This is a genomic window from Variovorax boronicumulans, assembly GCF_030812215.1.
Classification (GTDB): domain Bacteria; phylum Pseudomonadota; class Gammaproteobacteria; order Burkholderiales; family Burkholderiaceae_C; genus Variovorax; species Variovorax boronicumulans_C.
Genome location: NZ_JAUSSG010000004.1, coordinates 55,562 through 113,232, shown reverse-complemented (window position 1 = coordinate 113,232; position 57,671 = coordinate 55,562). Strand labels below are relative to the sequence as shown.

42 protein-coding genes, 3 tRNA genes and 2 pseudogenes (2 of these 47 running past the window's edge) are annotated in these 57,671 nt (G+C 65.8%); 29 read left to right on the top strand and 18 right to left on the bottom strand.

Annotated features, from left to right (window positions below):
* Together recN and J2W23_RS12440 are read right to left on the bottom strand one after the other, a co-directional pair.
* A protein-coding gene (gene recN / locus J2W23_RS12445; protein WP_176659261.1) for a DNA repair protein RecN crosses the window boundary here: on the bottom strand, window positions 1–1,333 show its 5' portion. It extends 350 nt beyond the left edge of the window; 1,333 of the gene's 1,683 nt are visible here — the first part of the coding sequence; it begins with the start codon at window positions 1,331–1,333; its stop codon lies beyond the left edge, outside the window.
* A 1-nt stretch (window position 1,334) separates the two neighbouring features.
* Complete coding sequence (locus J2W23_RS12440; protein ID WP_176659262.1) at window positions 1,335–2,246, bottom strand: NAD kinase; 912 nt, start codon at window positions 2,244–2,246, stop codon at window positions 1,335–1,337.
* A 31-nt stretch (window positions 2,247–2,277) separates the two neighbouring features.
* Between J2W23_RS12440 and hrcA the strand changes: the two genes are divergently transcribed.
* The 5 genes from hrcA to greB all read left to right on the top strand — a co-directional run bounded on the left by hrcA (window position 2,278) and on the right by greB (window position 4,755).
* Complete coding sequence (gene hrcA, locus J2W23_RS12435) at window positions 2,278–3,285, top strand: heat-inducible transcriptional repressor HrcA (RefSeq protein ID WP_013543356.1); 1,008 nt, start codon at window positions 2,278–2,280, stop codon at window positions 3,283–3,285.
* A gap of 31 nt (window positions 3,286–3,316) precedes the next feature.
* Window positions 3,317–3,393: transfer RNA gene (locus tag J2W23_RS12430), tRNA-Ile, on the top strand.
* 71 nt (window positions 3,394–3,464) lie between these two features.
* A tRNA-Arg gene (locus J2W23_RS12425) sits at window positions 3,465–3,541 on the top strand.
* A 187-nt stretch (window positions 3,542–3,728) separates the two neighbouring features.
* Window positions 3,729–4,133 (top strand): hypothetical protein, encoded by a 405-nt coding sequence (locus J2W23_RS12420; protein ID WP_307648951.1) that lies wholly within the window; start codon window positions 3,729–3,731, stop codon window positions 4,131–4,133.
* Between the two features lie 43 nt (window positions 4,134–4,176).
* The gene (gene greB, locus J2W23_RS12415) at window positions 4,177–4,755 is read left to right on the top strand and encodes a transcription elongation factor GreB (protein ID WP_307648950.1); all 579 of its coding nucleotides are present in this window, start codon (window positions 4,177–4,179) and stop codon (window positions 4,753–4,755) included.
* Between the two features lie 22 nt (window positions 4,756–4,777).
* Here greB and J2W23_RS12410 read toward each other — a convergent pair whose 3' ends face one another.
* The 4 genes from J2W23_RS12410 to J2W23_RS12395 form a co-directional block, all read right to left on the bottom strand.
* Window positions 4,778–7,033: a RelA/SpoT family protein gene (locus J2W23_RS12410; RefSeq protein ID WP_176659265.1), complete on the bottom strand. Its 2,256-nt coding sequence runs from the start codon at window positions 7,031–7,033 to the stop codon at window positions 4,778–4,780.
* A gap of 93 nt (window positions 7,034–7,126) precedes the next feature.
* Window positions 7,127–7,330 (bottom strand): DNA-directed RNA polymerase subunit omega, encoded by a 204-nt coding sequence (gene rpoZ, locus J2W23_RS12405; protein WP_021009011.1) that lies wholly within the window; start codon window positions 7,328–7,330, stop codon window positions 7,127–7,129.
* A 31-nt stretch (window positions 7,331–7,361) separates the two neighbouring features.
* Entirely contained in the window at window positions 7,362–7,982 is a 621-nt protein-coding gene (gene gmk / locus J2W23_RS12400; RefSeq protein ID WP_013543329.1) for a guanylate kinase, read from the bottom strand.
* Between the two features lie 17 nt (window positions 7,983–7,999).
* Window positions 8,000–8,923 (bottom strand): YicC/YloC family endoribonuclease, encoded by a 924-nt coding sequence (locus tag J2W23_RS12395; RefSeq protein ID WP_176659266.1) that lies wholly within the window; start codon window positions 8,921–8,923, stop codon window positions 8,000–8,002.
* 91 nt (window positions 8,924–9,014) lie between these two features.
* On the opposite strand from J2W23_RS12395, the gene J2W23_RS12390 reads away from it, so the two are divergent.
* The 6 genes from J2W23_RS12390 to J2W23_RS12365 all read left to right on the top strand — a co-directional run bounded on the left by J2W23_RS12390 (window position 9,015) and on the right by J2W23_RS12365 (window position 13,763).
* Window positions 9,015–10,022: a serine/threonine protein kinase gene (locus tag J2W23_RS12390; RefSeq protein WP_176659267.1), complete on the top strand. Its 1,008-nt coding sequence runs from the start codon at window positions 9,015–9,017 to the stop codon at window positions 10,020–10,022.
* 4 nt (window positions 10,023–10,026) lie between these two features.
* Complete coding sequence (locus J2W23_RS12385; protein ID WP_176659268.1) at window positions 10,027–10,932, top strand: PP2C family protein-serine/threonine phosphatase; 906 nt, start codon at window positions 10,027–10,029, stop codon at window positions 10,930–10,932.
* Window positions 10,933–10,968: 36 nt separating this feature from the next.
* Entirely contained in the window at window positions 10,969–11,709 is a 741-nt protein-coding gene (rph, locus tag J2W23_RS12380; RefSeq protein ID WP_176659269.1) for a ribonuclease PH, read from the top strand.
* A gap of 58 nt (window positions 11,710–11,767) precedes the next feature.
* Window positions 11,768–12,367, top strand: coding sequence for a non-canonical purine NTP pyrophosphatase (locus J2W23_RS12375; protein WP_176659270.1), 600 nt, complete (start codon window positions 11,768–11,770; stop codon window positions 12,365–12,367).
* A 7-nt stretch (window positions 12,368–12,374) separates the two neighbouring features.
* Complete coding sequence (gene hemW, locus J2W23_RS12370) at window positions 12,375–13,646, top strand: radical SAM family heme chaperone HemW (protein WP_307648949.1); 1,272 nt, start codon at window positions 12,375–12,377, stop codon at window positions 13,644–13,646.
* Window positions 13,647–13,678: 32 nt separating this feature from the next.
* Window positions 13,679–13,763, top strand: a tRNA-Ser gene (locus J2W23_RS12365).
* Between the two features lie 90 nt (window positions 13,764–13,853).
* Here the strand turns inward: J2W23_RS12365 and J2W23_RS12360 are convergent.
* Window positions 13,854–14,396: an amidohydrolase family protein gene (locus J2W23_RS12360; protein ID WP_307648948.1), complete on the bottom strand. Its 543-nt coding sequence runs from the start codon at window positions 14,394–14,396 to the stop codon at window positions 13,854–13,856.
* A 354-nt stretch (window positions 14,397–14,750) separates the two neighbouring features.
* Here J2W23_RS12360 and J2W23_RS12355 point away from each other — a divergent pair, with 354 nt between their 5' ends.
* Entirely contained in the window at window positions 14,751–14,903 is a 153-nt protein-coding gene (locus tag J2W23_RS12355; protein ID WP_307648947.1) for a hypothetical protein, read from the top strand.
* Window positions 14,904–15,242: 339 nt separating this feature from the next.
* Here J2W23_RS12355 and J2W23_RS12350 read toward each other — a convergent pair whose 3' ends face one another.
* Together J2W23_RS12350 and J2W23_RS12345 are read right to left on the bottom strand one after the other, a co-directional pair.
* Window positions 15,243–15,614, bottom strand: coding sequence for a hypothetical protein (locus J2W23_RS12350; RefSeq protein WP_307648946.1), 372 nt, complete (start codon window positions 15,612–15,614; stop codon window positions 15,243–15,245).
* A 342-nt stretch (window positions 15,615–15,956) separates the two neighbouring features.
* On the bottom strand, window positions 15,957–16,616 hold the full coding sequence (locus tag J2W23_RS12345) for a Crp/Fnr family transcriptional regulator (protein ID WP_307648945.1): 660 nt from the start codon (window positions 16,614–16,616) through the stop codon (window positions 15,957–15,959).
* Window positions 16,617–17,778: 1,162 nt separating this feature from the next.
* Here J2W23_RS12345 and J2W23_RS12340 point away from each other — a divergent pair.
* From J2W23_RS12340 to J2W23_RS12330, 3 genes are all read left to right on the top strand, one after another.
* Window positions 17,779–18,876 (top strand): EAL domain-containing protein, encoded by a 1,098-nt coding sequence (locus J2W23_RS12340; RefSeq protein ID WP_307648944.1) that lies wholly within the window; start codon window positions 17,779–17,781, stop codon window positions 18,874–18,876.
* A gap of 733 nt (window positions 18,877–19,609) precedes the next feature.
* Complete coding sequence (locus J2W23_RS12335; RefSeq protein WP_176659274.1) at window positions 19,610–20,356, top strand: Crp/Fnr family transcriptional regulator; 747 nt, start codon at window positions 19,610–19,612, stop codon at window positions 20,354–20,356.
* A gap of 427 nt (window positions 20,357–20,783) precedes the next feature.
* Window positions 20,784–21,221 (top strand): helix-turn-helix domain-containing protein, encoded by a 438-nt coding sequence (locus J2W23_RS12330; RefSeq protein ID WP_307648943.1) that lies wholly within the window; start codon window positions 20,784–20,786, stop codon window positions 21,219–21,221.
* 92 nt (window positions 21,222–21,313) lie between these two features.
* Here the strand turns inward: J2W23_RS12330 and J2W23_RS12325 are convergent.
* Window positions 21,314–21,475: pseudogene (locus J2W23_RS12325) on the bottom strand (fumarylacetoacetate hydrolase family protein); the annotation flags it as partial.
* Window positions 21,476–21,510: 35 nt separating this feature from the next.
* On the opposite strand from J2W23_RS12325, the gene J2W23_RS12320 reads away from it, so the two are divergent.
* The 7 genes and pseudogenes from J2W23_RS12320 to J2W23_RS31400 all read left to right on the top strand — a co-directional run.
* A complete protein-coding gene (locus tag J2W23_RS12320) occupies window positions 21,511–22,152 on the top strand; it encodes a Bug family tripartite tricarboxylate transporter substrate binding protein (RefSeq protein WP_307648942.1) in 642 nt (213 codons plus the stop codon).
* Window positions 22,153–22,583: 431 nt separating this feature from the next.
* Window positions 22,584–23,477 (top strand): LysR family transcriptional regulator, encoded by an 894-nt coding sequence (locus tag J2W23_RS12315; protein WP_307648941.1) that lies wholly within the window; start codon window positions 22,584–22,586, stop codon window positions 23,475–23,477.
* Between the two features lie 453 nt (window positions 23,478–23,930).
* Window positions 23,931–24,518, top strand: coding sequence for a hypothetical protein (locus tag J2W23_RS12310; protein WP_307648940.1), 588 nt, complete (start codon window positions 23,931–23,933; stop codon window positions 24,516–24,518).
* A 133-nt stretch (window positions 24,519–24,651) separates the two neighbouring features.
* Complete coding sequence (locus tag J2W23_RS12305; RefSeq protein ID WP_307648939.1) at window positions 24,652–27,558, top strand: beta strand repeat-containing protein; 2,907 nt, start codon at window positions 24,652–24,654, stop codon at window positions 27,556–27,558.
* Window positions 27,559–27,759: 201 nt separating this feature from the next.
* On the top strand, window positions 27,760–34,995 hold the full coding sequence (locus J2W23_RS12300) for a hypothetical protein (RefSeq protein ID WP_307648938.1): 7,236 nt from the start codon (window positions 27,760–27,762) through the stop codon (window positions 34,993–34,995).
* A 32-nt stretch (window positions 34,996–35,027) separates the two neighbouring features.
* Window positions 35,028–40,313: an Ig-like domain-containing protein gene (locus J2W23_RS12295; RefSeq protein ID WP_307648937.1), complete on the top strand. Its 5,286-nt coding sequence runs from the start codon at window positions 35,028–35,030 to the stop codon at window positions 40,311–40,313.
* 6 nt (window positions 40,314–40,319) lie between these two features.
* Window positions 40,320–40,412 (top strand): annotated as a pseudogene (locus J2W23_RS31400) (SDR family oxidoreductase); the annotation flags it as partial.
* 237 nt (window positions 40,413–40,649) lie between these two features.
* Here the strand turns inward: J2W23_RS31400 and J2W23_RS12285 are convergent.
* The 3 genes from J2W23_RS12285 to J2W23_RS12275 all read right to left on the bottom strand — a co-directional run bounded on the left by J2W23_RS12285 (window position 40,650) and on the right by J2W23_RS12275 (window position 43,694).
* Window positions 40,650–41,048 (bottom strand): hypothetical protein, encoded by a 399-nt coding sequence (locus J2W23_RS12285; RefSeq protein WP_218104617.1) that lies wholly within the window; start codon window positions 41,046–41,048, stop codon window positions 40,650–40,652.
* 112 nt (window positions 41,049–41,160) lie between these two features.
* Window positions 41,161–42,705, bottom strand: coding sequence for an amidase (locus tag J2W23_RS12280; protein WP_307648936.1), 1,545 nt, complete (start codon window positions 42,703–42,705; stop codon window positions 41,161–41,163).
* Window positions 42,705–43,694, bottom strand: a complete 990-nt coding sequence (locus tag J2W23_RS12275; RefSeq protein WP_307648935.1) for a Bug family tripartite tricarboxylate transporter substrate binding protein — start codon at window positions 43,692–43,694, stop codon at window positions 42,705–42,707. The genes J2W23_RS12280 and J2W23_RS12275 overlap by 1 nt, the downstream gene beginning before the upstream one ends.
* 153 nt (window positions 43,695–43,847) lie before the next feature.
* Here J2W23_RS12275 and J2W23_RS12270 point away from each other — a divergent pair, with 153 nt between their 5' ends.
* Window positions 43,848–44,759, top strand: coding sequence for a LysR family transcriptional regulator (locus J2W23_RS12270; protein WP_307648934.1), 912 nt, complete (start codon window positions 43,848–43,850; stop codon window positions 44,757–44,759).
* Between the two features lie 47 nt (window positions 44,760–44,806).
* Here the strand turns inward: J2W23_RS12270 and J2W23_RS12265 are convergent, their stop codons facing one another.
* Window positions 44,807–46,990 carry a LamG-like jellyroll fold domain-containing protein gene (locus J2W23_RS12265; RefSeq protein WP_307648933.1) on the bottom strand — a complete coding sequence of 728 codons (2,184 nt, stop codon included), beginning with the start codon at window positions 46,988–46,990 and terminating at the stop codon, window positions 44,807–44,809.
* A 496-nt stretch (window positions 46,991–47,486) separates the two neighbouring features.
* Here J2W23_RS12265 and J2W23_RS12260 point away from each other — a divergent pair, with 496 nt between their 5' ends.
* Together J2W23_RS12260 and J2W23_RS12255 are read left to right on the top strand one after the other, a co-directional pair.
* Window positions 47,487–48,230 carry a winged helix-turn-helix domain-containing protein gene (locus J2W23_RS12260; RefSeq protein ID WP_307648932.1) on the top strand — a complete coding sequence of 248 codons (744 nt, stop codon included), beginning with the start codon at window positions 47,487–47,489 and terminating at the stop codon, window positions 48,228–48,230.
* 81 nt (window positions 48,231–48,311) lie between these two features.
* On the top strand, window positions 48,312–49,064 hold the full coding sequence (locus J2W23_RS12255) for a winged helix-turn-helix domain-containing protein (protein WP_307648931.1): 753 nt from the start codon (window positions 48,312–48,314) through the stop codon (window positions 49,062–49,064).
* A 59-nt stretch (window positions 49,065–49,123) separates the two neighbouring features.
* Here the strand turns inward: J2W23_RS12255 and J2W23_RS12250 are convergent, their stop codons facing one another.
* Window positions 49,124–50,062: a LysR family transcriptional regulator gene (locus J2W23_RS12250; protein ID WP_176659287.1), complete on the bottom strand. Its 939-nt coding sequence runs from the start codon at window positions 50,060–50,062 to the stop codon at window positions 49,124–49,126.
* A gap of 352 nt (window positions 50,063–50,414) precedes the next feature.
* Between J2W23_RS12250 and J2W23_RS12245 the strand changes: the two genes are divergently transcribed.
* From J2W23_RS12245 to J2W23_RS12235, 3 genes are all read left to right on the top strand, one after another.
* Entirely contained in the window at window positions 50,415–50,999 is a 585-nt protein-coding gene (locus J2W23_RS12245; protein ID WP_307648930.1) for a hypothetical protein, read from the top strand.
* A 41-nt stretch (window positions 51,000–51,040) separates the two neighbouring features.
* Window positions 51,041–51,559: a MarR family winged helix-turn-helix transcriptional regulator gene (locus J2W23_RS12240; protein WP_307648929.1), complete on the top strand. Its 519-nt coding sequence runs from the start codon at window positions 51,041–51,043 to the stop codon at window positions 51,557–51,559.
* Window positions 51,560–51,690: 131 nt separating this feature from the next.
* Window positions 51,691–52,935 (top strand): acyl-CoA dehydrogenase family protein, encoded by a 1,245-nt coding sequence (locus J2W23_RS12235; RefSeq protein WP_176659290.1) that lies wholly within the window; start codon window positions 51,691–51,693, stop codon window positions 52,933–52,935.
* A gap of 41 nt (window positions 52,936–52,976) precedes the next feature.
* Here J2W23_RS12235 and J2W23_RS12230 read toward each other — a convergent pair whose 3' ends face one another.
* The 3 genes from J2W23_RS12230 to J2W23_RS12220 all read right to left on the bottom strand — a co-directional run bounded on the left by J2W23_RS12230 (window position 52,977) and on the right by J2W23_RS12220 (window position 57,161).
* Window positions 52,977–55,124, bottom strand: a complete 2,148-nt coding sequence (locus J2W23_RS12230; protein WP_307648928.1) for a LamG-like jellyroll fold domain-containing protein — start codon at window positions 55,122–55,124, stop codon at window positions 52,977–52,979.
* 270 nt (window positions 55,125–55,394) lie between these two features.
* Window positions 55,395–56,354 (bottom strand): amino acid ABC transporter substrate-binding protein, encoded by a 960-nt coding sequence (locus J2W23_RS12225; RefSeq protein ID WP_307648927.1) that lies wholly within the window; start codon window positions 56,352–56,354, stop codon window positions 55,395–55,397.
* Between the two features lie 249 nt (window positions 56,355–56,603).
* A complete protein-coding gene (locus tag J2W23_RS12220) occupies window positions 56,604–57,161 on the bottom strand; it encodes a MarR family winged helix-turn-helix transcriptional regulator (RefSeq protein ID WP_176659293.1) in 558 nt (185 codons plus the stop codon).
* 316 nt (window positions 57,162–57,477) lie between these two features.
* Between J2W23_RS12220 and J2W23_RS12215 the strand changes: the two genes are divergently transcribed.
* On the top strand, window positions 57,478–57,671 hold the 5' portion of the coding sequence (locus tag J2W23_RS12215; RefSeq protein ID WP_307648926.1) for a LysR family transcriptional regulator. Its footprint extends 721 nt past the window's final position; only the first 194 of its 915 coding nucleotides appear in the window; it begins with the start codon at window positions 57,478–57,480; its stop codon lies off the right edge, out of view.

The following is a 57,671-nucleotide window of genomic DNA, read 5'->3' as shown; positions in this document are numbered from 1 at the left end:
CGAGCTGGCTGGTCGTCACGGCGATGGCCAGCGCGATGCGCGAGAGCTCGCCGCCCGAGGCCACCTTGCCGATGGGGCGCGGCGTGCTGCCGGTATGGCCGGCCACGAGGAAGGCAATGTCTTCGAGGCCCGCGCGGCTGGGTTGCGCCAGCGGCTGCAGCTCGACTTCGAAGCGTCCGCCCTGCATGCCGAGGCCCTGCATGGCCTGCGTGACGGCCTGGGCGAGGCGCGGGGCGGCTTGCTTGCGGGCCTTGCCGAGCGCCTTGGCTTCTTTCAGGTAGGCCTGCTGGGCGTTCTGTTCGGCGCGTTCCAGGCTTTCGAGATCGCTTTGCGCATCCAGCGCCTGCAACTCGGCTTGCCAGCCGGCCAGCAGCGCGGGCAACTCGCCCGGCGTGCGCTTGTAGCGGCGCGCGAGCGACATCCAGAGGCCCATGCGTTCGTCCAGCTCGGCCAGACTCTGCGGATCGGCCTCGGCGTCGCGCAGGTAGCCGTGCAGCGTGTGGGCGGCGTCCGAGGCCTGCGCCACGCAGGAGGCCAGCACCTCGCCCAGCGTGCGGAATTCGGGCTCGATGTGCTCGCAGTTCTGCAGCAGCGTGGCCGCGCGCGTGAGGGCGGAGAGGGCACCGTTGTCGTCGTCTTCGAGCGCCTGGCTCGCGCCCTGCGCCGCGTCGATCAGCGCCTGGGCGTTGGAGATGCGCGAGTGGTTGGTCGAAAGCTCTTCCCACTCGTCGGCGCCGGGCGCGAGCTTGGCGACCTCGGAGATCTGCCACTGCAGCCGCTCGCGTTCGCGTTGCAGCGAGTCTTGCGCCGAGCGCGCGTGTTCGAGCGCGGAAAGGGCCTGGCGCCAGCCTTGCCAGGCGGCGTCGAGCGCATCGGTTCGCACGCCGGCGTAGGCGTCGAGCAGGCCGCGCACGGCCTCGGGGCGCGTGAGGCTCTGCCAGGCGTGCTGGCCGTGGATGTCGAGCAGGCGATCGCCGAGTTCGCGCAACTGCGTGGCGGTGGCCGGGCTGCCGTTGATCCAGCCGCGGCTGCGTCCCTGCAGGTCGACAGTGCGACGCAGCAGCAGCGCGTCACCGGCTTCGAAACCGCCTTCGTCGAGCCAGCTGCCCAGGGCCGGATCGGCGTCGAATTCGGCGCTCACGTCCAGGCGCTCGGCGCCTTCGCGCACGGCGCCTGCGTCGGCCCGGTTGCCCAGCGCCAGTTGCAGCGCGTCGATCAATATGGATTTGCCCGCGCCGGTTTCGCCGGTCAACACCGTGAAGCCGCCGGACAGGTCGAGTTCGAGTGATCGCACGATCACGAAGTCGCGCAGTGCGATGCGTCGCAGCGCCATTTCAGGAGCCCCCTTCGTTCCAATGAAGTTTCTTGCGCAGCGTGTCGAAATAGCTCCAGCCCTTCGGGTGCAGGAAGCGCACCCGGAAGTCGGAGCGGCGCACCACCACGCGATCGCCGATCGCGAGCGAGGCCAGTGACTGCATGTCGAAATTGGCGCTGGCGTCGCGCCCGCCGACCAGCTCGATCACGATCTCGTCGGCATCCGGCAACAGCACCGGGCGGTTCGAAAGCGTGTGCGGCGCGATCGGCACCAGCACCCATCCGGGCACGGCCGGATGAAGCAAGGGCCCGCCGGCCGACAGCGCATAGGCGGTCGATCCGGTAGGCGTGGCGATGATCAGGCCGTCGGCGCGCTGGTTGGCCACGAAATGGCGGCCCACCGACACGCGCAGCTCGACCATGCCCGAGGTGGCGCCGCGGTTGACCACCACGTCGTTCATGGCGAGCGCGTCGAACACCGAGACGCCGTCGCGCATGACCTGCGCATGCATCAGGCTGCGGTGGTCTTCCTCGTACTCGCCGGCCAACATCGGAATGAGGGTGGCCTGAAAGTTGTCGAGCGGGATGTCGGTGATGAAGCCAAGCCGGCCGCGGTTGATGCCGATCAGCGGGATGCCGTAGCTGGCGAGTTGCCGGCCGATGCCAAGCATGGTGCCGTCGCCGCCGACCACGAGGCCGAGGTCGCAGCGCTGGCCGATTTCTTCGACCGAAAGGGCTTCGTAGCGCGGATGGGCGGGGGCGTCGGCGTCCACCTCATCGCAGGTCGAACGCTCGACGAAGACCTTGCAACCCTGCGATTCCAGGAAGGTGCCGATGGTCTCCATGACGCCGTCGCGCGCATCCGCCTGCGCTCTGGCGCCGGAAGCCTGGTATTTGCCGATCAGGGCGACGTGACGGAAGCGGGAGGTCATATCTCACAAATTACAACACTAAAATCTTGCAATGCTGGACGACCGTGCCAAGTTGCTGCTCAAGACGCTCGTCGAGCGCTACATCGCCGACGGGCAACCCGTCGGGTCACGCACGTTGTCGCGCTCGTCGGGGCTGGACCTGTCGCCGGCGACCATCCGCAACGTCATGTCCGACCTCGAGGCGCTGGGGCTGATTGCCAGCCCGCACACCTCGGCCGGCCGCATCCCGACGCATCGCGGCTACCGGCTGTTCGTGGACACCATGCTGACCGCCCAGCGCGAGCAGATGAGTACGCCGAGCCTCGCACCCGACCAGCCGCAGAAGGTGATTGCCAACGCGGCGAACATCCTGTCGAACCTCTCGCAGTTCGTCGGCGTCGTGATGGCGCCGCGCCGCGCCTCGGTGTTCAAGCAGATCGAGTTCCTGCGGCTGTCGGAGAACCGGCTGCTCGTGATCATCGTCTCGCCCGATGGCGACGTACAGAACCGGGTGATCTTTCCGGAGGCCGACTATTCGCAGTCGCAACTGGTCGAGGCTTCCAATTACATCAACGCGCACTACGCGGGACTCACGATCGAGCAGGTGCGCGATCGCCTGCAGTCCGAGGTCGAGAAGCTGCGCGGCGAAATTGCTGCGCTCATGCAGGCGGCGGTCCAGGTGAGTTCCGAAGTGCTGACCGAGGCCCAGGAAGACGACGTCGTGATCTCTGGCGAACGCAACCTGCTCGCGGTGACCGACTTCTCCAGCGACATGGGCCAGTTGCGTCGCGCCTTCGAGCTCTTCGAGCAGAAGGCGCAGTTGATGCGCCTGCTCGATGTGTCGAGCAAGGCCGAGGGCGTGCGCATCTTCATCGGCGGTGAAAGCCAGGTGGTGCCGTTCGAGGAGCTCTCCATCGTCAGCGCCAACTATGAGGTCGATGGGCAGGTGGTGGGCACGTTGGGCGTGATCGGGCCGACGCGCATGCCCTACGAGCGCATGATCCAGATCGTCGACATCACGTCGCGGCTGGTCAGCAATGCGCTGAGCCACCGCAAGTAGGCCGCGGCGGCGAATAGAATCGTGGCCCAGTGGGCCGTTAGCTCAGTTGGTTAGAGCAGCGGACTCATAATCCGTTGGTCGATGGTTCAAGCCCATCACGGCCTACCAACACTGCATTTGCAACTTTCGATGATGCAAGTCCAGAAGGTCAAAAAACGCATGCTATAATTGCAAGCTGTGCGGCTGTAGCTCAGTTGGATAGAGTACTTGGCTACGAACCAAGGGGTCGTGGGTTCAATTCCTGCCAGCCGCACCACTCTCTTGATGGCCTAGAAGGTTTACCTTCTAGGCCATTTTCTTTTGGGTGACGTGAACCACAGAAACGCAGCCGATCAAACGGCCGCTACCGTCCTGGCTCTCGGACGCTAAAGTCCCCGTTCAAGTCAAAACGGATCAGGGCGATCATGAATATTCGAACGGCGCGGCGCGCATGCCAACTCCTGTTGCTGCTTTCGGCAGCAGGTTCGGCATTCGCTGGAACCATTGCATGTGTGCCGAGCCCGGTCGGCGCGGCCGGCTCATTCAACTGGATTCGCAGGATTTCGATCGACGATCACTCGCGCACCGTCAACATGGACATCGTGCGCTCCAGGACAAAGGACACGGAGACCATGGGAAAGATGCGCGCCGAACTGGTGAGCATGGACGGCACCTCTTCCGGCGAGCCCATCTATCTCTTCAACGCCATTCCTGCTGCCGGAGACGAGGTCACGAGCCTCTTCAAGCTGTTCAAGTCGGGCGATTGGCAATTGGTGAGGGCAGGGGTGGTTTTCGTCAACAAGATCCCCGCCTTGCGAAGTGTCGAGCCGAGCGTGACGTTCGACTGCAAGCGCTCGGACCTGGGCTGACGCGACACGGGCTTCCCGTACTTCCTATTCAAGAGGTTCTTCGTTGAACAAGGCATTCACCAAGGAAACCGACAACGACGCGGATGACGACGGCGCCGACGGCGCTGTGCCTGCCCTGCCGGCTGGCAGCAAGAACTACATCACGCCATCGGGTTACGCGCGCCTGCGCGATGAATTGCTCCAACTGATGGACGAGGAACGCCCGAAGGTCGTCGAGGCCGTGCACTGGGCCGCCAAGAATGGCGACCGCTCGGAAAATGGCGACTATCTCTACGGCAAGAAGCGCTTGCGCGAGATAGACCGGCGCATTCGTTTTCTCACCAAGCGCCTCGAAATCGCGGAAGTCACCGATCCGTCGGTGCATCACGGCAGTGATCAGGTCTTCTTCGGCGCCACGGTTCGCTATGTCGATGAGACTGGCGACGACGAGCGCACCATCACGATTCTCGGTATCGACGAAGCAGACAGCGCTCAATCGCAAGTCAGCTGGATTTCCCCGATCGCGCGGGCATTGCTCAAATCGCGTGAAGGCGATGTGGTGAAGCTGGTGACGCCGGGCGGGGCGCACGAGGTGGAGATTCTGTCGGTGAGCTATCCGGTGCCGCGCCCGGCGGCGGACTGACGCGTCGCGCAGCCGGTTTTTTTCAGGGCGCCGGAACCGTTCGCGCCGCAGTCAGCACCGATGCGGTCCGCCGGGCGGCGCGCAGCACGGCGTCGAGGTGCGCGCGGTCGCGCACCGCGATCACGAACCGAAGGTCGGTCGAATCCTGCGGTGTCTCATCGGCCATCTCCACATGCGTGATGTCGGCTTCCGCGTCCGCCAGCGTGGCGGCCACGCGCGCCAGCACGCCCTTGTCGTTGCGGACCGTGATCACCACGCCGGTCTCGAAGGCGCGCGTCGGCTCGTCCGCCCATTCGACTGCAAAGAACCGCTCGCTGTCCTTGTGGCGCAGCCGCTGGCCGACACCGCAGTCCTCGGTGTGCACGACCAAGCCTTCGCCATGCCCGAGATACCCGACGATCTGGTCGCCTGGAATGGGTCGGCAGCACAGCGCAAAGCGCACCGACGAGTTTTCACTGCCGTCGAGCGTGACCGCGCCCTGCGACACAGCTTCGTGCGGAATGAAGCGCTCGCGGCTCAACAGCAGGGCGTCGGGCCGTTCGCCCAACTCGGCCAGCAGCGCCATGAGCCGCTTGGCGACGATGCTCGCGATGCGTTTGCCGAGGCCGATATCGGTCAGCAATTCCGAGCGGGTGCGGTTTCCGGTGAAGCGCAGCAGCTTTTCCCACAGAGCCTGGTGTTCCTCGTCCTCTTCAGGCAGCTTGCCTAGACCCTCGGCGCGCAGTGCCTGTGCGAGCAGTTTCTCGCCCAGACCCTCGGATTCGGCATGGGCCAGCGTCTTCAGGTAGTGGCGGATCTTGGAGCGCGCCCGGCCGGTTCGAACGAAGCCGAGCCAAGCGGGATTGGGGGTCGACACGGGTGCCGTGATCACTTCGACCACGTCGCCGTTCTTGAGCTCGGTGCGCAGGGGCACCTGGTCGCCGTTGATGCGCGCGGCCGAGGTGTGGTCGCCGATGTTGCTGTGGATGGCGTAGGCAAAGTCCACCACCGTGGCGCCGCGCGGCAGCGCCATGATCTGGCTCTTGGGCGTGAAGACATAAACCGCGTCGGGGAAGAGGTCGACCTTGACGTGGTCCCAGAACTCGGCGGCGTCGCGCGTCTCGTCCTGGATGTCGAGCAACGACTGCAGCCACTTGGTGCCCAGCCGGTCGTTGCTCGCTCCGTTCGGCTCTGCCGCCTTGTAGAGCCAATGCGCCGCCACGCCGGATTCAGCCACCACGTGCATCGCCTCGGTACGCAGTTGGAACTCGACGCTTACGCCAGCCGGACCCACCAGCGTGGTGTGCAGCGACTGGTAGCCGTTGAGCTTGGCGATCGCGATGTGGTCCTTGAACTTGCCGGGCAGCGGCTTGTACATCTGGTGAAGGATGCCCAGGCCGGTGTAGCAGGCGATGACGTTCGGCACGATCAGGCGGAAGCCGTAGATGTCGGTCACCTGGGCGAAGCTCAGGTGTTTTTCTTCCATCTTGCGGTAGATGGAATAGAGCGTTTTCTCGCGCCCGGCGATCCGTAGCGTCATGCCGGCGGCAGAGAACGCGGTCTCGACTTCTTTCTGCACTTTCTGGATCAGGTCCCTTCGTCGCCCGCGTGCCTTGGCCACCGCCTTGGAGAGCGTGGCGTAACGCCACGGCTTGAGGTGGCGGAACGACAGCTCCTGTAGCTCGCGGTAGGTCTGGTTCAGGCCCAGGCGGTGCGCGATGGGCGCGTAGATCTCAAGGGTTTCGCGCGAGATGCGGGCCCATTTTTCGCGCGGCGCATCGGCCAGCGTGCGCATGTTGTGCGTGCGGTCGGCCAGCTTGACGAGGATGACTCGCACATCGCGCGCCATGGCCAGCAGCATCTTGCGGAAAGACTCGGCCTGGTTTTCTTCGCGTGTATTGAACTGCAGCTTGTCGAGCTTGGTAAGCCCGTCGACCAGTTCCGCCACCGGGGCGCCGAAGCGCTCGATCAGCTCGGGCTTGGTGACGCCGCAGTCTTCGATGGCGTCGTGCAGCAGGGCCGCCATCAGCGCCTGGGCATCGAGCTTCCATTCGGCGCATTGCGCCGCCACGGCGATGGGGTGGGTGATGTACGGCTCGCCGCTGTTGCGCAATTGGCCCAGATGGGCCTCGTCGGCGAAGCGGTAGGCGCGGCGCACCAGCTCGGTGTCTTCGGCGCCCAGGTAGTCGAGGCGCGCCGTCAATGCGGCAAAGCTTGCGGCGGCCGCGTTCAGCGCCGCCGGGCTCGGCTTCGGCGTGCCCGAGGGGGCATGGGACTGATGTTTGGCGACCGCGCTCATGGCTACCACTTTAGCGTGACCGTTCCATGGACGCGTCCAGACATAAAAAAAGCACCGCTTTGCGGTGCCTTTTCGTTGCAGGGCTGCGTCAGATCAGCCCGGCACCTTCTTGAGCATCTCGATGCCGATCTTGCCTTCGGCGATCTCGCGCAGGGCGGTCACGGCGGGCTTGTTCTTGCTCTCGATCTTGGGCGCGTGGCCTTGGCTCAGCATGCGCGCACGGTAGGTGGCGGCCAGGACGAGCTGGAAGCGGTTGGGGATCTGAAGCAGACAGTCTTCGACGGTGATGCGGGCCATGATGAGTATCTTTCGGTCGGTGAGCGGGAGATCAGGGGATGTTCAGCGCGGCAAAGGTGTCGGCACGTGCTCGGCGCTGTGCGGAATACCGGAGCCGTTGAGCGTGGACGATTGCCTTGAGATCAAAAAGTGCCCGCTCAAATAACTCGTTGATTATAACGAAGTCGAATTCCCCGGCCCGGGCCATCTCTTCTGCGGCGTTTTTCAGGCGCAGTTCGATGACCGAAGCGCTGTCTTCACCGCGTCGCTCGAGCCGCGAACGCAGTTCTTCCCAACTGGGCGGCAGGATGAAGATCATCACTGCGTTCGCAAAGGTCTTGCGGATCTGAAGGGCGCCCTGGAAGTCGATTTCGAGGATCACGTCGGCCCCCTGGGCGATCCGCTCCTCGATGGCCTTCTTGGACGTGCCGTACCGGTGACCGTGCACATGGGCCCACTCCACGAAACCGTCGGCGGCAATCAGGGCGTCGAATTCGGGAGGCGAGGCGAAAAAGTACTCGCGACCGTGCTTTTCCTGCCCGCGCGGCGGCCGCGTGGTGTGCGACACCGATGGCTGAACCGCCGAGTCGAGCTCCATGAGCGCCTTGACCAAGCTCGATTTGCCGGCCCCGCTGGGCGCGGCGACCACGAAGATGTTGCCGGGGTAGTCCATTCTTTCGTTCGTCGTCGTCATTCGATGTTCTGGACCTGTTCGCGCATCTGCTCGATCAGGACCTTCATGTCCACGCCGATGCGCGTGAGTTCCAGGGCTGCCGACTTGGAGCCCAGGGTATTGGCCTCGCGGTGCAGTTCCTGGATCAGGAAGTCCAGGCGCTTGCCGATCTCGCCGCCCTTCTTGAGCAGCCGCTCGATCTCGTCGAGGTGCGAGTTGAGCCGGGTGAGCTCTTCCGCCACGTCGATGCGGATGGCGAAGGCAGTGGCCTCGGTCAGCGCACGATCCTGGGCGGCTTCAGGCAGCGTGCCGCCGGTGCCAGCAGTCAGGCCCATGGCTTCCTGCCAGCGCTCCAGGAAGCGGTTGCGCTGCTGCTCGACCAACTGGGGTACCAGCGGGCCGGCCTGTTGAACCAGGGCGCGCAGTTGGTTGAGGTGCGCCTCGAGCATCTTGGCGAGCCGGGCGCCTTCACGCTGGCGGGCCGACATCAGCGCCTCGAGCGCCTTGCCGGCCACGTCGAGCAGGTCGGGGCCCCAGTCGCCGCGGGTGGCACCGTCGCCGCCGGCGAGGCGGAGCACGTCGGCCACGCTCAGTTCGCGCGCCCCGGGGAGCCAGGCCTTGATGCCGTCCTGCACCCCGTTGAGCCGCTGGAGCAGCTTGACGGACGGCTCGACGACGCCCGCCTGGGCAGTGTTCTCGATGGCCGCGCGTACCTCGACCTTGCCGCGCTTGAGCTTGCCTGTGAGCAGCTCGCGCAGCGCCGTCTCATGCTGGCGCAACTCCTCCGGCAACTTGAAGGTAAGGTCGAGGAAGCGGCTGTTGACCGAGCGGATTTCTACCCCGAGCCGGCCTGCGGCGGAAGGCCGTGCATCGGCTTCGGAGTGGCTGCCTGCGGACCCGTTCTGGCCGCTGGCGTAGCCGGTCATGCTGTAAACTGGCATTGCGCCTCACTGTGGTTTTGCTTGCATGCACCGAGGCGTCGGTACAGCGTTCGCTTGCCGCACCATCGCCTTCGGGCGAAACTCCCGGATTATGTCAAAGGTCAAGCCTTCGCCCCTGTTGCCCGATACGGTCATTGGCGGTTACCGCGTTGTTCGCCGGCTTTCCGCAGGTGGTTTTGGCGTTGTCTACCTCGCCATCGACCCCAGCGGACAGCAGGTGGCCATCAAGGAATACCTGCCTTCCTCGCTGGCCACCCGCGGGCCCGGCGAGCTGCATCCGCAGGTGCCGCCCGAGAAACTGTCCCTCTATCGGCTGGGGCTCAAGAGCTTCTTCGAAGAAGGCCGCTCCCTTGCGCAGATCTCGCACGCTTCGGTCGTCAGCGTGCTCAATTTCTTCCGCGAGAACGAGACCGTCTACATGGTCATGAACTACCTGGAGGGCGCGACCCTGCAGGACTTCGTGGTCACCGCACGCGACCTGAAGCGCCAGAAGGTGTTCCGCGAGTCGACCATCCGCTCGCTCTTCGACGAGATCCTGCGCGGCCTGCGCATCGTGCACCAGTACAAGATGCTGCACCTGGACATCAAGCCGGCCAACATCTTCGTCACCGACGACGACCGTGCCGTGCTGATCGATTTCGGCGCCGCGCGCGAAGTGCTCAGCAAGGAAGGCATCTTCATCCGCCCCATGTACACGCCGGGCTTCGCCGCCCCCGAGATGTACCGGCGCGATTCGTCGATGGGCCCCTGGACCGACATCTACGCCATCGGCGCCTGCATCTACGCCTGCATGCAGGGCTACCCGCCCAACGATGCACCGAAGCGCATCGAGAAAGACCGCCTGAGCCTGTCGCTGTCGCGCCTTCGCGGCGTGTATTCGGACAACCTCATCGAGGTGGTCGAATGGTGCATGTCGCTCGATCCGCTCTCCCGCCCCCAGTCGGTCTTTGCGCTGCAGAAGGAGTTGAGCCGCGAAGGCGAGCGCCGCTATACCAAGCTCACCGTCGGCGAGAAGGTGCGGCTGTCGATCGACAACATCCGCTCCTTCGACAAGAAGAGTCTGCCCCGGGCTGCGGCCCCCACCACGCGCCCCGCATGACGCCATGAAATTCTCTGTCTTCCAGGTCAGCCGCAAAGGCGGGCGTCTCAAGAACGAAGACCGCATGGGCTATTGCTACACGCGGGAGTCGGGGCTGTTCGTGCTGGCCGACGGCATGGGCGGCCACCCCGAAGGCGAAGTGGCGGCCCAGTTGGCGTTGCAGACCATTGCCGCGCTCTACCAGCGCGAGGCGCGGCCGACCGTGAAAGACGTGAAGGGTTTTCTCGCCGAATCGGCGATGGCCGCGCACCAGCAGATCATGCGGTACGCGAGCCAAAAGGCGATGCTCGACACGCCCCGCACCACCGTCGTCGCGGCCGTGCTGCAAGGTACGGCCGCCACCTGGATGCACTGCGGCGACTCGCGCCTGTACGTCGTGCGCGACGGCCGCCTCCTGACCCGCACGCGCGACCACTCGCACGCCGAGCGCCCGAAGCCCCACGGCTCGGACATGCCGGTCAACCGCAATCTGCTGCTGACCTGCCTCGGCTCCCCGACCACGCCGCTGTTCGACATCTCGCCGCCGCTGCAACTGCAGCGCGGCGACCGCATCATGCTGTGCTCCGACGGCGTGTGGGGCGTGCTCGACGATGCGCTCATCGTCCACACGCTCTCCTCCGGCAAGCCGGTGTCCGACGCGGCTCCCGACCTCGCCGAGATGGCGCTGCGCAAGGGCGGTGCCCACAGCGACAACGTGACGCTCATCGCGCTCGAGTGGGAGATGTCCGAGACGCCCGGTGAAGACCGTGGCATTTCCACCGAGACCATCGACGACGGCGTGTTCGCCTCGACCATCCAGGCCGGCATGCCCTCGGACGGCGAGATCGAGGACATGGACGAGGATGCCATCGAGCGCTCCATCGCCGAGATCAACGAAGCCATTCGCCGCTCCGCTGCACGCAAGACCTGAGCGCGCGGTTCCCTTTTTCTTTTTCGAGTTTCAACAATGACTGCTTTCACCCGAAGCGGCGGCCGTGCCGCCGACCAGCTGCGCCCCGTTCGCATGACCCGCGGCTTCACCATCCACGCCGAGGGCTCGGTGCTGATCGAGTTCGGCCAGACCCGCGTGCTCTGCACCGCCTCGGTCGAAGAGCGCGTGCCCCCGCACAAGAAAGGCAGTGGCGAAGGCTGGGTGACGGCCGAATACGGCATGCTGCCGCGCGCCACCCACACCCGAAGCAGCCGCGAAGCCGCCAAGGGCAAGCAGACCGGCCGCACGCAGGAAATCCAGCGCCTCATCGGCCGCTCGATGCGCGCCGTGTTCGACCTGGCCGCTCTCGGCGAGCGCACCATCCACCTCGACTGCGACGTGCTGCAGGCCGACGGCGGCACACGCACCGCGGCCATCACCGGCGCCTTCGTCGCCGCGCAGGATGCAGTCAACAAGCTGCTGGCTGCCGGCACGCTGAAGGCTTCGCCGATCAAGGGCCACGTGGCCGCCATCTCGGTGGGCATCGTCGGCGGCACGCCGCTGCTGGACCTCGAATACACCGAAGACTCGAGCTGCGACACCGACATGAACGTCGTCATGACCGGCGCTGGCCATTTTGTCGAAGTGCAGGGTACGGCCGAAGGCGTGGCATTCACGCGCGAAGAAATGAACCTCCTGCTCGGCTTGGCCGAGAAGGGCATCGGTGAACTCGTGACCCTGCAGAAGCAGGCCTTGGTCTCGAACCCCTCGAATTGAAATCCTCCCAGCGACTGACGTCCGCCGGCCGGGCGCCACAGCCACTTTTGATCGATCCATGAAACTGGTCCTGGCCTCCAACAACGCAGGCAAGCTCGCCGAACTCCAGCAACTGTTCGCGGAGTTGTCCGTCACCCTGGTGCCGCAGTCGGCGCTGGGCGTGGGCGAGGCTGAAGAACCCTTCCGCACCTTCGTCGAGAACGCGCTCGCCAAGGCGCGCCACGCGAGCGCAGCCACCGGCCTTGCGGCCATCGCCGACGACGCGGGCCTGTGCGTCGATGCCTTCGGCGGCTTGCCGGGCGTCGACACCGCGTACTACGCCACGAAGTTCGGCTACGCCAAGGGCGATGCCAATAACGTCAAGGCGCTGCTCGAACAGCTCGACGGCGTGGTCAACCGCCGCGCCGCGCTCGTCAGCACGCTGGTCGCGCTGCGCAGCCACGACGACCCCGAGCCACTCATTGCCGTCGGCCGCGTGGTCGGCGAGATTGCGCCCGCACCGATCGGCGACAACGGCTTCGGCTTCGATCCGGTGATGTACCTGCCCGCCTTCGGCAAGACCTTTGCGCAGCTCCCGCCCGAGGTCAAGAACGCCAACAGCCACCGCGGCCGAGCGGCGCAGGCGATGCTCGCGTTGATGCGCGAGCGCTGGCTGTAGGCCGCACATGGCCACTGTCTTCCCGATCCAGCCGGCGCAGCCCACGGGCCAGGCCAACGCTGTGCAGGCCAACGACGTGCTGCACTGGATGCGGCCCGGTCCGCTGCAGCTCTCGGCGCTGCCACCGCTGTCGCTCTACATCCATCTGCCGTGGTGCCTGCGCAAGTGCCCGTACTGCGACTTCAACTCGCATGAGTGGCGTGCCACGAGCGCAGCCGATGCGGATGGCATTCCCGAGGCGACGTACATCGATGCGCTCGTGGCCGACCTCGATGCCGCGCTGCCACTCATCTGGGGCCGCACCGTCCACACCATCTTCATCGGCGGCGGCACGCCCAGCCTCTTCTCTCCGCAGGCCATCGACCGTTTGCTCGGCGACGTGCGCGCGCGGCTGAAGCTCGCGCCCGATTGCGAGATCACGCTCGAGGCGAACCCCGGTACCTTCGAGCGCAACCGCTTCCGCGCGTACCGCTCGGCGGGCGTCACGCGCCTGTCGGTGGGCGTGCAGAGCTTCAACGACGAGCACCTCACCGCGCTTGGCCGCGTGCATGATCGCGCACAAGCCATCGCTGCAGTGGAGGAGGCCGCGAGTGCCTTCGATACCTTCAACCTCGACCTGATGTACGCGCTCCCTGGCCAGACGCTCGAGCACCTCGAGGCCGACCTGTCGCAGGCGCTGGCGCTTGCGCCGCCGCACATCTCGGTCTACCACCTCACTATCGAGCCCAACACCTGGTTCGCGAAGTTTCCGCCGACGCTCCCCGAAGACGACATTGCTTACGCGATGCTCGACCGCATCACCGAGCGGACCGGCGAGCACGGCATGTCGCGCTACGAGGTGTCGGCCTATGCGCGCGAGGGGCACCAGTGCGCGCACAACCTCAATTACTGGCAGTTCGGCGACTACCTGGGCATTGGTGCTGGTGCGCACAGCAAGCTGAGCTTCGCGCACCGCATCGTGCGGCAGGTGCGCTATCGCGAGCCGCGGCTGTACATGCAGAACGCGCGTGCGGGCGTGGCCGTGTCGCAAAGCGACGAGGTGTCGCTGGCCGATTTGCCATTCGAGTTCATGCTCAATGCGCTGCGATTGAAGGCGGGGTTCACGCTGCCGCAATTCAGTGAGCGCACTGGGCTTGCGATGACATCGATCCAGCGCGGGCTTGAAGAGGCCGAGCGCAAGGGGCTCGTAGCGCGCGATTTGTTCCGGGTATGGCCGACCGAGCGCGGCCTGGACTTTTTGAGCGATCTGCAGACGCTGTTCCTGCCGGATGGGAATTGAGGCGTTGCCGTCGGCATAAAATCCACGGTTCCGGAGAGTTGGGTGAGTGGTTTAAACCAGCAGTCTTGAAAACTGCCGACGTGAAAGCGTCCGTGAGTTCGAATCTCACACTCTCCGCCGCCAATCCAGTATCCATGCGGGTTTGCAGGTTGCAGATCCGTTTTCCCTCCTTTCTTGTTGCGCTTACTTGGGCTGCTTTGGCCCACTTTATATAAGCACGGCCTGCGTAGCCGGCTTGGGGGTTGTAGGCTTGGCGCGTTGCCCCGGGGCCAGCCGGCCTCGGCCGAGTGGGGCTGGCACCTTCCCTGCAAGCAAGGCGTTGACCCCCTCCAGCACCACGCCGCGCCAGTAGCGCGCCTCGGGCGGCGCATTGGCGTCGATGCGGTCGATACCGCTCACCTTCACGTAGCAGCGCGGGTTGGCCAGCAGGCGCGGGAGCGCCTGAAAGTCGGAATGGTTCGGCCCTCGCGTTGCGTCCGCGCGGCCCATGCGGTCGATCACCACAGGCACCGGGCTGCGCTGGAGGAGGCCACTCAGTTCGGGCACCAGTTCGCATTCGAAATGCACCTGCAAGTGCATGCCCACCGCGGCCAGCCGCGGCGTGAGAGCCATCACGGTGTCGATGTTCGGGCCGTGGGAGAGGTGCTGCATGAAATTGAAGCGCACGCCGCGAAAGCCCAGCTGCGCCCGGGCCTTCTCGAAGTCACGACTCCAGGCCTTTGCCGCGGCGAAATTGATCCTGATGCCCACAACCAGCGCGAGCGCGCTGACGAGGAAAAGAACGGGCGAGAGTCTGAACAGGTAAATCGCGCATTCCGCCGTGACCGCGAAGGCCGAGGCATGGCCGGCGAACTCCGCCGTGAAATCGCTGACGGGGGTCGATATCCTCGTTGAGGATCGCCTGCAGCCGGTAGCTCTTCATGCGCTCGACCGCGGCGATCGGCGCGCCCAGGATTCGCAGGGAACGTCCTTGCGAAGGGCGGCGACCACACGCTGGCCGGTGACGCTGTTGAGGATGCCTGCCACCGTGTGCCCCCCGACGGCGAACACGGCCAGGACGGCGAGCCCGGCTATCGCGGAAGTGGATATGGCCATCAAGCGTCTGTGTGGACTCGAGCACGCGCAATCAATACCACCCGGACCTGGCTGGGCCGTTCCCAGTACGGCGGCGACCCGTACTTCAAGGGCCGCATGCAGGACTTCCGCATCTACAGCGGCGCGCAGGACGCGGCCTTCATCGCGAACCTCGCCCGCTGAGTTCCATCGGGCAGCGGCGCTGCTCCGACAACCCTGAACCCAAACCGGCGTGCGCATTTGAACAGTCGCATCGACGGGTTGCGTTTCTCAAGTGGCAGTCCGTCTCCGAATCCACGCTCCAGGTATCGCGCTTGTCGGTCTCAAGTGCGATGTTTCATGACCGCAAAAATCCCGTGCGCGCTGGGGTTCTGGCTCCCGAAGATGGACGCTCCCAAGGTCGGGACGGTCTTTTCTTGGAAAAGGGCGGGTGATGGAACTAGGAGGCTGCTTCTCTTCATCTCAAGACCCCCGCCCCTTCCCCCTGCGAGTGCGTCGTGCGCAACTCTCGGAGCCGAGCCTCTAGTCTCTCAAGTTCTGAAGAAACACCGCCGCGATCATGGCGGCCGCTCGAGCGTCTTCGATGATGTCCTCCAACCGCAATCGAGACCCGTTTTCCCGGCGAAGATCGATCGTATATCGCAGAACGAGATCTCGATCGGTCCTGAAAGACGGGCTACCTTCCAATAACCAGCGATTCACTTCTGGGCGGGATGCGAGACGGAACAATGCACTTACCGGGTAGGCCGCGCGATATTCTTCGCCTGTCTGAAAGTGCAGGTTGAATCGACAAGAGACCGCATCGTGATCTGACGAGCGTGACAACCAAGCGGCTTCATACTCGTTCGATACACCAATTGACCGGCCTTGCCGTCCCGAGCTGCTTATCTGCATGGAAGTGATCTAGATGTGCTTTGGCGCAATGGAAACTAAATGCATAAAAACCGACTATAAATTTCTGAGGCGACATCTGGGTCGAGCACTTCGTTGTTTCTTACCGCACTTGTGATGCGGGACACACATCCGAGTGGGTTGCTGCGATGCATCTCGGAAAAATTGTCGAATGGACGAGATGATTTTTTGGAGTTCGACTGCCGATAGTTCGGAGTTGCGCGTCCAACCACAGGCCATTTCTTGATGTCGATTCTTCGGGTAGCAGTTGCGATCTGACGTATCGCAAGTTGCATGAAGACCTGATCCTCTCGCATTGAACAGCTTCGACGTCGACGCCTTATCTTAGGAATCGTCAGCCAGCGACGAGCGAGGTACGCTTCTGGCATCCGTTCGCAGGTATACAGCACGATCGTCTTTCCACAGCAAACCGCGCAGCTCCAGGCTGCGCATGGTCTTATTGACGATTTCGCGGGAAAGCGCTGCATACGAAGCGATCACTTCCTGCGAGATCCGTTTGTCGTAGCCTCCTTTGCGAACCGGTGCCAAAGAGGTGAGTTCATGAAGAACGCAGGTGATCAGCGGCTCCGACGAAAGTGACGATATGCGATGCAAGTGGACGCGAAGGTTTGCGATGCGGTTCATGATGAGTGCGAGAAATTCGAACGCCACCGAGGGATGCCTTCTGCAAATTGCCCAGATGTCTTCCGCCAAGATGAAATAGACCGAAGCGGGCAAGGCTGCGACAAGGGCGGCTCTTGCATGGAGCGCCGTGTCGCTCACCTCGAGGTTCAGGCAGAAATCTCCTTCGCGAATAAAGTCGGTTGTGACTCCGTCGTCGACCACCACGCGCAGCAGGCCGGTAGCCACTAGGCATATTTGGCCGCTCCGCTCACCCTTTGCGTACAAAGTCTCGCCACGCCGATATGTCCTGAGCTCACTGCGACTGACCAGGAATTCGCGCTCGGCCACCGGGAGGCGTTTGAGGAGGTTGTGCAAATACATGAGCGTTAGCAAAAATCAAGATCAACACGGTCCGCACGGCACATGGGATGGCCGTGGTTTCCAAGGGGCAGCTTGAGTGGAGCCGGGGATGCGGCATCTGCACGCATTGCTTGTGGGTTGATTGCCTGCGGCGCCATGGGCGTCGGGCGTCGGGCGGCGGCGAAGGCATCGGCTCGCCCCGTGGCACCCAGCCCAAAGCGGTACTGCCCGCCAGCAGGCACGCGCTGCGAAGAAGGTAAGGCGGGATGTCATCGGGTAGCTCCTTGGCAATGGATGCCAAAAGACATCTCACGCAACGTGCCAGCAGATGAATCCTTTGAAATCAACGACTTGCGCGCGCCGATGGCGCGCCGCTGGATGATCCCGGGACGGTGGGCGTCTGGTTTGCGGACACTTGCGGCGTGCGAACAGGCTTTTGTCGAGCCCGTAGTGGCCGTTCAGGTGCTGCGGCCGCTCATCACACGATGCGAAATCTCATGCTGATCGCACCGAGTTGTGAGCTGGGACACATTCATGAATCAAAAGTGAATGCGAAAGCCTACTGAAATCCGTAGTATCAATTTGTGTATCAGTTGCCTACGGAGTTCGCAAGTGAGGGGCCTCAAAGCTAGCTTTATCGACAACAAAGGGTGCAGGGCCTCACTCCGAGAAATTTCCACAGAACTGCTGTACCTGCCAGCTTGAAGGGCAACGCCATGGCGCTCTTCTGAATTCGGATCTCGTGCAGACGGAATCCTCCGTCGATTGCGCATGTGCCTTCCTTGCGCAATTTCTGCCGCCAACCGTTGTGTGGGGCCAAGGCAGGTGCGTACGTCCGCGTCTGATCAAGTCACGAACTCCGTTCACCCAAATTGGTAGGCGGAGAACCATTAGATGAAGCACGCGTTTTTCGGCTCTGGAAAATTCGTCCATTGAGGATCCAATGCCCGCTCTCTCGCAGATCACCGATATGCCCCTTCGGTCGTGCATGCCCACCGTGCCAGCTCAGGTGCCAAAGAACTGCTCGTTACGGAAAGTCCCGCAGTCTCCACCCCATGCGCCCATCCGGAGAGCTTGTGCCTTCGTCCTTATCGAAAATCTTCCGCAACTCGCTGAAGCCTATGACCTGGACTTCGCGAGGAGCGTGAGTCATGAGATCAGGCAGCGACTTTGTGCTCGTTTCTTGACATCGGTCAAAGCTGATCTGGCGTCTCTGCGCGATGACTGCTTTTTGCTGTGGGGAAATGATTTCTTTATGAAGGACGATTGCTCCGCTTCGGAGCAATCCGCCAGTGAGCAACTCGAATCGCTGCTCTTGGCGCTTGGAAATAAGCCCATATCCGCCAGAGGGATCACGGCGTTGGCGCGATTGCATGTGAACTGGATCGATGTGCAAGCGCCGGATCAAATGGGCGATTCGGAGATAGAGCTCACGCTATGGACCGCCCAGCCCTTTCCCGATTTACATGAAGAGCCCACCGATGGGTGGCGACAGCACTATCGTGCCGACATGGAAGTGGCAGTACGTCTGAGTGAAGCACTCCAAGCCGAGCATCTCGCTTTCGCATGGCGACCAGTCGTCAACGCCTACGCTTCGGCATCGATGCTTTACTGGGAAGCACGCCCGGACGTATTGCTGCACTCAGGTCAGCAGACATCGCTCACTCCGGAGGTGTTCCTGCCATGCTTGCAGCGTCTCGGTCTGACTCGCGCTTTCGACAGGCTGGTGGTACGACAGGTCATCGACGCATTGCGACATCAGCCCTTGGTGCAGCTCGGGGTAAGTCTCTTTGCCCAAAGCGCGCGGATTGATCACTGGTGGGCGTCCGCTCTGTCAACTTTGAAGTCCTCTCCCGAACTGGCGTCCCGCCTGACAGTGGAGATATCCGATTCGATGGAGTTCTCGAGTCTGCAGTCGGTCCGAGATTTTTGCGCCAGGCTCCGGTCGTTTGGCTGCCGGATTGCCATCAAGGACTTCGGTGCTGGGCGCGGCAACCTTGCGGCAGCCCAAGCCTGTCGCCCTGACATCATCAAACTCGAGGCATCGTTTCTTCGGCGGGCACGGGAAAGTGAATTGGGCGGAGAGTGTCTTCGTGACATGCTGACGCTCTGCGGTCACTTGGCAGCGTACGTCGTCGCTGACGGGGTCGAACGCGAAGATGACTTGGGCGTCGCACTCGATGCCGGGGTGCAATGGGTTCAGGGCAATCACTTGCGCGATATCAAAGAACCCTCAAGACCTGCATTACCAACGAGTTCAATCCATCGGAGCCTTGCATGACCGCATTGCTGGAGCTTCATCTGAGTTTGGTTCGGCTGATTGCAGAATCCAGCAATCTGCAGCGAACGTTCGATGAGGTTCCGAGCACCAGCGGGGTAGCGCCGGGCGCCAAACACACGAACGATTTGAGGACCAAGGCGCAGTGTTTCTTGCCCAGAGTGGCGATCCGCACTTCTGCACCCGTTTCCGTACCCAAGGCGCCGTATCGCGCTGAAGCGCGATGCATCCTCCGGTCGCCACTCGATCAAGACACGTCTCTTCACCTGACGAGGGTTCGTGTTCAAGTGTCTTCACGAGCGCCCGGAATCTCGTAGGACGAACGGCGGCTTAGCCATCCGCGATTGCTCGTCCGGATGGCCTGCGGCATTTCAAAACAAGGCTATGGATGAAACACGTCGTGCGCGCTACGAGGCCGATCATCGGCCGGAACGTCGAAAGGAAGGGGCTTCGGCTATTCCGGGTTTCGGGAAAGAGGTCAAGGACGATCTGTATTTCGAACTGCAATAGACGAGCAGACGGAGGTTTCGTTGCGGCAAGCGTCGTCACAAGGACTCCAACTCGCAACCGTATGGCTGCGGCACATTGGCCGGAATGAAGTGTCAGTCGATTCAGGGCTGGCTTGACCGCACAGAGCGCCGCGGCGGTGTTCTATTTGATGCGCCGCAAACGCTCGAGGATGAGTCGGAACAGGTGACCGCGCGATCCAGAAGTCGGGCCGTGCGAACCTTCAGTCATGTATCTGCACCCGCTACTTAGCAGTTTAAGCACGGCAGACCGAACGGCATTGATCCAGCGCAGTGAGTTTCGGTCTTACCGGCGCAACGATCTGGTGATCGAGTCCGACGAATGGACGGATCGCATGTACTGCGTAACCGGCGGGTTGCTGCGGGTCGTGGCACGCGGTAGTGCGGGCAACACTGACGTCACGACCGACTTCATCCGACGGGGAGACATCTTTCACGGACCTTTGCTCAACGAAAACCGCTACCAAGCTGCGTCTACGCTCATCGCTGCTCTGCCTTCGTCTGTGTACCTTGTCCCCGTAGCAGCGGTGCGCGAGCTTTGCGCGAAGCACCCCGAAATGGCGCTTGGCCTGGTCGATCTCACGCTACGGCGCACGGGCCTGCTACGCAGGCAACTGCGACGCATCTCTTCGCTGTCCGCCGAGGCGTTGGTTGGCCGTGTGCTTCATGAGCTGACTCAGCTTGCACCCGTCGGTTCAGGCGGGTACGACAAGCGCATCACGCAGGCGGTGATCGCCTCCTATTCCGGTCTCTCACGTGAAGTGGTCAATAAAACCATGCGCGATATGGAAAGTCGGGGCCTCGTTCGGCGGGACGGGGAGGGCATTCATGTGCCTCCGGATTTTGGCTCGACAGACGTTGGCAACTTGCTGCCTGCGGAGAGCAAGCTGCCAAGAGACGATTACCAGCAGCGAGTGCCATCGCCTCGCCCGGATTCCTGTGGATCAGGCAGCTGAGATGCCTCTTTCGTACCGCGAGGACTTCATGCGTGATTGCACACCTCAATGAATCGATTGCTGATGAATAGTGATGCTCGTCACTTTCGATGCGCAATATTCCGCCTAAGCGCGAACAGAGGAAAGCAAAATAATCGGCCAGAGATTGCACGCATGCGCTGTCATTAGGTAGATCGGCGTCGGATTAACTCATCTCATCTGACCGATTCCAACAAACAACTGTTCTTCATGATCCACCTGTTTTTTCGTTGCCGGTGCGATGCCAGGAAGCTGTCGCGCATCCATCGAAGGATGTGGATGCGCCTGCTGCCCGGAATGCGCTTTTATCTTTGCGCCAATTGCCGGAGACCACAGCTTCTTTCCAGGCGTCTCGTCGACAACGCACGTGTGATGCGGGCCGGCGCAAGCGCGCCTCGAGGGGATTGATATGGGTGCCTCGGAGGTCGATGCGATGGCGGTAGGCCGTGGCTTTTCAGAACGCCTGGGCAAGCTCGTCGCAGCCAAAGGTCGAGGATGCAAGGCTGAATTGGCACGTCATTGCAGCGTCACCCGACCTGCAATTACGCACTGGCTTTCAGGTCGGAACAAGGGCATCGAATCGACTTGCCTATTTGCCATCGCGGACTACTTCGAGGTCGATGCCCGCTGGCTCGCGGTGGGCACAGGCGCCGAATGGCCCGTTCCTCTGATGGACCGGAAAGTGCACCCTACTATCGGCGAGGTGTTGTCCAAGATCGAGGAAGTAACTTCTCGGTGCAGAAAGATGACGCCTGAGGAGCGTGTCGGAATCTATGTGTGGTTGACCGGGGGAAGCGACGCCGCGAGTGCACCGATTCATGCCCCGCGAGCTTGGACATGGGACTGACAAGGCAAGGCGCTACGCCGTGGGGGGCCACGGCGTCCTCGGGAACACCTTTTATCGGCGCCCAGGATTGCGAGCAACTCGTGTGACCAGTGTCACTCCGCACGGACTCCGTTGCGCAACACGCCGATTGCGTCGACCTCCACTTCGACGATGTCTCCCGTCTTCATCCAAACGGGAGGCGTACGCTTCGCGCCCACGCCGCCGGGCGTTCCGGTGACGATCACGTCGCCCGCGGCCAGCGGCATGAATGCCGAGATGCGGGTATCCCGGCGGCTGACCTGTACCTGTCGTGCACAAGAGCTTCGCCGCGATCGCCAGCACGGCCATTGCTCCGTTGTTCCTGGTGGTCAATGCCGACGCCCCGTACAAGTCGCTTGCGGAGTTCATCAAGCACGCGAAGGCCGATCCGAAGGGCGCGACCTTCGGATCGCCCGGGGCGGGGTCCGCGCCGCATCTGACAGCCGAGTTGCTGCTGCGTGCCTCCGGCGCGAAGGGCATCGTGGTGCAGTACCGCGGCGACGCGGCGGCCTACACCGAGCTTCTTGCCGGACGGATCGACGCCACCCTGACGGCGATCTCGACCGCCATTCCGCACATTCAGGCCGGCAAGCTGCGAGTGCTTGGTGTCGCCACCGAAGAGCGCACGCCGCTCTACCCGCAGGCTCCGACCCTCCGGGAGCAGGGACTGCCTTCCGTGGTGGGCTACGGTTGGTACGGCATGCTCGCGCCGGCCGGAACGCCGGCCAGCATCGTTGCGCGGCTGAATGCGGAGATCAATGCCGCAGCGGCCGACGCGGATGTCCGTCGCAAGGCCGAGGCCGCGGGACTGCAGCTTCGCGGGAGCACCAGCGAGGACTTCAGCGCGTTCATTGCGAGCGAAACCCGCAAGTGGGCGCAGATCATCAAGGCGGCCAACATCACGGCCGAATGAGTCTGGCGCCTACGGAGCGGTCGGTGGACAGGGCCGCGTCGGGCCCTCGCTCGCGCCGGGCGTGAAAGTGCCCGGCGACCCTCGCGGCCTGGCTCGCAGCGCGCGGAGGATCCGACAGGCCAGCGCGCCGGTTCCCCGGCCAATCTTCCCGAGCCCACTGCCTCGAAGAAGAGTTTTCTCCGCCCCCATCGCTCATCGGAACGCCGAACCGCCCATGGGATGCGCCTGCAGGTTTATCGAAAAAAGGTGAACTTTTCCCGCTACTGCCTGAATTCATTGTGACAAACGTTAACAGTCGGCGGCGCGTTAATTTAAAAATGTCAACGAAAGGTTTCCTGCACTCGTGAGGCACACCTTGGCCCGCGGCGCCGCACAGTTGTTCAAGCCGCAGGAACGATTCACAAAAAAACAAACGGACCTTCGAGCTGAAGATGCGAGATTTTTCTTTGTCCGACGTGCGGCTCTTCACGAAGGCCGCCCAGCTCGGAGGACTGACGCCGGCGGCCGACGCCCTGAGCGTGCCCAAGGCATCCGCTTCCCGCCAGCTCCAACGTTTGGAAGCGATGGTCGGGCACCAGTTGCTGCATCGCGGTTCCACGCGGTTCGCGCTCACGGAAGAGGGACGGGAATTCCTGGTGGCAGCCCGGCATGTGCTGACCATCCTGGACGACGTCATGCTGAGCCTGTCTTCAGGTGCAGGCACGCTGGCGGGGCGATTGCGCGTAGCCGCACCCCACTATTACGGCAGGGAACTGCTGGCGGTGCATCTGCCTGAATTCATGTCGGCCTACCCCCAACTCGAAGTCGTGGTCGAGACGGGCAACGATCGGGCCGACCTGTTCCGCGACGAGGCCGACGTGGCCATCCGGCGCGGACGAGAGGGTTGCGACGAGATGGTGGCGCGCCATCTGAAGGACGAGCCAATGGTGCTTTGCGCCACACCGGACTATCTTGCGCCGCGCCCGGCCATCGAGAGCGTGTCGGACCTGGCTTCGCACGCTTTCCTGGTCAGTGAAATCGAAGGACGCAACAAGGAGATCAGCCTCTCGGTCACCGGGAAGACCCATCGGATGAACGTGGAGAGCGTGTTCCAGTCGGACGACCTGGAATTGATCCTGAAACTGACATTGGCCGCCAAAGGCATCGGACTGCTTCCCTTGTCGCTGGCCCGGTCGCACTTCGACAGTGGCGCGTTGGCATCGGTGCTGCCGTCATTGAAATTGACCCCGCAGGAAATCAATCTCGTCTATCTGCCGTCGCGTCGCCACTCGCCAAAGATCAAGACCTTCGTTGATTACGTTCTGAATATCTTCAAGCAGTCCTGATGGATGCACGCGTCATTGGCAGTGCGCGTTCAGATGCGATCCAGGCCGCATTCTCTTTCCCCATAGCCATCGTCCGGATTCAGCGAAATCGCGTCATCCGACCCGTTTTCGACGTGGGGATGCGGCTTCAAGTCCGCAGTTGTCGGAATCGAAACTGTTGTTCCAAATCGACGGTTGTCGAATTCGATTGATACTAAGTTACTCATTTACCATACACTTGGTAACTATAAGAAATATGAGTTAACAAATTGGTGCGGACTGGCAGCGACAAGAGAAGTCGCGGCAGTCGCGCGAACGACGTCCATTTCGATCCAGTTCGAAAGCGGGCGCCGATCGCTCCTCCAATTGCCGGCCTTTACAACGCCGGTCCTTCTCCCGCGGCCCGAGCCGCTCAATTCATCGCCGGCCTTTGGTCGGAGGTGGACGCCTGTGTGTCCTGAATCTGGAGCAACCATGTCCATTAAAAAACTGACTCAAATCCTGTCCCATCGCCGCCTCTCCAGCCTGGGGGTGTGCGCGCTCCTGCTGGCCGGGCTGACCGGCTTCGCCGCCACCGCCGCAGCCCAGGCTGCGCCTATCCCCGAGGCCAGCCAGAAGAAGGCCGTGGCCGTCGTTCTGACCCAGTCCAAGGTGGTGAAGGACGCGCAGGGCAGGGAGCAACTGGTCGATGCCGGTTCGGTCAAGCCCGGCGACATCGTCGAATACCGGGCGGTCTATACCAACAACACCGGCAAGCCGGTCACCGGCCTGGTGGCGGACCTTCCGATTCCCGAGGGCCTGGAGTACCAGCCGCGCAGCGCCAAGCCGGGCGCGAACCTGGTCCAGGCGGCTGCGAAGGACGCCGTGTTCGGCCCCGAGCCGCTCATGCGCAAGGCCGCCGGCAACAAGACCGAACCGGTGCCCTATGCCGACTACCGGTCGCTGCGCTGGACGCTGGGCCAGTTGCCCGCCAACGGCAGCACCGCCGTGAGCGTGCGCGCCAGGGTCGAGGCGGTCGTGCCGGTGGCACCGCAGGTCTCGGCGGCAACGCCGCAGCGCTGATCGGCTTGCCTTCCTTCGCCGCGCCACCCGGATTTTTCGAGTGCAACCCGACCGCCGCGATTTCGAGCAACGAAACGCGGCAGCCGGGTTTTTTCATGTCCCCGCCTTTTTTTGACAACCGAGGAGAAACCACGTGATTTCCACCCTGCCAACCCGGCACGGCACCGGCTTCAAGCCGACCGCGTCCTGGGCCGGCGCCGCAGCCTTGATGCTGGGCTTCCTGTTCGGAAGTTCAGCCGTTCTGGCCGCGGCTCCGCCTGCCAATACCGTCATCGGTAACCAGGCTTCGGCCACTTATTCCGACTCGGCCGGCACCACGCAACTGGCCACGTCCAACCTGGTCCAGACCACGGTCCAGCAGGTGGGGTCCTTCACGCTGGACTCGGTCAACCAGGTCACGACGACCATCGTCAACACCAAGATCGGCGCGGCGGGCTCCATCGTCTATGCGCCGCACACGTTGACCAACACCGGCAACGGCTCCGACACGTTCACGCTGACGGTCGATGCAGACACCGACAAGTTCTCCAAGGTCGAGGTCTACGCCGATGCCAACGGCGACGGCGTGCCCGACGGCACCACTCCGCTGTGCACGGCCGCAGCCGCGGGCGTCTGCAGCGTGCCCGCGCAGACCGTGCCAGGCAACAACGGCGTGTTCCGTTTCGTCGTGGCCTACACGATCCCCGGCACCGCCAGCAGCGCGACCGGCGCATTCGACACCGCCACGCTCACAGCCACGCCAGGCACGCCGGCGCTGTACACCGCGCCGAACACCTCGGCAGCCGACAAGGACGAGATCAAGCTGACGACCGACGCTGCGTTCAACGTCAGCAAGTCGATCGGCATTCCGTCCGTCGCCGGTCCGGGCAATGCCGCCTGGCCGACCGCGACCAACGGCGGTCCTCGCTCGACCTCGGCCAGCTGTGCCACGACCTGGTCCGCCGGCCTCGCGTCCAGCGCGACCTGCCAGTACACGGTCTACACGCTCACGTTCAACAACACGGGTGGTGCGGCCGGCAGGTTCGCGATGTCCGACACGCTGCCGAGCGGCATGACCTACGTCGCGGGTTCCGCGGTGTGGAGCAGCGCACCCGGCACCGCCCTGGGCGACGGCGCCGGCGGCGATCCGGTCGGCATCGACTTCCAGGTGAGCGGCAACACGCTGAACACCGTGGTGGCCGCACTGGGCCAGAACGTGACGCAGACTGTGAGCTTCGTGGTGCTGGTGAACAGCAACGCGGCGATCGGCACGTCGACCACGACCAACGTGGCGAAGTTCGAGCCGGCCAGCGTTCCGCTGACGATCACGGCAGCCGCCATCGGCACGCCGAGTTCGAGCACCAACCCGTCGGCCTACACGGTCGTGGCGAGCTACAGCATCGCGGTGGGTACCAACCCGTCGACCGCTGCCACCGCCGTCGACACGACGCCCGGCACGCCCAACGGCACCGCGGCCGACCTGACCACGCGTCCTTCGGTCGTGGCCGGCGGCAGCGTCAAGTTCGCGCAGTCGGTGTTCAACACCGGCACCGGCACCGACACCGTGAACCTCACGGTGGCCGCCGGTACCTTCCCGGCGGGCACGACCTTCGTGCTGTTCGCCGCCGACGGCGTCACGCCGCTGCTGGACACCACCGGTGACGGCGTACCCGACACCGGCCCGATCGCGGCCGGTGGCAGCGTCAACATCGTGGTGCAGGCCAATGTGCCGTCCGCCACGGCAGTGGGCGCCGGTCCGTTCGCAGCCACGGTGACCGGCCGTTCCGCGGGCGACGCGACCAAGCTCGATGCCACGCTCGACCGCGTGACCATCGTCGTCGGTTCGCTGGTCGACCTGACCAACACCGCGGCAGGCACGGGCACCGGCTCGGTGGCCGGCGGCGACCTGGGCCCCGGCCCGAGCCCGCTGCCCACCACGACCAACGCAACGGCCGCCGGCACCGGCACCGTGTTCGCGCTGTTCGTGAAGAACAACGACTCGGTCAACAACATCTACGGCCTGGCTGCCAGCCAGTCGACCAGCTTCCCCGGCACCCTGCCGACCGGCTGGACGGTGAAGTTCGTTGCCTCGGGCGGCACCTGTGCATCGCCGGCGATCACCAGCGTGGCCGTCAATGCCGGCGCGCAAGGTCAGGTTGCTGCCTGCGTGACGCCGCCCGCCACGCAGTCGCCGGTGACCGCGCAGAAGGTCTACTTCCAGGTGCAGTCCACCGCCGTCGCCTCGACCGGCGTGATCGTCTCCGACACGAAGACCGATGCCGTCACCGTGACCGCCGCACTGGTGTCGAGCGCCACGCTCACGCCGAACAACAGCGGCCAGCTCGCACCGGGCGGCACCGTGGTGTATCCGCACACGCTGACCAACACGGGCAACCAGAGCTGCGGCGCTTACACGCTGACGGCCACCGTGCCGGCGGCAGACGCCACGCTCGGCTGGACCACCGCGATCTACCTGGACGTCAACGGTGACGGCCAGATCGACGCGAACGACACGCTGGTGACCGGCCCGCAAGCCGGCCCGCTGGCCGTGGGCGCATCGCAGAAGCTGCTGGTGCGCGTGTTCGCACCGGGCGGCGCCAGCGCCGGCGCGACCGACACCACCACCGTGACCGCGACCTTCACCGACCCAGGCGGCTGCGGCGCCCCGTCGGCCACCGACATCAGCACCGTGATCACCGGCCAGATCCGCGTCCTCAAGACGCAGGCAGCCGACGTCACCTGCGACGGGGTGGCGGACAGCGCTTTCGCGGCAGCACCGCTGTCGCTCAAGCCGGGCCAGTGCATCGTCTACAAGGTTGTTGCCACCAATGAAGGCACCTCGCCGGTCACCAACATCGCGATCAACGATGCGGTGCCTGCGTACACCTCGCTGAGCGCCACGCAACCTGCGGCCGCATCGCGATGCACCTCGACCGGCGTGTCCGGCACGGCGCTCGCCTACGCGCAGACCTCCACTGCCGTGAGCTGCGGCAGCGCCAGCAACTCCGTGGCCCCGAGCGGCACGGCCACCCTGACCTTCGCCGTGAAGATCAACCAGTAACGACAAGGGTTTGAGTCGCCGGCGGGCCTCGGGGTCCGCCGGCTTTCGCGAAGCGCTGCCGGTTCGGCGTGCTTCGCTTTTTTCCCTTGCCGCTTTCACGCAGCACGCAGCCGCGCGCCTGTTCTCGCAGGCGGCAGAGGAAAAAATTTTCTTGAGTTTGGACGACCCGCGCCGCGCGCGGGTCGATGGAAGGTTCGTGGCGTGCAACTTCTTCTGGCGTACCTGAGCACCCGCTCGCAGCGATGGCGAGGCCGCGCGGCCGCTGCCGTCGCGGCGATGGCGCTCCTGTGCGGCATGCTCGCCGGAACCGCCGCCCACGCCGCGCCCCCGCCCGGCGGCGCCGTGCTGCGCAACGTCGCCACCGCCACCTATGTGCCGGCCGGCCTCGCGCAGACCGAGACGTCGAGCTCCAACAGCGTCAGCGCCAGCGTGCTGCCGGTGGAGGCGCTGGTGCTCACGCACGACCAGTCGGTCAACCGTCCGCCGGCCACCGTCGTCACGCTGAGCCACCTGCTCACCAACGCAGGCAACGTGCCGTCCAGCTACACATTCGGCCTCGCGAACAACGGCGCGGGCTGTGCGGCCGATGCGCTCGACCTGTCGGCGCTGCGCGTGGTGCGCGACAGCAACAACAACGGCGTGGCCGATGCGGCCGACACGGTGCTGCCGCTGGGCGCCGCCGGCGCCATCGCGCTGCAGCCCGGCGAAACCGCGGCGCTGCTGGTGCAGGGCACCGTGCCCGCCGCGGCCACCGGCAGCGCCTGCGTGGTGCTCAGCGCCACCACCGCGCTGCAGAAGGTCAGCGTGGTCAACCGCGACATCGTCACCGCCGGCGACGTGGCGGTGCTCGCGCTCACCAAGTCGGCGAGCTATCCGGGCCTGGTGGTTCCGGGCAGCACGCGCATCGACTTCACCGTGTCGGGCACCAACATCGGCGCGCGCGACGCGGGCCCGGGCAACACCGCCGCACCCGCCGGCACGCCGGTGCTGGTGAATGGCACGCCCACCGCGCTGCTGCTGGTGCGCGACTTCGTGCCCGCGGGCACGCGCTACATCGCGGGCAGCCTGCAGAGCACGGCGGCCGGCGCGGTGCGGCTGTTCCGCCTGCCGGGCGATGCGGACTTCAGCTACCGCACCGTCGACGACGCCTCGGCTGTCGAAGTGGCCATCGGCGTGCCGGCGCCGCTCGCGCGCAATGCGTCGATCGCAATGCAGTTCGCGGTGCAGGTCAGGGCCGACCAGGCGGGCGACATCCGCAACACCGCGCAGGGCTACTACAACGACGGCGTGGCGCCGGCGGTGTCGCCCTCGAACACGGTGGTCATCACCTCGAGCCAGAGCCGCATCGGCGTGGCCAAGGCCGCCTCGACGCCGCGCATGAACCACGGTGCCGACGGCCAGCTCGACGGCACCGCCACGGTGAGCTTCAGCGTCAACGTGCGCAACTACGGCGCCGTGTGGCTCTACGGCGTGCAGGTGGCCGACCTCATGGAAGGCAGCGGCGCTACGCAGTTCGGCAGCTTCACACCGGCGACCGTGCCCGCCGCGAACCAGTACACGATCGTGCCGGGCTCGCTGGCCATCGCGAGCAACCAAGGCAACGGCGTGAGCGGCACCGTGGCTGCCATCGACAGCGCGTTCAACGGCACCGCCGGCGCGCAGAACCTGCTCGCGCCTGGCGCGGTGCTGCCGGTGGGCGCGCAGTTCACCGTGCGCTTCGACGTGCGCTTCAATGTCGGCGGCCGCGCCGGCACGCTCCTGAACACGGCGCGCGCGCAAGGCGCGCTCTCGCCGGGCGGCCCGCCCGTGGCCTTCGACGATTCGGTCAACGGCAGCAACCCCGATGCCGATGGCGACGGCAATCCGAACAACGACAGCTCGCCCACGCCGGTGTCCACGCAGCTTCCCACGCTCTCGCTGGTCAAGACCGCTTCGGCGCCGCGGCGCGTGGCGCAGGGCGTGTACGAGCTCGACTACCAACTGAAGGTGACCAACACCGGCGTTGCGGCGGCGCCGAACCTGCGGCTCATCGACAACCTGAACTGCACCTTCGACATGGACAAGCCGGACGGCTCGGTGGCCGCCTGGGAACTGGTCGCGCCGCCGAAAGCGCGCAATGGTGTGCTCAACGCGGCCGCCGGCTTCACAGGACGTGCGAGCTGCGACCGGGCGTCGCTGGCGAGCAGCGATCCCTTCAAGCTGCCCACCGAAGCCGTGCTGAGCGTCACCGACGGCAGCCGCGCGCTCGCCCCGGGCCAGACCGAAGAGCTTTCGTTCACCGTGCGCCTCACGCAGAAGCCCGCGGCCGTCGGCGGGCGCATGGCGGTCACCAACAAGGCCTGGGCCGCGGCCTTCGACCAGAACACCGTGAACGTCACGCCGGCCATGCTGGTGGTGGCGAGCGCGAGCTCGGTGCAGTCGCTGCTGGTCGATCCGCAGGGCGTGGTCTACAACGCCGTCACGCGCGAGCCGGTGGCCGGCGCGGTCGTCACCTTCACGCGCCAGTCGTGCAGCAGTGGGGCGGTCACGCCGATCACCGCGGACCAGCTGTACGGCGGCGCGTCGGGCCTCTACACCGTCAATGCCAACGGCAGCGTCTCGATGGTCACCGGTGCCGATGGCGGCTATCAGTTCTACATGCAGTCCCCGCCGGTCACCGGCTCGTGCACCTATGCGATCGGCGTGGTGCCGCCCGCGGGCAGCGGCTACGTGGCGCCGTCGCAGCTCATCCCGGCCACCGCCGGCACCTTGAACCGCTGCGGCGCCATCGTGCCGAATGCTGGCGCACCGCAGGGCGCGGACGCGACCACCCATTACTTCTCGGTCAACGCGGGCTTCGATGCCGCGGGCGCCGCCTGCGACGTGCTGCACAACCACATCCCGCTCGATCCGGGCAATGTGCTCGGGCTGGTGCTTCGCAAGGACGGCAGCAAGCGCCAGGCCGAGTTCGGCGACTTCATGGACTACGCCCTGGTCGTCACCAACAAGACGGGTTTTCCGGTCACCGGCGTGCGCCTGTCCGACACCCTGCCGCCGGGCTTTGCCTATGTGGCCAGGAGCGTGCGCCTGAATGGCTCGGCGGCGGTCGATCCGGCCGGCGGCGCGGGCCCGCAGCTGCTGTTCGACTACCCGGCGCTGAAGCTGGGCGTGGACCAGTCGGCCACGGTGCGCTATCGCGTGCGCATCGGCGTGGGTGCGCCGACCAACGGCGACGCGGTCAACCGCGCCCGCGCGACCTCGGGCCCGATGCAGTCGAACCTGGCCAGCTGGACGGTGCGCGTGACCGGCGGCGTGTTTTCCGACGACGCCTTCCTGTTCGGCAAGGTCTACATGGACTGCAAGCGCGACGGGCGGCAGGAGGGTGACGATGAAATCGGCGTGCCCGGGGTGCGCCTCTACATGGAAGACGGCACCCACGTCATCACCGACGTGGAAGGCAAGTGGAGCCTCTACGGCCTGAAGCCGCTCACGCATGTGCTGCGCGTGGACCAGACCACGCTGCCCCGCGGCGCGCAACTCGCGGTGCTCGACAACCGCAATGCCGGCCGTCCCGAGAGCCGTTTCGTCGACCTGAAGAAGGGTGAGTTCCACAAGGCCAACTTCATCGTCGCCAACTGCGACACCCCCGGCGTCGCGGCCGAGGTGGTGGCGCGGCGCGCGGCCATTGCGGCCATTCCCGACACCGAAGCCGAGGCGCAGGTGCGCATGCGGCTGGACCCCGAAGGCAAGATCGTGCCGGTGGGCGACGTGCGCTCGCTGCCTGCCAGCGGCCAGTCGTCGGTCACGGGCAGTACCGGCAGCACCGGCTCCACGCTCGCGAACTCGGCCCCGCTGATCTCGATGCCGGTGGCGCCGTCCGGCGCCAGCAGCTTCGTCAACGGCGCATCGGGCACGATGAGCGGCACGCTTGGCGCCACCGCCGCACCGGCCCCCACGCCCGCGGGCAGCCTGTTCGCTTCACTGAACGGCCTGCCCACCGACGCGCAGGGTGCGTCGGCCACGGGCGGCGGCGCTGCCGGCGTGGGTGCCTTCGCGAGCCGCCCCATCAACACCGCCGCCGCCATGCTGGCGCCGCGCCGCTCGTCGCTGCTGCCGCAGGCCGTGCCCAGCCCCATCGAACTCGAAGCGCTGCTGCCGCAGATCGAAGGCAACGCCCTGGGCTTCATCGACCTGAAGGACGGCGACACGCTGCCGGGCCCGTCGGTCAATGTGCGCGTGAAGGGCGAGGCCGGCCTTGCGCTGCGCCTGACCGTCAACGGCAAGGCCATCGAGGAGCGCCGTGTCGGCAAGAAGACCCAGCTCGATGCGAAGAAGCTCGGCGCCTGGGAATACATCGGCGTGGTGCTGCAGCCCGGCGCCAACCGGCTGCAGCTCGAAGGCGTGGACCCGTTCGGCAACACGCGCGGCACCGCACAGCAGATCACCGTGGTGGCGCCCGACAAGCTCGGTGCGGTCCAGGTCGAGCTGCCCGCGTCGGCACAGGCCGACCTGCGCACGCCCGTGGTCGTGAAGGTGCGCCTCACCGACACCGCCGGCGTGCCCGTGACCGCGCGCACCCAGCTCACGCTGGAAACCGACCGCGGCCGCTGGCTCGATGAAGACCTGAATCCCGCCGAGCCGGGCACGCAGGTCTTCATGGAAGGCGGCGCGGCCGAGTTCCGCCTGCTGCCGCCCGGCGAACCCGGCGATGCGCGCGTGCGCGTCACCGCCGGCAGCTTCGTCAAGGAAGTGCGCCTGGCGCTGCTGCCCGAGATGCGGCCGATGATCGGCGTGGGCATCGTCGAAGGCGTGCTCGACCTCACCAAGCGCGGCGGCGTACCGCTGGGCGCGATGCCTGCGGGCGCCGCCTTCGAGGCCGAACTCACCGGCCTGGCCGACGAGAGCAGCAACAACCGCCGCGCCGCCGCCCGCACCGCCTTCTTCTTCAAGGGCACTGTCAAGGGCGAGTACCTGCTCACGGCCGCCTACGACTCGGCCAAGACGCGCGACGACCGCCTGTTCCGCGACATCCGGCCCGACGAGTTCTATCCGGTGTACGGCGACTCGTCGGTCAAGGGCTTCGACGCGCAGAGCACCCAGAAGCTCTATGTGCGCATCGACAAGAACCGCTCCTACCTGCTGTACGGCGACTTCACCACCGCCAGCAGCACCGAGGTGCGCAACCTGAGCCAGAACAACCGCGCGCTCACCGGCGCCAAGCATGTGTACGACGACGGCAACGTGCGCGCCACCAGCTTCGTCTCGCGCACCGCGCAGACGCAGCAGGTGGAAGAGTTCCGCGCGGTCGGCACCTCGGGCCCCTACTACCTGAGCGCAACGGGCGGCGAATTCATCGACAACAGCGAGCAGGTCGAGGTGGTGGTGCGCGACCGCAACCAGCCCAACCTGGTGCTGCAGCGCACGACCGTGGCGCGCTTCGTGGACTACACGATCGAACCGCTCACCCGCCGCATCCTGTTCACGCACGCGATCTCGTCGGTCGATGCGAACCTCAATCCGCAGTCGATCCGAGTGACCTACGAAGTCGATGCCGGTGGGCCGAAGTTCACCGTGGCCGGCACCGACGTGCAGGTGAAGGTCACGGACAACCTGCAGCTCGGCGTGGTCGCCAGCACCGACGAGAACCCCGAAAACCGCCGCAAGCTCGGCGCGCTCACCGCGGTGGCGCGTGTGGGCGAGAGCACCACGATGGCTGGCGAGTGGGTGCGCACCGAATCCGACAAGAACGGCAAGGGCAGCGGCGGCCGCGTGGAACTGCGCCACCAGACCGAAGACCTTGCGGTGGTGGCGCTGGCCAGCAAGACCAGCACCGGTTTCGACAACCCGGGCGCGAGCTTTTCCGCCGGCCGTACCGAAGCCTCGGCGCGCGCCGAGTACCGCATCGACAGCAGCACCGCGCTGCGCGGCGAGGCGCTCTTCAGCCAGGACGCGCTGCTCGGCGGCAGCCGCCGCGGCTTCACCGCCAGCGTGCAGAAGAAGGTCGGCGAGCAGCTGGTCGCCGAAGTCGGGCTGCGCCATGGCCAGAGCGGCGCGGGCCTGGGCACCAGCTCGGGTTTCGACTACGGCCAGATCTCCACCTACAGCGGCAACCTGGGCAGCGGCGTGGGGGCCGGCAACGTGACCGCCCTCGGCGCGGCGGCCACCGCCAACGCGAATGCCGAAGACCTGACCACCGTGCGTGCACGCATCTCGGCCCAGGTGCCGGGCCTGCCGCAGGCCAATGTGTTCGTCGAAGGCGAACAGGACATCCACAAGTCCGATCGCCACGTGCTGGCCATCGGCGGCAACTACGCCGTGACCGACAAGACGCGCATCTACGGCCGCTACGAGCTGGTCTCCAGCCTCTACAGCCGGGACGAGCTGGGCACGACCGGATCGAACAACGTCGGCATCCTGGGCATCGAGAGCAGCTACATGGAAGGCGGCCGCGTGTACAGCGAATACCGCCTGGCCGACAGCATTGACGGACGCGCCGCGCAGGCGGCCACCGGCGTGCGCAACACCTTCCGCCTCAACGACCAGTGGCGGCTGACCGGCGGCATCGAGCACACGCGCCAGCTCGGCGGCCTGGCCAACAGCGGCAACACCGGCACGGGCTATGCGGGGGGGCTGGGCCAATCGACGGCCATCACCGGCGGCGTCGAATACAGCACCGATCGCATCAAGGCGAGCGGCGTGCTCGAAGGCCGGCGCGGCGACGATGCGAACACCCGCCTGTTCAGCGCAGGCTTCGGCTACAAGATCGACCGCTCGTGGAGCCTGCTCGCGCGCAGCGTGATGAGCGACAGCGAAGGGCAGGGCACCAACGCCGGCAACGCGCATCACCTCGCACGCCACCAGATCGGCCTGGCGTACCGCCCGGTTGACACCGACAGCTGGAACGCGCTGATGCGCTACGAGCGCCGTTCGGAGCGCGTGGCCGGCACGGGCAGCTCGACCGGCGCGCTCGACGGCGCGAGCGTCTTCGGCACGGGCTCGGGCAACGCCAGCCTGCCGGGCCGCACCAGTGCCGACATCGTCTCTGCCCATTTCAACTACAACCCGCGGCCCGGCACCGTGATCAACGGGCGCTATGCGGCCAAGTGGTCGCGCGCCGACGACGGCTGGCTCAAGAGCACCTACTGGGCGCACCTGCTGCAGGCGCGCTACACGCAGGACATCGGCAAGGACTGGGACTTCGGCGTCCAGGCCGGCCTCCTGTACGGCAAGGGCGGTGCGCTGCAGAAGACGCTGGGCGTCGAGGTGGGTTACCAGGCGATGACGAACCTGTGGGTGTCGGTGGGCTACAACGTCGTCGGCCTCAAGGACCGCGACCTCACCGCCAACGAATACACCAGCAAGGGCGCGTACATCCGCCTGCGCTTCAAGTTCGACGAGACGGGGCTCGGCTTCCCCTCGGCAGGCGCTGCGACTGCAAACGCGGCGGCCGGCCCATGACAAGAAACGATTCGGCCGCCATGGCAGGACAGATGACTCACATCCTTTTCTCGCGCATGCGGCGCGCGCGTGTCGTGCTGGCGCTGCTGGCGCTGTTCGCGTCGGCGCCGACGCTGGCCGCGCAGGTCGCATGCACGCCGCAATCGGGCTTCAACTCCTGCGTGCGTGTGACCTACGCCGGCGGCGACCAGAGCTTCACCGTGCCGCCCGGCGTGACCTCGGTGTTCATCAAGGCCTGGGGTGCGGGCGGAGGCGGACCCAACACCAGCTACTTCGCCACGCAGCGCGGGGGCGGCGGCGGCGGCTTTGCCTCCGGCACGCTGGCGGTCACGGCCGGCACCGTGCTGGGTGTTCGCGTCGGCGAGGGGGGCGGGGTCAACGATGCTTCCACGACGTACGGGGGCGGCGGTGCGGGCGGCAGCTCGCAGGCTGCGGCCATCGGAGCGAGCGGCGGCGGCTTGTCGGGCGTGTTCGCCAGCGCGACCTACACCCAGGCCAATGCGCGGCTCATTGCCGGCGGCGGCGGCGGCTCGTCGCCGGGGGCGGACGTGGGCACGCCGGCCGGTGGCGGCGGCGGTGGCTCGAGCGGAAGCGACGACAACGTCAGTGCCAGCGGGCGGCCCGGCACCCAGACGGGCGGCGGCGCGGCCGGCTCGGGCGGCACCTGCAACCTCGGCGCACCGACGGCCGGCACCGCGCTGCAGGGCGGCAACGGCGGCTCCACCAACGAGAACCAGAACGAGGGCGGTGGCGGCGGCGGCGGCGGCTACTTCGGCGGCGGCGGTGGCCTGTGCCAGGGAAGCTCGCCCAACGGCATGGGCGGCGGAGGCTCCGGCTACGTCGGCGGCGTCACCAGTGCAACCTCGACGGCGGGATCGATCTCGACATCCAACAACGGCGGCGGTGCGGCGGCCACGACGGGCGACACGCACTACACGGCGGGCATCGGCACGGGCGGTGGCGGCGATGCCAGCGGAGGCAACGGCCTGGTGGTGATCCAGTTCAATGCGGCGCCGTCCATCACGCTGAACAAGACGGCACCGGCCACGGTGGCGCCTGGCGCGGCCATGGCCTACGTCCTCGGCCTGACCAACAACGGTTTCGTCGCCACTGGCACTTCGGTGGTCGTGCGAGAGCAGCTTCCACCGGGCGTCGTCGCCAACTCGGCGGCCGCGGGCACCGGCGTCAATGCCGTGAGCTGCGGCGCGATGCCGAGCGCAGCCGGCGCGTTGCTGACCTGCACGATGACGCTGCCCACGGGCGGCATTCCCGCCAACGGCGGTGTGCGCAGCTTCACGCTCAATGCCACGGCGCCGCTGGTGGCTGCCGGCACGGTACTCACCAACCATGCAAACAGCAACGTGGCTGGCAGCGGAACCCCGGCCACGGCGCCAGGCGCGGCCTGCGTGTCCAATGCCACGGTGAACTGCGCCAGCGCGGTCACCACCGTGGTGGCCGGCGCCGCTGCGCTGGCGCGTTCGGGCGAGCGCACCGCCACCGACAACCAGGTGGCCAACGGCAGTGCGCAGGACGTGCTCGAAGCCATCGTGCGCGACGCGGCCGACAACCCGGTGGCCGGCACGGTGGTGACCTTTGCCGCCACCACCGGCGTGGCCTTCAATGGCGGCGCCGTGGGCGCGGCAGGCACCTGCACCACCGCCGCCGACGGCACCTGCCAGGTCAGCGCGACCAGCACCGTGCCGGGTACGAAGAGCACCGTTGTCAGAATCCCGCTTGGCGTGTTGACCGGCGTCTTCATCGCGAACGGCCAGAGCTACGGCGCGAGCCCGGCAAGCTACAGCTTCGTGGTCGGCACGCCGAGCGCTGCGCAGTCGGGCCTGCGCGTGGTCACCGACAACCAGGTGGCCAACGGCACCGCGCAGGACGTGCTGCAGGTCTTCGTGCGCGACGCGAGCGGCAACCCGGTCGGCGCCGGCGTGGTTGTGAACTTCGGCGCCACGCCCGACGTGGCCTTCAACGGCGGCGCGGTCGGCGCGGCGGGCAGCTGCACCACCACCGCCGCCAGCCTCTGCCAGGTGACGGCAACAAGCACGGTGGCCGCGAGCTACGGCACGACCGCGGTCACGCTGGGCGGCGTGGCACTGGGCGGGACCTTCACGGCCGGCGGCGCCAGCTACCTGCCCAGCCCGCAGACGTACAGGTTCCTTTCGCTGCCGACGGTGACCATCCGCAAGATATCGCTCAACGGCGTCGGCACTTTCGACTTCACCGGCAGCAACGGCCTGGCCGCGCAGAGCATCACCACCGTCGTTGCGGGCACGCCCGCCAGTGCGGCGACGCAGACGCTCACGGCTGCAAGCACCGCCACCACCATCACCGAAAGCGTGCCGCCGGCGGGCTACACGCTGACGGCCGCCTCCTGCACCGGCCTGCCGTCCGGCGGCACTGCCACGCTTTCGGGCCGCACGCTCACGCTCAATGCCGCGGCCACCGCGCCGGGCGCCAACCTGGTCTGCACCTTCACCAACACCGGCGACACCGGCACCACCTCGCCGCCGATTCCACCGACGGTGAGCTGCCTGTCGAATGCCGCGATCTTCAACACCGCCTACAACGGCGTGAGCGGCCCGCCGCTGAGCACCGGCCGCGACACGGTGTGGGAATCGGGCGAGGGCGCCGCCAGCGGCGGGCCGGGCACGGTGGTCTCGTGGCAGCGTGCCTTCGTGGGCAACAAGGCGCCCGGCGCGTGGATCAATTCGCCCTTCGGCAACGCCAACTGGAACTCGAACTACAACCCGAACCACACGGGCAACGTCGACGTCTACCACCGCTTCACCTTCAACATGGCAGCGTCGGTGAACCCGGCGACCTTCTCGCTGAAACTGGACTTCTACGCCGACAACGCGGTGGCGGAAGTGTTCGTCAACGGCGTGCTGCAGAGCGTGCCCGGCGTGCCGCAAGGCGGCGGGGATCCCTACAACTTCCGGGGCTTCGAGGCAGGCCGGCAGGCGAGCGCGACACTCTCGAGCAACTGGCGCGTGGGCAGCAATACGGTGGTGGTGCACATCAAGAGCGGGGCGAACGCCGAAGGCTTCCTCGCGCAGGCCACCACCACCGCGGTCTGCACGCCGCCGACCGTGGTGCTGTCGAAGACCACCACCGGCGGTGCCGGCGGTCCCTTCAACTTCACGTTGAGCAACACCACCCAGACCAACGGCGTGGTCAGCACCGTGGCGGCGGGCACCGCGGTGCAGGTGGACGGCAACACGGCGACGGCCGGCACGCAGCCCTTCTCGGCCACGGCTCAGGGCACCGCGATCACCATCGCCGAGCCAGCGGTGCCGGGCTGGAACCTGGCGGGCGCGACCTGCACCGATGCCGGCACGCCCGTCGGCAGCCTGGGCACCGGTGCCGATGCGCGCACCTACACGATCCCCGCGGCCAGCGTGCAGTACGGCAGGCCGCTGGTGTGCACCTTCACCAATGCGGCCTCGGCCACGGTGACGGTCAGCAAGGTGAGCAACGGCGGCGTCGGCCCCTTCGGCTTCACCGGCAGCAACGGCCTCGCGGCGCAGACGATCACCACCGTCACCGCCGGCACCGCGGTCGCGGGGGCGATCCAGACGCTGACCACGCCCGGCGTGGCCACCACCATCACCGAAGACCCACTGCCCGCCAACTACGCGCTCACCGGTGTGAGCTGCACGGGCCTCGGGGCGGGCGGCACCGCCACGCCCGACCTGCCCAACCGCAAGGTGACGCTCGACGCGGCCGCCACCGCGGCGGGCAGCAACATCGCCTGCACCTTCACCAACACCTTCACGCCGCCGTTCCCCCGGGTGCAGATCGTCAAGACCACCACCGGCGGCAGCGGCGCCAACCTGTTCGGCTTTGCGCTCAGCGGGCTCTCGGCCGCCACCGACAGCATCACCGTGACCGGCGCCGGCACCGCCAGCGGCGCCGCCAACCTGACCGGCACGGCTGGCCAGTTGGCGAAGATCCGCGAGAGCGTGCCTGCCGGCTGGCCCGCCAACCCGATCAGCGCGAGCTGCCTGGACGCGGCGAGCGCCACGCCCACCGTGCCCTTCGGCACGCTCGCGGGCAACGAACTCACCATTCCCGCGGCCAACATGGTGGCGGGTGCCAACATCACCTGCACCTTCGTCAACGGTTTCGGCTTCAGCGTGACGGGCCGCGTGTTTCTCGACAACGGTACCGGCGCGGGCGTGGCGAACGACGGATTGGTGAACGGCACCGAAGGCGGCATCGCCGGCGTGGGCGTGCGGCTGACCAACTGCGGCGCCACGGTGCTGTCGAGCGCCACCACCGATGGCGCGGGCAACTACGCGCTCGACGTGCCCTTTGCCACCGCCGCGAATGCGCCGCTGTGCGTGGAAGAGACCAACACCGCATCGCGCCTGTCTACCGGCGCTTCGTTCGGCACCACCCCGCTGCCCTCGGGCTCGGCGGTGGCCAGCGGCGGCACGAGCTACACCTACACGCGCACCGGCACGCCCGACCGCATCGCCTTCAGCTGGAACGGCACGGGCCACGCCGGCCTGAACTTTGGCGACGTGGACCGCAACACCTTCGCGGCCGATGGCGCCAAGAGCGGCATGCCGGGCAGCACGGTGAGCTATGCCCACACCTTCATCGCGCGCACCGGCGGCACGGTGCGCTTTGACATCCCGAGTTCGGTCGATTCGCCGGCGGTGAGCGGCTGGAACGGCAAGATCTTTGCCGACACCGGGTGCACCGGCACGCAGCAGCCGGGCGCCGCGCTCTTGTATCCACCCGCGGCACCGGTCACGGTGGTGGCGGGGCAGAACGTCTGCATCGTGATGCAGGAGTTCATTCCTGCCAATGCGGCCAACGGCAACAACAACCAGAGCACGGTGCAGGCCAGCTTCGACTTCACCAACGCCGGCCCCGCGCTGAGCGCGAGCTACACGGTGCTGGACACCACGACCGTCTCGAACAGCGCATTGGAGCTCAAGAAGGAGGTGCGCAACGTCACGCAGGGCGCGGGCTTCGGCGTGAACAACCAGGCCAAGTCGGGCGAGACGCTGGAGTACCGCGTCACCTACACCAACAATGGCACGACGCCGATCTCGGGCATGACGATCAACGACACGACGCCCCAGTACACCAGCTTCGTGGCCGCACAGGCGGGGGCCACGCCTGCCTCGCTGACCGCATGCAGCAAGAATACGCCGGCCAATGCGCTGCCCGCGCCCGCAGTGCTCTGTGCCGCCTCGCAGGCGGCCGGGGGCACCGGGGGGCTGCGCTGGTCCTTTACCGGTTCGCTCGCGCCGGGTGGCACGGGGGCGGTGCTGTTCAGCGTGAAGGTGGACTGAGCGGCTGGCATCACCCGGGCATCGGCGGCTGAACTGGGCGCGCGCAACATTCGCGTCAATGCGGTGGCACCCGGTGCAGTGCCTACCGAGGGCACTCGGCTTCGAGATGACATGGGGCAGCACACCAGCCAGCCGAGCGCTGCGGCCAGTACGTCTGCCAAGCCGCGCCCGGCCTTGCCGTCCTCATCAAGACGCGGCGCGGGTTGTGGATGACCCTCTGGAGCGCGGATGAACGCTCCATGTCAGTTGGCATCGCAAACCGGCCGGAGCCTTGGGGCGCCATCGCACCGCGAGTGCGTCGCCAGGAAAACCCGCTGCGGGCAGGCGGCATCCGTCTCAGGCGATTTCGCTGGCTTCCGCCCACAGCTTGTTGAAGAAGGATTCCCGGGCTCTTTCGAAGACGAGGCTCGAATGCAGTCCGATGGCCGACTCGATCTGCGTCGTCTTGCCGAAATCGGTACTGGAAACCCAGACCGTGTCCGGCGCCATGAGCACCGCCTTGGCATTGGTGTTGCGATGCAGCGCAATGCGTACTTCGGGGAAGCGGAGCTTGAGCACCCTTGCCTCCTTGTGTGCATCGGTGTTGGCAATGATGAATATGTCCCGCGGGCGCTTTCCCAATATCTGGGAGATGTAGTCCGGCTCCGGAAGCGATCCGGTCATGATCAGGATGGGGCCGACGATGCGCGCGATGTGGGACAGGCGCCTGCTCCAGCTGTTGGCGCTGATGGACATCTTCGCGTCTTCGCAGGAGAACGCGAACCCGAAACTATCGTCACTGAAAACCATGGGGGGTGCTTCGAATCCTTGAACGGCCTGTCTGCTTCAATCAATCCGCTGCGTGTTTTCAGACGACGGACACAGCAGCAGACCTGCCGCCGCCCAGAAACACCGGCGGCGTCTTGACGATCGAGGTCAGCGCGGGATCGGCCGCGCGCAGCGCAGCCAGGTCGGGCCGCGGGCGGCGCAGTTGCGCATGGGCCGAGAAAGCTTCTTCCATCGCCCGCGCCGCGCCCAGCACCTGGTGGTCGGCCCGAAAGCCGCCCACCACCTGCAGGCCGAACGGCATGCCGGCGTGGTCGAGCCCGCAGGGCAATGAAATGGCCGGGTGCGTGGTCAGCGTGACCACATAGGTCAGCGCCAGCCAGCGGTAGTAGTTGGCCTGTTGCTCGCCGTTGATGTGGCCGGCGTACAGCTGCGTCCATGGAAAGGGCGACACCGGCGTGGTGGGCGACAGCACCAGGTCGTAATCGGCGAAGGTCGCCTGAAAACGCTTGATGAGCCGCGTCTGCTCGGCCTGTGCCCAGGCGCTGTCGAGCAGGCTCATGCGTGCGCCCATCTCGTAGTTCGCGCGGGGGTTGGGCCCCAGGCTTTCGGGGTCGCGTTCGTAGGCCGCCTGCATGCCGGCCACGAAGGCTTCCGCGCGCAGCACGTCGAAGCAGCGGTGCGCCTCGCCCATGTCGAACTCGACCTTGTCGCAGCGGCGAAACAGGTGCCGCATGGCCTCGATCTTCTGGCGGAAGACGGCGCGGATGCCGTCGTCCACGGCGCAAGTGCCGAAGTCTTCGGTCCACGCGACGCGCAGGCCGGCGAGGTCGACCTGCGCGGGCGCAAGAAAGGTCATCGGATCGAGCGGATAGCTCAGCGGATCGCCCGCGTGCATGCCGGCGGATGCGGCCATCTGCAGGCACGCGTCTTCCACGGTGCGGCCCATGGGGCCGACGACCGAGATGGGCGTCCAGCCCAGGGGCTTGCGCACGCTGGGCACGATGCCTGGCGACGGCCGGAAACCCACCACGCCGCACTTGGCCGCCGGAATGCGGAGCGACCCGCCGGTGTCGGAGCCGGTGCACACCGGCAGCATGTCGCAGGCGAGCGCGGCCGCCGAGCCGCCGGATGAGCCGCCGGCGTTGAGGTTGGGATCGAAGGGGTTGCCCGTGGCGCCCCACACGTCGTTGCGCGAGTTGGCGCCCGCGCCCATCTCGGGCACGTTGGTCTTGCCCGCCACGATGGCGCCCGCGCGGCGCAGGCGGGCCACCAGCTCGATGTCTTCCGTGGGCACGTGGTCGCGGTAGATCGCGGAGCCCCAGGTCGTGAGCAGGCCTTCGGTGGGCTCCAGGTCCTTGACGCCCAGCGGCAGGCCGTGCAGCAGGCCGAGCGTGTCGCCGCGCATCACGGCGCGTTCCGCCGCCGCGGCTTCGGTGCGCGCGCGCTCGAAGCAGGTGGCGGTCACTGCGTTGACGAAGGGGTTCACGCGTTCGATCCGCGCGATGCACGCTTCCAGGAGATCGACAGGAGAGATGAGCTTGTTGCCGATGAGGCGGCGAAGTTCGACGGCGGACTTCTCGACGAGCTCCGAGCCGGCGGCTTGGGATGTGCTGTGCGTGCTCATCAGTCGGCGGTGATGTTCGCGCGCGCCGCGACGGCGCGCATCAGGGGCAGTTCCCGGTTGATGAGTTCACTCGCCGCAGTGGCATTGCTGAAGGCCGGCTCCAGCCCCTGGCCCAGCAGCTTGGCGCGCGTGTCGGGGTCGGCAATGGTCGCGGCCAGCGCCTTCTCCAGCTTGGCCTTCACATCGGCGGGCAGGCCCTTCGGGGCCGCCAGGAGCAGCCACGAATCCATGTCGACGCCGGCGTAGCCGCTCTCGGCGAACGTGGGCACATCGGGCAGCAGTGCAGAGCGCTTTGTCGTGGTCAGCGCAATCGCCTTGATCTTGCCGTTCTTGAGCTGGGCAATCGCGGCGCTCACCGTGTCGATGCTGAACGGGATCTGGCCGCCCATCAAGTCGGTCATCGCAGGCGCGCTGCCCTTGTAGGGCACGTGCGTCATCTTCAGGCCGGTCGCGTGCAGCATGGTTTCTCCGGCGAATTGCGCGGTGGTTCCGGTGCCGTAGGAGCCGTACGCGTACTTGCCCGGCGAGGCCTTCACGTAGTCCACGAACTGCTTGACCGTCTGCACCGGCACCTCGCTGTTCGCCAGCAGGATCAATGCGACGCGCCCCGCAATGCCGATCGGCTCGAAGCTCTTCACCGGGTCGTAGGGCAGGTTGGAGCGGATCGCCGGATTGACGGTGAACGTGGAGCCCGAACTGAGCAGCAGCGTGTAGCCATCGGGCGCGGCCTTCGACACGTAGCTGGCGCCGACCACGGTGCCGGCCCCCGCGCGGTTCTCGATGACCACGGGTTGCCCGAGTTCCTTGCCAAGACGCTGCGCGATCACCCGTCCGTTGACGTCCGTCGCGCCCCCCGGCGGGAAGGGAATGACCAGCGTGACCGGGTGCGTGGGAAAGTCCGCTGCGGCAGCCAGCGCGCCCAGCGGCAGGGCGCCAAGGCCGAGGCAGCACAGCAGTGCCATGCGCGTCATGAACGGGAGATGGTTCATCGTGAACTCCTGAAGATTTCGGCGGGTATTCGGGGGTGGGCGGATTGATCCTAGGAGCGTCACGCAGGTGTCACAAGCGCAATGTTTAGAATTCTTCGTTGCCGAATCGGCAATCGATGCCATCGGCTCGGCCCTGTGCCACAGGAGAGATTCATGCAGCTTCGTGCCTTGCAAGAGACCGCCGTGCGCTACTTTCTCGAGGTCGTGAAAACCGGCTCGGTGAAGGAGGCAGCACTCAAGCTCAACGTGGCGCCCTCGGCGGTGAGCCGGCAGGTGGCACGGCTGGAACGCGAGCTGGACACCCTGCTGTTCGAGCGCCATGCGCGCGGCATGGAGCCCAACGCCGCGGGCGAGTTGCTGGCGGCGCATGCCAAGCGGGCGCAGCAGGACATCGAGCGCGTCGCGAACGACATTGCCAGCCTGCGCGGCCTGCGCAGCGGGCATGTGCGCGTGGCGAGCACCGAAGGCTTTGCCTTCGACTTCATCCCCACGCTGATCGCGCACTTCCGCCGCAAGCACGAGGGCATCCGGTTTCACCTGGAGGTCTGCTCCCTCGTCGATGTTTCCCGCCGGGTGCGCGATGGCGAAGCCGACGTGGGCCTCACCCTGGGCGCCGTGCCCGAGCCCGGCGTCGAGATCGAATTGCGGCACCCCAGTCCCATCCTGGCGTTGATGGCAAAGGGCCACCCGCTGGCTTCGCAGCGGCAGCTGTCGCTGCGCCAGGTGGTGCCGTATCCACTGGGGTTGCCGCAGGAAGACAGCTCGATCCGCCGCTTGGTCGACGCCAGTTGCATCCGGCAAGGGCTGCGCTATGCAGAGGCCATGTCGAGCAACCATGCGAATGCGTTGCTGAGCTTTGCGGCGGCCGGCGGCGGCATCGCGTTCTATGGCGCGCTGTCGATACGCACGTTGCTGCAGAGCAAGACACTGGTGGCCATTCCTTTGAAAGACCGCGAAATGAACGAGCGGCACATGGCGATCGAGACCATGGCGGGCCGCTCGCTGCCCGATGCGTCAAGGGCCTTCGTGCGGTACCTGGTGGAGGCGGTCAAGGCCAGTGGGTGACGACGGCGCGGTCTCGGACTGGGGAGCCGGCCGCGCCGAATGTCGGGTCAACCGGCCTTGCGTGCCGTCAACCATTGCGCCGGCGCGAGCGCCCCGGCGACCACGCGCACCTCGCCGATATTGCCGAAGAAGCCATCGGCGCGCGCACCGTCCCACGAGCCGCCGCCCACCACCCACGGCGAAGTGGCCGAGAGCGTGGCAAGCCCTGGAATGGCTGCGGCGTTGCGCAGCACCGGCGCGCCTTCCACATACATCGTGGTGTCGTGCGACACCGGATCGTTCACGATCGCGATGTGCACCCAGCGGTCTGCAATCACCTCGCCGGACCAGTTGGCCTTGGGCGCACGGGTGCCAGCCGGACTCGGCACCACTTCCCACTGCACCTCGCGCAGGCTCGAGATGGCGAACAGCATCGGCGGCGATTCGCCGTCGCCGCCCGTGTATCCCGCGAGATCGCCGCGGCGGCCATCGCGGGTCATGATGTTCATCCATGCCTGGTTCGCGCTGGTCCAGCTCTTGTCGATCTTGATGAAGGCCTCGATGGTGTAGCCGCTCTCCAGCGTCTGCGCATTGATCGGCGCCGCCGCGTCGGTCAGGAAGTAGCTCAGGCGCGGCGTGTTCTTGTTGGTGTTCAGGAAGCGCACCGAACCGGGCGCCGCCGAGAGGTGGTGGCGGTCGTCGGTCCACACGATGTCGCCGTCCGCCGCGCCCACCACGCCACCCTGGTTGAGCGCGTCGCGGTGCAGCGGGTTGCTGCCCGCGATGTCGGCGATGACGGTGCCCGGCAGCACCGGCTGGTTGACCGTACCGCCGAAGAAGCGCCAATGCGCCAGCGTGTTCGCCACCTTCGGGTAGTCGTCGGGGCCCGTGGCGGGGCGCTGTTCCACCGTGGCCGGGTCCGTGTAGTTGGCGAGGATCATCGCGCGCGCCCGGTCGACCAGCGAGCTGTCGATGGTGGCGCTGCCGGTGCCGAAGCTCTTGTTGAAACCGGCGAAGCGCTGCGCGAAATCCATGTCGATGGCGAAGGCCTCGTTGGGCGTGGTGAGCACGGCCTGGTCGAAGCTGTTGAGCGTGCCGGCCGGCTTCTGCGGCACCCACGGCGAGAACGACAGCACCTTGATCTGCTTGTTCGTCAGGTCGAATTCGTAGAGGCGCATGAGGCCGTTGCCGCCCTGGTAGGCCATCTGGTAGTCCACCACCATCTCCTCGACCTTGTGGCCGAAGTCGTTGGTCTTCGTGAGGTGCGCGGCGCCGTGGTGGTGGCCGTTGAGCGTCATGAAGATCTGGTCGTTGTCGCGGATCAGCTTTTCCCAGATCATCTTGCCGTACTCGGTTTCCAGCGGACTCGTGCCGTCGGCATCGATGTTGAGCAACTGGTGGTTCACCAGGATCACGGGCAGCGTCGGATTCTTCGCGATCACCTGGCGAGCCCAGGCGATGCCCGCATCGGAGATGCGCCACGACAGCGACAGCACCATGAACTTCTGGCCCTGCGCCTCGAACACGTGGTATTCGTGGAAGCCGCTCGCATCGCGCGCGCCGAAGGTGGCCTGCTTCTTTGCACGCTCGGCGCCGAACCACTGGAGATACGGCTCCTTGGCAGGATCGCGGCCGGCGTCGGTGCCGTCGGTCGGATTGAGGGCGTAGTCGACATCCCACAGCACGTCGTGGTTGCCGGCGAGCACGCTGTAAGGCAGCTTCGCGTCTTCGAGCACCTTCATGGCGGCGTCGGCCACCTTCCACTGGTCGGGCTTGGTGACCTGGTCGACCACGTCGCCCAGGTGGATGGTGAAGGGGATGTTCAGGGCTTTCGCGTTGGCGGCGATCCATTTCGTCTGCGCCGCGAAGGGGGCGCTGCCGAAGCGCTTGTCGTACTGGTCGCTCTCGGCGGCCGTCGCGTAGCGTGCATAGAACTGGGTGTCGGGCATCACGGCCAGCGCGAAGCTGGAGATCTTTGCCGCGGCAGGTGGCGCGGGGGTGGGCGCTGGAGGTGCGGGTGCGGGCGCAGGCACCGGCAAGGGCCCGAGCACAGGCAGGCCCGCGCTGCCTCCGCCACCGCCGCAGGCGGCCAGCAAGGCGCTGCTGCCGCTGACGGTCAAGAGAGACGCGCCGAGCTTGAGCACATGGCGGCGCGGGGATGTGTGCAACTCCGGGTTGGGTTCGGTGTTGGATGCAGCGGGTGCGGCAATGCGCGGAGCGCGAGGGCCGCGCGAATTGTTGGAAGCAGACATGGGAAGTGAGGCCAGACGTTGCGAAGCGCGCAAGCGTAGGAAGCGTCGATGACGTTTCCGTGTAGGACCGATGACACTTTGTTCGCCGCTTGCTGCACCGAAGGCCTCGCCGATCGATTCGCTGCAAGGACGCAGCTTTGAAGATGCCGGATTTCCGGCGTTGGCATTGATGTCCTTCCGGCTCAGACGCCCCTCTGGTGCGAGCTCTCAAAAGCCCTGATAAGGAATCATCGCCGGTGCGCAACGGCGTGGCCGAAGGGCAGACGTCATTCCATCGATTGCATGGATATGCGAGAGGCTTAATCTCATTCTTCGATGCAATGAAGAAAACACCGTGCGAAGGGTTCGATCTCCGTCATGGCGCGGGTGGCGGCAGACGATGATGAATTAGGTCAACGATCTGTCGCAAACATATAAAAGCACGACAGCTCCTCCTGGCGCTGGAACAGGAGAGATCGTGCGACTTCATGTTTCCCAACTTCCTTTCGAGACCGCATTGAGCGGCTCGTTTCTCGGCACCGGCCACGCGAGCGCCGTCCAGGCCGATGACGAGATCGACCCTCTGCGCATCCTGCTCATCGACCACCAGTCGACCCAGTGCAAATCGTTCAGCGAGGGGTTGGAGAGCAACGGATTCGCCATCGACATCGCGACCGGCGACAACGCCACGGCGAACGCGGCGCTCGCGGAAGACTACGCGCTCATCCTCCTGAATTCGATGCGGACCGGACATGCAGGATTCAGTGCCGTCCAGGCAATCCGTCGCAAGACCGATGCGCCTCTTCTGGTCCTGACCGAACGCGACAGCGTGGCCGCCCGCATCGCGGGCCTGGAGCTGGGAGCGAGCGACTACCTGGTCAAGCCCTTCTCGCTTTCCGACCTGCTTGCGCGGGTCACGGCGCTGGCCCGTCGCCCGCGCGTGCTCCGCCAGCCGGTGCTGCGCCTGGGCGAGCTGGAACTCGACGAACGCACCACGAAGTGCACCCGCGAGGGCGTGGAACTCGATCTGACCCGGATGGAGTTCGCGTTGCTGCTGGTGCTGCTTCGCAGCCAGGGCGAAGTGCTCTCGCGGCAACAGCTCTCGCAGCGCGTATGGAACAGGGAATTCGACGGCAAGAACAACGCCGTCGACGTGGCGGTGCTGCGCCTGCGCAGCAAGCTCGACGCGCCGTTCGAGGCGCGGCTGTTGCATTCCGTGCGGGGCGAGGGGTATGTCCTTGAAGAGCGTCCTGGCGCTTGATTGCGCATGTCGCGTGCCGCGTGCCGCGTGCCGCTCGAAATTGTCGAGGGCACCGGCTTCAGCCAGCCCTGAATGCAGCGAATGAGTGAGCGGCAGAGCCTGTTCATCGCGTTGTATGACAGCGATGGCGTGCGAAGTGCCGCGCTTGGGAGCCGGCTGGGTTCGATGGGCCACCATGCGGTCGCATTCACCCATGAGGACAACTTGCTGGAATTTCTGGAAGAGCACCAGCGCTTCGATCTGCTTCTCGCGCCTTTGCAGAATGGCCTCCCCAGAAGGATTCTTTCCGGCGGCAGAGATGCGCTGGGCATGCCGGCGCTCCTTCTTGTCGAGGGAACGCAGTGGGGGCAGTTGCTGCTTCGCAATGAAGACGCCGAGGCGGTCGATGCCATCGAGTTCGACGCCTTGCGAACGACCAACGACGAATTGGAGTGGCGCATTCGCTCGCTGCTTGCGCGAACGAAAGCAGCTTCGGCGCGATCGGCCCGGGTCCCGGAACTGGCCTGGGGCGATTACCGGTTCATCGTGCACCACCGCATCGTGCTGCACCGTGGGCGCGAGATCTTTCTCCAGCCACGCCAGTTCGACTTTGCGCTGGAACTGTTCCGCAACATGGACCGCGTGGTGACGCGAGACTGGCTCTGGAATGCGCTGTGGAGGTCCACGTCCCGCCGCAGCTCGCGGGGGTTCGATGTTTGCGCCACCAATGTGCGACGGAAGCTCGCGCTGCACGAAAAGAACGGCTTCGTGCTGAAGGCCGTGTACGGGCAGGGCTATCTGCTGTCGAAATGCGTTGCCGTGAATGACGAGGTTCGTCAGCCCGACGCCTGCTGAGCGGCCGGGCAACGCTTTTTCTTTGAATGCCGGGGCGCGCCAGTTGCCGAATGGCGGGTTCAACCCGGCAGGTTCTGGTCCGCTTCGGCATCCATGCGCAGAGCGGCTTCATGCATCAACCCGCGCAGCCACAGCAGCCCGGGGTCGCGGCTGCGGTGCCGGTGCCATTGCTGCACCTGCTCCATGCGCAGTGGTGGCGTGGGCAGCGCGAACAGCGTGACAGGCAGCGATTTGCAGGCGATGCGGGCGAGCCTGCCATGCATGATCGCAATCCGTTCGGTGCCGATGACGAGATAAGGCGCACTCACGAAGCTGAAGGTCGTGACCTCGATGCGCTCGGCCTTGACGTAGCGTTGCTTGAACCAGCTCTCCAGCGTCGGCTTGTCCATGGCCGGAGGCTGCACCGCGACATGGCCGGCCGCTGTGTACTGCGCGAGCGTGAGTTCACCGGACCGCGCGAAGCTGCTGCTGTTGCACACCACGCAGCAAAGCCCTTCCTCGTAAAGCATCTCGGCGGGATGGTCCGGCAACGCGTAGGTGCGGGAGATGACCATGAGGTCTGCATCGCCGCTCTCCAGGGCGCGCTGGGGCCGGCCCGGCACCGGTACGAGGTCGAAGCGCACGGTGCGCGATTGCTTCTCGGCCAGCGCGAGTACATGGGGGATGAGGGTTGCCGCGGTGTAGTCGGAGACGGCCAGCTGGAATCTGCGATCCGATGCCGACGGATCGAACTGCGGGGCCGTGGCGATGGTGGTGTCCACGCGCATGAGGATGTCGCGCACGGCGTCCTTCAACACCTCGGCCCGGCTGGTGAGTTCCAGCTTGCGGCCTACCGGTACCAACAGATCGTCTTCGAAATAAGTGCGCAGCCGTGCGAGCGAACTGCTCATGGCCGACTGGCTCAGGTGCAGGTGCTCCGCCGCCCGGCTGATGCTGCGCTCCCTCAGCAGCGCATCCAGGGCGACCAGAAGGTTCAGGTCCAGCTTCTGGAATCGCATGGTTCTCTCTCTCCTGGGTTGCCGTGCGGATTCCCCCTTTGTCGCCGTGGGGACGTCGCAATGGTCCCCGTTTGATTTCCAGGTATCTCCAGTATCGATACGAGGTATCGAGCGAAACGTTTTTGTGTATGCATCCCGCGCTCCTATGCTTCGCCACTTCGTTGCATTACCGTTTGTTTCACCATCGTTGCCTACCGTTTTTTCCCTAACCCGCTCCGTCCGTCCATCGCCGACAAATCTTCCTTGTTCTCGCCGGGCGATCAGCTGCCAGGCGGCATCGAATCTACAGATGCGGAGTGATCGCTTGTCCCATGCATCTCGAAGGCAGCGCATGCCCAGGCTGAGGCTTGGCTTGTTCAGATTGCCGGCCGTCGAAATCGTCGTCGTTCAAACGATCGTCCGGTTGTCTGCGCAGAACGGCTCGTTCCCGTGGAAGCTGGTCGATGCCCCGCCGTTCGACGCGCTGCTCGTCGATGGAGCCCTCCTCGAAGACCGTTTGGCCGAGGTCGAGCAAATGGCGCCCGCGGTGCTGAGCGTGACCCGCATGCATTCCGAGGGCATGGCGAACACGCTGGAGCGCCCGATCCGTGCCGAGAAGCTCCAGCAATGGCTGCTGAACACAGGCCGGGAACTTCTTGAGGCCCGGCGATGGACAGGTCCGGCAACGCTGGTGTCGGCGATGTCGAAGGAGCTGCTCGACTCGGCTCGTTTCTCGTTGCGCCGCTGGCCTCCGGCCGCCTTGATGGGGCGCAGCGAGGACGACGACCGAATGGCCAATCTGCTCTGGCGGCGCCCACTGAGCGCGAGCGAACTGGCCGATCGCTGCGGGCAACCGGTTTCCCGTTGCGCGCGTTTCCTGCAGGCCTTGCGCAACGCAGGCGTGCTGGACGTGCATGCATCGCTGCCCGCAGGAAATTCCGAGCACCAACCCTTTTGATTTCTCCGATTCATATGCGCGCTTTTCCCGACGCGGTTGCCTTGCGCACCCCCCGATCACTGGACGACCTGCTCCTCTACCGGATATGGCGTGCGGCATGCGTGAGCAATGGCATGGTGACCCGCATGGTCGAAGGCGGCTTCGGCATCACGCGCCGCGAGCTGGGAATGATCGGCGTGCTCGAGGAACTGGGGGAGATCCCTGCCTCGAAGTTCGCCGAGCGCCTGCACATGGACCGTGCGAGCGCTTCGCTGGCCCTGCGCAGCCTGACCGAGAAGAAGCTGGTCGAGCGGCGGCAGGACGCCGAGGACGGCCGCATCGTGCATGTGCGCCTGAGCCCTGCGGGCCAGCAGCTCTTCGACGATCTGTTTCCACGCCTCTCGCGCCTGAACGTCGATCTTCTCGATGGCATCGAGGCCAGGCATCTCGAGGTTTTTCTCGACTGCCTGCAGGATCTCGAACTGCGTGGAAGCGAGCTGGACGCACAGGGCGTCGCCCCGAGCAAGTGCCGGCCGTCGCCGCTCGAGCGGCAGCACGCGTCAATCACGGCCCGGGCATAGCGCCCAGGGGCGCCGGCGCTTGCGTTGCGCCGAAGCGCCGTCATGCAGGAGACAGCCAGACGGCCCCGCACCGGGCACCATGGCGCACGTCCATTCCTCGACCCGCAACCCCGAACCCGGAAGACACCCGCATGGAATTCGCCTACACGCCCAAGGTCCAGGAACTGCGCGCGCGCCTCGTCGCCTTCATGGACGCGCACATCTACCCGAACGAGAAGCGCCAGGCCGACGAAGCGCACCAGTCCTACCTGAACGCGCAGAAGAACGGCGGCTTCTACACCGGCCTGCCGCTCCTGGAGGAGCTCAAGGAGAAGGCCCGTGCGGCGGGCCTGTGGAACCTGTTCCTGCCCGAGACCGCACATGGCGCGGGTCTCACGAACCTGGAATATGCGCCGCTGTGCGAGATCATGGGCCGGCGCTACTGGAGCGCCGAGGCCTTCAATTGCAGCGCGCCGGACACGGGCAACACCGAGGTGATCGAGCGCTACGGCTCGCCCGCGCAGAAGGCGCGCTGGCTGCAGCCGCTGCTCGATGGCCAGATCCGCTCCGCATTCGCGATGACCGAGCCCGCGGTGGCGTCGTCGGACGCCACCAACATCGCCTGCAGCATCCGGCGCGAGGGCGACGAGTACGTCATCAACGGGCGCAAGTGGTACATCACCGGCGCGATGAACGAGCGTTGCAAGCTCTTCATCCTGATGGGCAAGACCGACCCGGACAACGCCGATCGCCATCGCCAGCAGTCGATGATCATCGTGCCCGCGGACACGCCCGGCATCACGGTGCTGCGCGACATGGCGCTGGTCAATCACTTCGACGCGCCCTTCGGCCACCCGGAGGTGCTGTTCGAGAACGTGCGCGTGCCGGCGGACAACATCCTCCTGGGCGAGGGCCGCGGCTTCGAGATCGCGCAGGGGCGCCTGGGCCCCGGGCGCATCCACCACTGCATGCGCATGATCGGCATGGCCGAGTCGGCGCTGGAGATGATGTGCGAGCGCGTGGTCTCGCGCGTGGCCTTCGGCAAGCCGCTGGCCGAGCAGGGCGTCTGGCGCGAACGCATCGCCAGGAGCCGGATGCTGATCGACCAGACCCGCTGGATGGTGCTGCATGCCGCCTGGCGCATGGACACGGTGGGCAACAAGGTGGCGGCCAAGGAGATTGCGATGATCAAGGTGATCGCGCCCAACAACTGCATCCAGGTGATCGACGACGCGATGCAGGCTTTCGGTGCCATGGGCCTGAGCCAGGACACGCTGCTGGTGAACTTCTGGGCCTACGCCCGTCACCTGCGCATGGCCGACGGTCCGGACGAAGTGCACCGCAACGCGATCGCCAAGCACGAGCTCGCGGGCTATCGCCCGAAGCAGAAGGCCTGACGCTCGAGGAGGCCATCCGGCCTCTTGCTGGCCAAGCCGCATCAGGCCGAGGCCAGCACGGCAATCTCCGCCGGGCCCAGTGCGCCGCTGTAGAGGCGCAGGTCGTCCACGCGTCCCTGCAGATCGGGGTCGTTCGCAAACTGCGACCGGCCGAGCCAGTTCTGCGTCGTCTCGCCGAGGTCGGCGGGCGTGAGCGTCATCTGTGCATTGGTGCCGGCGACGACGCCGTCCACGTAGAGCGTTCCAAGCGTGCCCGACAGGGTGACCGCGACATGCACCCAGCGCCCGGTAGCAAGCGCCGCCGTGCCATCGATCATCTGTTCGTTGTAGCCGTGGACCGTGGAGATCCCGTAGCGGACCACGCCGGTGTTGCTGCGCGCCGTGAGCATCATGTAGCGGCGCGAGCCGGAGCCGAAGTCGAACACGCGGGACCAGGTCGCCGCGCTGTCCAGGAAGACCCGGACCGAGACCGTGAAGTCGGCGGCGTTCTTTGCAAGGCCCGTTGGAAGGCTGACGGGCGCGCGCGCGCCGCCATCGGGTTTCCATTGCAGCAGCAGTTCGGGCGGCACGGACACGCGCGCTTCGCTGGACGGTGCGCTCTCGCCCGAGGCGGTGGCCGCGACGATCACGTAGTGGTACACGCCGGTCGCGCTGAGCACGGTGTCGTTGAATGTGAGCACGTCGGTGATGCCCGATGCGATCACGCTGTAGGGGCCGCTCGCCTGCTCCGCGCGGCGCACCGAGTAGCTCTGCGCACCGGTGCAGCCCCACCATGACAGCACCACCTGCGTGCCGCGCAAGCGCGCGGTCAACCCGCTGGGCCGTCCGGCCGCCGGCAGCGGATCGCGCGTGAAAGTCAGCGTGCCGAATCCCAGTTGGTCGCCGTTGCCGCCGTCGCCCTCGGGGCGCATCTGGATGGCTTGCAGGGCGGTGTAGGGCGTCGCGATGCCCAGGCGATTGGCGTAGTGGTTGTGCACGCTTTCCCAGATGCCCCGCCGATGCCCCAGGGCGGCTGTCGACAGCACGGACTGCGTGCCCTGCCTGTTGATGTTGGTGACGTACGGCACCGTGTGGAAGCCGCCGTTCCCATCGGGAAGGTTGGACTTCGCCACGTACTCGGAGCCGGCCAGGAAGCGATTGTTCTCGTAGCCGTAGATGTCGTCGCCCTGGTTCCACGCCATCTCGCAGAAGGCGCCCGCAAGCCCGATGCCGAGCGTGCAGTGGCCCTGGTCGCGTCCGCTTTCCTGCCATTGGCCAAGGTAGCCGGGATGCACGTGATAGACCGCCTGCAGGCCCGCGCCGTTGCCCTGGCCCGTCTTGTAGTAGCTGATCGCCTCGTCGTAGATGTCCTGCCGGTCGCAGAGCACGCCGATGGCCAGCATCGAGGCCATGGTGCACTGATCCCAGTTGGCCCAGTAGTTGGTGATGCCGGTGGCGTTGGTGCCGTTGTGGTCGGTGAGGAAGCTGTGGTTGAGCGGGTAGAAGATGTCCAGCATCATGGTCTGGAAGCGCGCGAAGTCGGCCGGCGCCCAGCCTGGATACGTGCGCATGATCTCGGCCGCGTTCGCGAACTCGTAGCCGTAGATGCCCGCCGCGAGAAAGCGGTCCGCATTGCCCGTGAGCTCCTTGAGCGTGGAGGACCACTCGTTCAGGAAGGTCACGGCAAGGTCGGCATAGCGTGTGTCCTGCGAGACCTTCCAACGCAGCGCGAGTTGATACGCACGCGCGACGTCGATGTAGAACTGCGCGAAGTTCTGGCCGTCGCCGCCCCGCACCACCCTGGCCAGCGGACGCGGCTTCGCACCGAGTTGCGCGCGGCCGTTGCCTGTCAATGCATTCCAGCCGGCGAGCCACGGCTGGGCCTGGTCCTTGACCTTCTGGCGCATGCGCTCGAAGTCGCTCTCCGTGTGAAGAAGGCCGGGGTGGACGAACTTGCGTGCCGCGGGGGGAGAAGGCGGCGGAGCGGCCACCGCGGGATCGCCGGGCGGGTTGGAAGGATCGCCTGCTGCGGGAGCTGGCGGCGAGACGGCCGCGTCCGCTGGCGCGATCCCCGCTGCAGTCCCTCCGCCGACGAAGCTGCCGCCTCCCCCTCCGCAAGCCGTGGTGCCCAGCGTGGCGAGGCCGATCGCGCCCACGAAGAAAGTCCGGCGATCCAGGGATGTGTTGTTTTCGTTGTCGAGTGAATTCATTGAGAACACGAATGTTTGATGTGTGTGGATCGCAACATGCGCGCCGTGCTTTTCGTGTCCATCGATTGCGCGGGCCTGTAAGGAGAAACGGTGCGTGAAAAGCGCTCGGACTGACAAGGCATGTCTTGCGGCCGACGTTTCGTGGCACGTGGCACTGTCGACGCGCCGCGAAATGTCAGCCGGTGCCGAACCCGGGGAGCCATCGGGCTGCCGCCCGCTCCCGCAGCGGCGCGGCATGCACCGAGAACCTGCACGCGCGCGTTGTTCTGCTCAGATCGAATGGCCGAGCACCATGGCGACGCCGGGCTGCTTGTTCGGACGAACGAAGCTGTCGCGTGTCAGGCGTCCCATCTTGATGGTGAGCGTGCGGGTGTTGAACCACTTGTCGTAGAGCTTGTTGATCTCGCCACTTGCATACAGCTGCGCGAGGCTGCGGTCGACAGCGGCCAGCAAGGCGGTGTCGCCCTTGCGCGCCATCACGGCGTACGGCTCGACCGACAGCGCGAGCCTGCTCAGGCTGAACGCATCGATCGTCCTGTCGTTCGACACGAGGCCTTGCAGGAGCGAGTCGTCCTGCGCGAACGCGCGCACCTTGCCCTCCTTTAGGGCCTTGTAGGCTTCGCCGTTGTTGTCGTAGGTGGTGAACTTCGAGTCGCGCAGTTCACCTTCGGCGAGTTGTCTGAAAAGCTTCTCCGAGGTCGTGCCCTTGGTCAGCGCCACCGGCTGCTTCTGCAGATCCTTCACCGTGTCCACATGAAGGGTGTGGCTCGTCAGCACGCGCATCCCCGCGACGAAGAAGGTGTAGCTGAAGTCCACCTTCTCCTGGCGCGCCATCGTGTTGGTCGTCGAGCCGCATTCGAGGTCGATCTCGCCGGCGAGCAGCTTTGGAATGCGGTCCGGGCCGGACACGAGCTTGTACTGAACCTTGATGTCGGACAGTTTGAGCTCGCGCTTGATCTCCTCGACAGCGTTCATGCACAGGTCCACCGAATAGCCCACGGGCTGATTCTGTGCATTGACGAAGGAAAAGGGCGTTGCGGCTTCGCGAACCCCGAGCACGATCGTGCGCGTCTCGCGGATCTTGCTCATCGTGTCGACGGCGGCGTGTGCCGGCAATGCCGCCAGCGCCGCCAGCGCGAGGGAAAAGGGAATCAACGTGGCGCGCAGCAGATGCACGGAAAGAGGAGGCATGAGGTACGGCTCGCAGGTGTCGCACAGGAACGTGAGCATCGATTGTTTGAAGAAGCGAGTACTTTTCACCAGCGATGAAAATGGAAATCAGACACTCAGTTTTCAGCGCAATAGGCGCGAATGCCGAGTGACAGACGCCGAAGCCGCCATCGGGCTTTCGCATCATCCGCTTCGGGGAAACAGCGTCATCGCCACCGGAGGCGGGCAGTTCGCCCGCCTCTCGGGCCAGTGTCTTGCGCGAGGCGGTGCCGCCTTGAAGCAGCGATCAGCTATTCGTGGGACAGCAAACTAGGTGAGGCAGATGTCGATGTGCCTGGACCAGTGATGGCGCGTGCCACCCGCGCGACGATCGGCTTTCTCCGGCACGGCACGCTGTGCATTCAATGCGCTGCCGCGCGACTCGAGCTGGTACAGGCACTGAAGAAAGATGCCGTGGTGTTCGGCATCGAGGCCTTCGAGCAGGTCGATATTGAGACCGGCGATGCGCGGGAACAGCTCGGCGAAGAGCTGCCGGCCGGCATCGCTCAGTTGCACGTGGACTTCGCGGCCGTCATCGGCGTTCTGGCGCCGTTCGATCAGTTGCTTCTCGAAGAGGCTGCGCAGGCCGCGCGACGTGCGCACGCGGTCCAGCTGCAGCTGCTCGGCGAGCGCCGAGGGCCTGATCTCTCCGACCTGCGCGAGCATGCCGATCATTCCCCACTCGCGATGCGTGATGCCGAAGCCTCCCTCCACGATGCGCGTCGCCATCGCCCGGCTTGTGCGCGTGGCGCGCCACAGGCGGTAAAGCAGGAGGTCGTCCAGTGCGCGCGGCGCGCGCAGTGCTGTCGTATCGGGAAGGGCGTGCATGTGGGTAAGGGCTCGTAATGAAGCTGCCGGTAGTTGATTAGGTCAATTGATCGTTATGTTTCTATAACGAGCAACGGACGACATGCTGCGGCAATTTGCTGCGAACGGCGAGCTTTTTCTCAAAGTACATCGCCCTCCCGGGGATGTCAGCTGCCGTTCAGCGTGTTGCGTGAGTGGCGTACCTCAAATGAGTCGCCTGGCATCTCTTGGTGCGCCACGGATGCCCCTGATTGGTGCTTTGCAAGGCCCTCAGGAAAGTTGGAGACGTATCGAAAAAAGCCAGCTCGACCCTGGCAACAACAACAGGAAGAATCCCATGCTCGATCTGAATGAAGTGGCGATGTTTGTGCAGGTGGCTCGCAGCGGCAGCTTCGCCGAGGCGGCACGACGGCTGAGCGTGCCTTCCGCCACGGTGAGCCGGCGCATCCAGCAACTCGAGGCCCGGCTGGGCACGCGGTTGATGCAGCGCTCGACCCGCAAGCTCACGCTGACGAGTGCAGGCGAATCCTT

Coding starts and splice junctions, on each gene's coding strand:
- J2W23_RS12440 (WP_176659262.1), bottom strand. CDS start 2,246: ATGACCTCCCGCTTCCGTCACGTCGCCCTGATCGGCAAATACCAGGCT.
- hrcA (WP_013543356.1), top strand. CDS start 2,278: ATGCTGGACGACCGTGCCAAGTTGCTGCTCAAGACGCTCGTCGAGCGC.
- J2W23_RS12410 (WP_176659265.1), bottom strand. CDS start 7,033: ATGAGCGCGGTCGCCAAACATCAGTCCCATGCCCCCTCGGGCACGCCG.
- rpoZ (WP_021009011.1), bottom strand. CDS start 7,330: ATGGCCCGCATCACCGTCGAAGACTGTCTGCTTCAGATCCCCAACCGC.
- gmk (WP_013543329.1), bottom strand. CDS start 7,982: ATGGACTACCCCGGCAACATCTTCGTGGTCGCCGCGCCCAGCGGGGCC.
- J2W23_RS12395 (WP_176659266.1), bottom strand. CDS start 8,923: ATGCCAGTTTACAGCATGACCGGCTACGCCAGCGGCCAGAACGGGTCC.
- J2W23_RS12390 (WP_176659267.1), top strand. CDS start 9,015: ATGTCAAAGGTCAAGCCTTCGCCCCTGTTGCCCGATACGGTCATTGGC.
- J2W23_RS12385 (WP_176659268.1), top strand. CDS start 10,027: ATGAAATTCTCTGTCTTCCAGGTCAGCCGCAAAGGCGGGCGTCTCAAG.
- rph (WP_176659269.1), top strand. CDS start 10,969: ATGACTGCTTTCACCCGAAGCGGCGGCCGTGCCGCCGACCAGCTGCGC.
- J2W23_RS12375 (WP_176659270.1), top strand. CDS start 11,768: ATGAAACTGGTCCTGGCCTCCAACAACGCAGGCAAGCTCGCCGAACTC.
- hemW (WP_307648949.1), top strand. CDS start 12,375: ATGGCCACTGTCTTCCCGATCCAGCCGGCGCAGCCCACGGGCCAGGCC.
- J2W23_RS12350 (WP_307648946.1), bottom strand. CDS start 15,614: ATGCAGATAAGCAGCTCGGGACGGCAAGGCCGGTCAATTGGTGTATCG.
- J2W23_RS12345 (WP_307648945.1), bottom strand. CDS start 16,616: ATGTATTTGCACAACCTCCTCAAACGCCTCCCGGTGGCCGAGCGCGAA.
- J2W23_RS12335 (WP_176659274.1), top strand. CDS start 19,610: ATGTATCTGCACCCGCTACTTAGCAGTTTAAGCACGGCAGACCGAACG.
- J2W23_RS12330 (WP_307648943.1), top strand. CDS start 20,784: ATGGGTGCCTCGGAGGTCGATGCGATGGCGGTAGGCCGTGGCTTTTCA.
- J2W23_RS12315 (WP_307648941.1), top strand. CDS start 22,584: ATGCGAGATTTTTCTTTGTCCGACGTGCGGCTCTTCACGAAGGCCGCC.
- J2W23_RS12310 (WP_307648940.1), top strand. CDS start 23,931: ATGTCCATTAAAAAACTGACTCAAATCCTGTCCCATCGCCGCCTCTCC.
- J2W23_RS12295 (WP_307648937.1), top strand. CDS start 35,028: ATGACTCACATCCTTTTCTCGCGCATGCGGCGCGCGCGTGTCGTGCTG.
- J2W23_RS12285 (WP_218104617.1), bottom strand. CDS start 41,048: ATGTCCATCAGCGCCAACAGCTGGAGCAGGCGCCTGTCCCACATCGCG.
- J2W23_RS12280 (WP_307648936.1), bottom strand. CDS start 42,705: ATGAGCACGCACAGCACATCCCAAGCCGCCGGCTCGGAGCTCGTCGAG.
- J2W23_RS12275 (WP_307648935.1), bottom strand. CDS start 43,694: ATGAACCATCTCCCGTTCATGACGCGCATGGCACTGCTGTGCTGCCTC.
- J2W23_RS12270 (WP_307648934.1), top strand. CDS start 43,848: ATGCAGCTTCGTGCCTTGCAAGAGACCGCCGTGCGCTACTTTCTCGAG.
- J2W23_RS12265 (WP_307648933.1), bottom strand. CDS start 46,990: ATGTCTGCTTCCAACAATTCGCGCGGCCCTCGCGCTCCGCGCATTGCC.
- J2W23_RS12255 (WP_307648931.1), top strand. CDS start 48,312: ATGAGTGAGCGGCAGAGCCTGTTCATCGCGTTGTATGACAGCGATGGC.
- J2W23_RS12250 (WP_176659287.1), bottom strand. CDS start 50,062: ATGCGATTCCAGAAGCTGGACCTGAACCTTCTGGTCGCCCTGGATGCG.
- J2W23_RS12235 (WP_176659290.1), top strand. CDS start 51,691: ATGGAATTCGCCTACACGCCCAAGGTCCAGGAACTGCGCGCGCGCCTC.
- J2W23_RS12230 (WP_307648928.1), bottom strand. CDS start 55,124: ATGAATTCACTCGACAACGAAAACAACACATCCCTGGATCGCCGGACT.
- J2W23_RS12225 (WP_307648927.1), bottom strand. CDS start 56,354: ATGCTCACGTTCCTGTGCGACACCTGCGAGCCGTACCTCATGCCTCCT.
- J2W23_RS12220 (WP_176659293.1), bottom strand. CDS start 57,161: ATGCACGCCCTTCCCGATACGACAGCACTGCGCGCGCCGCGCGCACTG.